Origin of the sequence: Zhongshania borealis (assembly GCF_039539625.1) — a bacterium.
GTDB lineage: Bacteria > Pseudomonadota > Gammaproteobacteria > Pseudomonadales > Spongiibacteraceae > Spongiibacter > Spongiibacter borealis.
In genome coordinates, this window is record NZ_BAABDM010000011.1 from 1 (window position 1) to 57,671 (window position 57,671).

Below are 57,671 nucleotides of genomic sequence, written 5' to 3' on the forward strand. Positions count from 1 at the left end.
ACTTAATAATGCCACGTCTATCACTCCTAAATCCCCCGCAGTCATCCTGCGGGTAAGTGTTACACATGGGTCAAAATTCAATGCAAATATAGGGGGTTAGTGGGTCAGTTTTAAATGCAAATCAACAGACAAACCTCTGCTTCGCAGAATGGTCAACGGTGTTTGGCGATGAAAAGATGACAACCGCCTTATTGGATCGATTGACTCATCATTGCCACATTATCGAAACTGGAAATGATAGCTTCAGATTAAAACACTCAACAACGCAACAGGAGGAATTGAAGGCAGCAAAGAAGTAAAATCTAGGCCATAATCTGGCCATCAGGGTGGGTCAGTTTTAAATGCAAATCAACACAATGGCCCTAGGAATACAATAACGAACCGTTGAATACTCTCTTCCGGAAAAATTTAGAGCACAAAGAAAACACTTCTGTATTGGTATTTTCACAGCCTATTAACACAATTTCAAAAAATGAAAGACCCCAAATGAAATCCTAAAGAAAGTTTGCATGACTTACTTAAGGTTGGCTCATCGATTAAAAAATAATTTATTCATCAGCGCTTTTAAATAAAAATAATATGACTTCTTAGAATCATGCTTTTGCGATGTTACTCTCACCACAACTTCAATCAACTCGTATAAATCACTCTCAGAAATCTCAACTTGATTAGAATCATCATTAATTTTAGGAGCGGAAAATGGATTCAAAGATGACCCAAGAAATTCTTCAGAAAATCTTATATTAGAGGAACTGAAATTTTCATAAATATCTACAGCCACCAGGAACGAAATTTCACCAGTCCTTGATATAGCCAACTCAGAAATCGCTTGCACCAGCCTCAACCGATATAAATCCAGCTTAAAATTTTTATCGTACCGAGGGAAAGAACGATTAATTATTCTAATCAAGTTGATCCCTACACCACCAAGACTGGTATTAATATCGTTACTGGAATACCCTAAATTTTGGACATCTAAGGACAAAACATCAACGAAATCTTTACGTATATCACCCCCAACAAGCTTGTTACGGTCATAAATTCGAGCAACAATATTTTCCGCACCAAACACTGCTCGCCATAATGAAAACATCTTATAGTAATTAAAATATAACGATTCTGTGTGGCAGCGCTCAGAAAAGGCCTCAAAATCTTCGACCGAGGATGTTTTTACTGCCGTTGAATAATAACTTAACAGCAATGCACTTTGCTCACGAAAATATGAGACCACCTTTACTCGATTAAATCTACTAGCGACAAATTCAGACAAAAATCGTATCGACTCTTCGCTTACCAGTCTAGAATGGAAATGCTCACTAGTTATAATTACCGTATGAACAGCTTCACCAATCTCAGCCAACTCAGAGTCAAACTTTCTTACAAAGTCAACATTAAACTTCAACCTATCTCTGACATTTAATATCAATTTATCTTTAAAAAAGTCATCACGAGAATCAAGTGGCAAACAATATGCGGCCAGCGATCGGTCATTATCAGCACCTGTTGACTCTAAAACTCCATACCCTGCACTCATCAAAACTAGCCTATTCTCAACCAAAAATTTTTGGAGAGTACTTGAACCAGTCTTTTCCGTGCCTATATGTATTATTAAATTTTCAATCATTGTCAAAAATGCTCAATTTCAGCCAATACAATCTGGTATATTCGCTCACAACAGCTACCACTCGCCCCCCCAGAAAAACCAAAAGAAAGTCCAGCAGCAGCCCCTTGAAAAGCACAAAAATCATTACATGCAACCCGATCTAATTCGAGAACAAGATCTTTGTAATTATCGAAAACGGCCCCTAAATCATTGCATCTAAAATCTATATAGGCGCCACGATCTTCATCATACAGCTCTGCATCAGACTGATAAAATAGAACAGGTTTATTTAAATACCTAAAATCCCACGAAACACTAGAGTAATCTGTAATCAAAACATCAGAATGTTTAAGTACGTCTGAAACACTAATATCTCCATAGCTAAAACACACAACCCTCTTTGACGAAGCCGAAAAATGAGAAAAGTATGGAGACATTTCCTTATGAGGGATAAAATATAACTCGCAATCCCATTTTTTCAAAAATCTCGTCAATTCCTTAGAATCCAAAAACTCCTCCACTGAAATAAAAAATTCAGACTTACGCCCCCCCCATTCCAAGTAATTTCTATGAGTTGGCATATAGGAAATTATTTTCTTTGGATTATACGAAGACGCTCCGTCAAATAAATTATCGTAACGAGCATAACCAGTAACGCGAACCCTTGTGGAATCTACACCCACCTCTTCAATGGCTAACCTTCTCTCAAACTCACTCCCAACAGTAAACAAGTCCATCTCATTTCTATTTTTTATATACTTTTCATTAAACCTTTTAAATCCAAGAACCCCGTGATGGAGAAAAACCTTATAACGACCACCTCCATAAAACGAAAATAACTCAATCGGAGCCAAATCCCTAAAGGTATGTGTATAAAAAAAAACCGAGGAACTATGAAAGGCCTTAGCATGCGCAATTGAACCGTAAAATACTACATTGTCATCAAATTCCAGCTTATTGGCACCCGCACTACCTTTCTTCATGACAAAATAAACGTTTTCCGCACCGACTATTTTTCTACAATAGCTATAAAACCACACACCGTTGTCACCAAGAGGATCCCCTCTATTTTCCCCAATTAACCATATACCATCGCGAGACCGCCCAAAACGTGTTATAAAAAAAAGCACATGACACCACAGGCGAAAAATTATCGCTCGCGGTGTAAAATCTAGAAGTTTCTTATGCATTTTTATTCGATCTTATTTCGGAATACGTCAAACATCTCTCGAGCAGTCGCCTGCCAACTAAACTTCCGAGATTGCACAAGCCCTCTAAGAACCAGTGACGACCTATAATCATCATCATTCACCAAAGACAAAATTGCTGAAGACACATCATCCACTGATAGAGGGTCCACTAATACCGCAGCATCACCAACCACTTCTGGCAGCGAAGACGTTTTCGAACAAATAACCGCAGTACCAGCAGCCATTGCCTCTAGAGGCGGCAACCCAAACCCTTCTTCAAACGGAACATAGCAAAAAACCATAGCACCACTATAAATAGCCACAATATCTTCATCTAAGACATACCCAGTAAAAATAGCATTCTCTTGTAAAATTTTAGAACTTCTCAATAATTCCAAAGTACTACTGTACTCCCACCCATAGGAACCACATACGACAAGCTTTATACCATTCCTAGCCAACTCAGATTCGAGACTTATATAAGATTTCAGCAAAGTGTCTATATTCTTCCGAGGCTCGATAGTTGCGATGCATAAAATATACTTCTGTCCAATTCCTATGCCGTACTTGCGCCGAATATCATTATAATGCATAGAATCACCCACATCATAGAATGAGCTAGATATAGCTAAAGGAGTAACAAACACACGAGACTCATGAATATTAAAATACTCACACAGCTGAAATTTGGTATAACTAGACACCGCAAAAAAATAATCTGTATTTCTTATGATATCGCGATAGACGTCACGCATTGATAAGACATGATCTTCGGTAAAATATTTAGGACTCGTCTCTGAAATGATGTCATGAATCACATTAAAAACAAGCTTACTTGTATCCCTTCGCTTTTTGCTAACAGGTAAAAATGGAGACAATGAAATATCAACTGGTGAAACAGAATCACTATAGCTCAGAATGCTACCTAGCTTTTTTCCTTTGTGAAAAGGCATTTTAAAGTTAACAAACAAATAATAAATAAATTCATTTAATGCAGAATCCCTATTTAACTCAACCCCCCCCCCCTTAAATAAATAATACTTTTCAATAGTTCTTCTAGCTTGGGGGTAAAAATCAGAGGAAAATACTAAATCAATACAACTATCCTGAAGAGACTCCCTCCACATCGCCAATGAAAGTTCGTCAATTACACGCGTGATACCATTGACCCCCCCACCTGTTATCAGCGTCCGCCCCATATTGCTAAAGTCATAATTAATCTTCATCAATGCACCCGCATACACATAACATCTATATAAATTAGCCTCTTATCTTTTCAATAACCTCTGTAGTAGATATAGATGGAGTTCGATCTACATAAACGATATTACAAGAATCAGAAAACATATCAAAAATACCAGCCCAGTCGCTACCCATGACCAAGACATCTGCACCATATGCAGCCAAATATTCCCTTTTTTTTTCCAAAGAGTCCTCTAAAAAAACCGCATCAACCCATTTAATAGAAGATACTATTTCCAACCTTTCATTTTGCGTGTACACAGGAAATCGCCCCTTCTTCTCATAATTGAGCTGATCTGTAGACACACCCACCACCAACCTATCCCCAAACGCTCTAGCCCTCTGAAGTATTCGAAGGTGCCCCACATGAAAAACATCGAAGGTTCCGAATGTAATGACCGTTTTCACACTCCCAACCCTTTAACTAGCGACTCGCAGCAACGTTTGCTTGAATTTCCATCTGCATATTCAGCATAAGCGTCATTTAGTATTTTCGAGCGGCTATCCATTTCTTCTTTTATTAAACTGCGCGGAACGTAAATCGCCTGTTTTAAGCAATCTTTTAATTGCACCATATCTTCAGCTTCCGTTCCAAATCTATAATTTTCATCGAGGCTAAACCCTTTTTTAAAAGGTGGCGGAACATCTAAATATATGGCAGGCCGATTTAGCAATAGGAAGTCGAAGGCAATAGACGACCAGTCATATATCAATACATCTGAAATTAATAACAACATCTCCGTATCAGTGTATTGATCAAATGGCACCTCTTTCACACACGAATATTTTTTCCGCACACCTGACTTTGAATTAATATGCCGCCGCATAAGAAAAATACATTTGTACTCTTCAGCAATTACATTTAAAAACTTATAAAATTCCTCTTCATTAGAGCCAAATGGATAAATACTTCTTCCGCTTACATCCTGCGCCCAAGTTGGCGCAAAAAGAACAACTGGAGTTTTATCTCGCGGAAGCAATAATTGTTCTCGAAGTTCGATGATGTCATCATCACAACTATTTACTAGCCTATCCGTTCTAGCGTATCCAACTATTTTTATTTTATCTCTCTGAAACCCAAATTTATTCTGATATAAATCCGCGATATATGGCGACGTCACCCAAACTTCATCGTATTGGCGCTGTACTTTAAAGTCGTTTTTATCAAACCCCTTAAATGGAATGCCATGCCAAACATCGATAAATTTAATAGTAGTAAATTTCAGCAATAAAATAAGGCAGTGTAAGCCGTGATCACTAACAATTATCTTTGTACGCGCCAAAAGTAGAATCGCATACCAACTTCCACCCCAGACAACATTTACGCCGTCTCTTTTTAAATCTTTGCAGTAATGATAATCCATACTTAAATAGTAGGGATTCAATTCTTCATGATAGTCACTTTCTTTATAAATTGCCTTTAAATTACCATTCAGCTTATGACCATAAAAAACAACGTCACTAGGTGGCTTAACAAAAAGACGCAAAATCAAACTAAGCAAAGTATTTAGCGAGAATATGCCTAACCATAACCAGTGCAACGGCTTGTGCTTTTCAAGCTTCACGCTTCGCCACTCGCAGTAGCCAAACCACGATCCCTAACGCTAATGTCTATACTTTGATAATCACTGGGAAGCTCCGCATCTCTATGACTAACTATAATTAGGCAGCGCTCGGGGAAATGTTCTTGAATACTGCTAATAATTTCTTGTGCAGTGGGTACATCCAAGGCTGAAAGTGTTTCATCTAAAAAGACAATTTTAGATCTCTTATATAAAGCCCTTGCCAATAGCACTCTACATTTTTGCCCGCCGGAAAGATTACTGCCACCTTCTGTAATTACGTCACTAGGTAATTGATCTAATCCGCAAATAGTCGATATAAGCTCATATCGTTGACTATCTTTGCTATTCGACCAAGCCGTCACGTTTTCTATGATGCTCCCCGCCATCAAGTGACCGCTCTGATTAACATAAGCGATGGAGCTCCACCATTTATCTTTCGATATATTTGCTAGATCTTCACCGTCAACAAAAACAAGCCCACGCTGCGGCGCTCTCAAGCCAGCCAATATTTCAACTAATGTCGTCTTACCTGAACCGGACGGGCCTGATATACGCACTATGCCCTCTAATGTAATCACGGCATTCAAGCTATTAATTACCCAATCTTTATTATTGTTTGAATAGCAAAGATCTCGCACCTCAATACGGTTGGGCGTTAAGTCGCTGAACTCCAATGCATTCCTTACCGTTTGCTTATCTAAACCCTGCCATTCTTCTTTAACCTTCTGAAAGACCACCAATGCACCGGTAATTTTGCTGACGGCGTGGTATATCTGCTGGGCAGAGGGCAAAATCTTGTAGGCTGCAACGGCAAACAGAGAAATCGTCGTTATGAGCTGATGACTATCACTCGCAGTATTGCCTAACTGGTAGGCCGCAATTAGCAATAGGCTCATACCTAAAATTTCTATAAAGCTTCTGGGTACAGTCCCAAGGATTTCAATATTTGCCGTCTTTTTAGACGCCTTACTTTTTATCTCATGAAAATGCGCTGAAAATTTCTTTATCTTTCCGTCAATATGGATATTTCGGTAGTCTGCAAAACTACCCGATATCATTTGATTAAGTTGGCGTTGCGACTCGAAGTTGTCGCCACTCATCCGCTGCAGTGCCCTCTTTATCAACGAATAAATTAGAAAGTAAGCAACAGCAATACTTAGGACGATGAAAATAGTGATTCGGATATCAAACGCCATCAACAAGGCCGCAATAACAATCAGCTGAATGCTACGTGAGATTATCACAAAGGAAGCGTCGATAATGCCCGTCGCAATCCGTTCACTCACCCCGTTGACGTTCCGCATAAACTCAGATGCCGGCCGGTCATAAAAAGCTTCGATAGACTGATTCATGTAAAAGCCAAAAGCACGTGTAGACATATCTGCACTTATACGCCGTATATAACGCTGCCTTGCAAATATACCCAAAGTACTAAAAATTGCCGCCCCCCAAATAAAAGCGATGGCTCCTCCCGTCACTATTATGAGGAATAAACTTTTTTCGGGCTGCCCTAGAAAATTAAACAAGGTATTAAGGTAGCCTTTTTTAACAGCTCCCTCATAGTCGATTAACGCAGTAATTGCCGGAATAATTGCCGCAATACCGACCATATCGGCTATAGACGTAAGCGTTAGCAGTATCGCAACCTGCCAGTATTCACGCTGCTGCTTGGACGACAACAAGGCAAACGCTGATTTAATTTCCGCCAACATCGAATACCTCAGTCAATACCTGTGAATTTCCACCTGATTTACACCAATCAGCTTCGGCGCCAAATCACTTTTCATTTTTATACATCAACGCTGTTATCTGCTCTGAAATCAACCCCATCATAAACAACATAAATCCGCTGGTTAACATTAGCGCGCTCATATTGGTAAAACGATTCATAACCGTGAATGTATAACCGTACCAACCAATTCCCATCAAAAAGAAAAGAGCAGCTGCGGGCGTAAATAGCTTAAGTGGAGAATACAATGTGCCAATTTTGAAGATAATAAGCAGGAAGCGCATACCATCTTTCAATGGTTTAATATGGCTTTTTCCTTCTCGCGGAGCTGCATGAATCGGGACATATTTTACGGAATAGCCTGCGCGAAAAAATGCCATGGTACTTGTAGTCGGATAAGAAAACCCATTCGGCAGCAAATACAGGAACTCTCTGAATTTTTCAGCGCGTACCGCTCGAAATCCCGAGGTCAGATCACCCACCTGATGCCCAGTCATATAAGTCGCGAGCTTATTGTAAAAGCCGTTGGCCATACCGCGACCAAGATTTGCTTGAGAGCCGGCTTGCCGTGCGCCAACAACCAAATCGTAACCCTGCTCTAATTCTGCCAGCAAATCCGCAATATCCTCAGGGTTATGCTGACCATCGGCGTCCATAAATACAATCACATCCCCAGTTGCAGCCCTCGCTCCTGATTTAATAGCTGCACCATTGCCCTTTGAATAAGGGTGAGTAATCACATCAGCCCCAGCCTGCGTTGCTATATCCGCTGTATTGTCATTCGAACCATCGTTGACGACTATAATCTGAGCAGTGCTATGTAAAGCCTTAATCGCAGCAACCACAATACCAACGGTGGCAGCTTCATTTTTTGCAGGTAATACAACGGATAATTTAATTGATAAACTCAAAAATGACACCCTTCTCAGAGAACTAATTTAATGACATGGAAAAATCTGCGAAAAGCCGAGACCTGACTTACCTAATTATTAAGACCTTGCTTCATACGTACTTCTGACAACATTGAATCTAGCCTCTCCGCCGTAATAAATTTACTGCTACCGACATATTTTCTTCTCCGCTCAATCGCGGCAGCGGCAGCCTTGTAGTCATTAACGTCTAAAGCGAGGAAAACCTGAAATTGCAAGACTGGCAGCCCATCTGGCTCTCTCTTTTCTGCGAAGGCAAGGTAACTCCGTGCCAACTCAATATCCCGAGACTCAAAAGCTGCATTTGCCGCTAAAAACTGCAAACGCACTTTAAACGTTTTCCTGCTAAAGGCAGGGTTCTCCAGTAATCGGTCAATTAATACTAAAACCTCATTTAATTCAATATCTCCGCACTGCCCCGACTTAACAAGATCAATTAATGGAAAAAGACCATCAATAACGGACATTGATGCACGACCATTTGCTGCGTTATTTAGGAAAGCCTCATATCGAGGACGTATTTGGTCAGCACTCTGGATAGTACACGCGTAAAGCAATGATTGCGTCCGAACAGCAATACACTTTTCACAGACATCGGCATTACGATCAAAATACGAAAGCATCAATTGCCGCTGCATTCTAATTTCCTCGGGCGCTCCCCTAGCTTCAGCCTCCTTGTTTAGCATAACCGCCAAATGCTGAGTGGCGCGCGATGATCCAGGGCTATCATTCGCCCAAATCACAGCAACATTAAGCTGCCGCCCCCACAGCGATGTAGTCATGTAACACATGACCGAAACAACCAAAAGATATAGCACAAGCAACACGCGAGCTCCGACCACAAACCGATTCGATACTGACCACAACCCATAGGTAAGTGCGAAACACAAACCATACGCAGGCAAATAATTTCGATGTTCAAAGTACAGCTCGAGTGTAATACTTGAAGACTCAAGTAAGTGACCAATCAAAAACCAAAGCACCGCAAATAGTGGCAATATGGTTTTTTTACGCAACAATATGGATATCGCAATTACTGAAAGCCACGCCAAGCCAGCAACGGCAATCTGGAAACGAGTACCAATTAACTCAACGTCGTCGTGAAATGGACTAAAGGACGAGGGCAGGGGCAACACAATCTTTGAAAGATAGATCCACAGAATAGCCCACTCTGTTTGTACCCGCGACCAAATACTAAACCCACGAAAATCAATATATACAAACCAATCCCGCATTAAAGGCGACAAATAAATTAACAGCAAACCAAGTAGAGCATACAGACTCCAGGCTCGAACTCGAGAATATATAGAGGCGTCTCGATACTTTCGAAAAAAGAATTGGTCGATTAAAAGTGCATACAAAGGAATTACAGCACCATTTTCTTTGGTATAAATTGCTAGAAGGCTAAATACCCCCAAAGTTAACAGCTGAAAAATAGCTGCCAAAGCTGGGCGCCTAATACCATATCCAGCCACAAAACAATTCAAACCCAGCAATCCAAATAGAGCAGAAAGCCCCGTCATGCGTTGAATTGCAATTAAACTAGTCGAAACATTAATAGGTAAAACTGCCCACAGCCCTGCCGACACCAATGCAATCACAAAAATATGATTTTGATCAACACCACGCTGGAAGCGCAAAATCTGCCAACCAAGGACGAACAACAATAAGAAATTTATCGCATGAATTGCTATATTTACAGTTAATACACTTACGCTATTTAACGGCCAGTCATTTGCATGCGGGAGGAAAGACAGCAGCGCCAAAGGGCGCCCTGTGGGGCCAGCGGTGCCGGAAAACACAAAATCAAACGCCCCGCTGCCTACCGCCTGCGGAAGTGATGCTAGGTTCGAGTAATCATCATAATAAAGCGCGCCGCTCGCCCCTGGAAGATAGATCGCAACAAGGCCCACAACAAACAATAAAACAACAATACTCCGCATCGCGGTAAACTTGATCATATAAAAAGACTAATATGTGTGGAATAAAAAAACCCGGCGCTTTTGCGGCGCCGGGCTTATCTAACTAATATAACTAAAATCAAATATCAACCGCGGCAAGAACCAGGCATCCACTTGTCATTGTCACTAGAGCAAACCCACTCTGGAATATTATTTGTAGATTCACCGCTTGGGCTCAGAGTAACAACAATATCGCTCGCACCAACGATACTGCCCGTCGCACTAATAATACCGGTAGTAGCACCAACTGATAATGCAGTTGCATATTTAGTCGGTTTAAAACTATCCGCACATGAATCTAAGTTCACAAAACCGTTTGACTGAACTAGCTCAGTTACGCAAGTGCGCATACCACTTGCAGCCAGCACAACTTCAGAAGCTTTCGCTTTGTTGGTGTAATCTTGGTACGCAGGCAATGCCACGGCAGCCAAAATACCGATGATCGCAACCACGATCATCAATTCTATTAAGGTAAAACCTTGCTGTGTTGTTTTCATAGATTTTTACTCCGAAAGATCAATTCTAATAACATTGGAGTGATATTTAGATCACTACCCAAAAACCAAGCACAAATTATGCCACCGATAGAGCATATACCAACACGTAGTAACCGCAATCGATCATGAAATATTTTCGATGTCACTCGACCAACGAGACCGGACACTCGCATGACAATTATTGTCACATCAAAGACTTTTTTGTCGCCCCCAGCAATAGGGATTACGATTTATGGGCCAAGTACATGCTGAATGTAATGCTTTACTATTGAGTAGGTACTATACTGTTTTACATACTATTTCCTAAGTGATTGGCGGCATGAATAGCGCAACTATCCCCCTTAACGGATTAGCCAGAAGACTCGTTTACGATGAGATACTCGACGAGGAGACGGTACGCAAGGCACAAGAAGCCGCAAAGAAGGATAAAAAGAGCCTCGTTGCCCATTTGGTGAGTAAAAACCTTGCCGACGGTGTGCGTATTGCTGAAGTCGCTGCCGACGAATTCGGCATCCCCTTTATTGACTTACGCTCTTACACCACCGAGCTTTCACCGCAAAAAATCATAGACAACAAGTTAATTAAGGCCCACCGCACGCTCCCACTGTGGAAACGGGGAAAGCGCCTTTTCATCGGCATGTCAGACCCCACTAATTTACATGCCCTAGACCAAATCAAATTCCATACTGGACTGACCACCGAGCCGATCGTTGTTGAGGAGTCAGCGTTAAACGCCGCGATCGAGAAATACCTCAACGCCCAAGAAGAGTCGCTCGCCGACAGCTTGGGTGACATGGACGACGTCAGCCTTGAAAACTTGGATATTGAGGCTGTTGACGAGGACGCTGGCGCAGAAGTTGACCTTCGCGGTGTAGACGAGGCTCCTGTTGTCAAATTTGTTAACAAAGTCTTGCTAGACGCTATACGCGGAGGCGCTTCCGATATCCATTTTGAGCCCTACGAGAAAATATACCGAGTTCGCTTTCGTACTGACGGTATCTTACAGGAAGTAGCCAGACCACCGTCTAGTCTCGGCTACCGACTGGCAGCTCGCTTAAAAGTTATGTCGCAAATGGATATATCCGAACGGCGCGTGCCGCAAGATGGCCGAATCAAGATGAAGCTGTCCAAAACACGAGCTATCGACTTTCGGGTAAACACCCTCCCCACCCTCTGGGGGGAGAAAGTGGTACTGCGTATTCTTGACCCGTCATCTGCCCAAATGGGCATAGACGCCCTCGGTTACGAGCAGGTACAGAAAGACCTTTACATGAAGGCCTTAAATCAACCCCAAGGCATGATTTTGGTTACAGGCCCAACAGGCTCTGGTAAAACCGTTTCGCTGTACACCGGCCTTAATATTCTTAACACGCCTGAACGTAACATTTCCACCGCAGAAGACCCTGTTGAAATAAACCTTGAAGGCATCAACCAAGTTCACGTTAACGCCAAGGTTGGCCTTGGCTTCCCAGAAGCCTTGCGCTCCTTTTTACGCCAAGACCCTGACATAATCATGGTTGGTGAGATCCGAGACTTAGAAACCGCGGAAATCGCAATTAAAGCCGCGCAAACAGGTCATTTGGTATTATCCACACTCCACACTAATAGCGCACCCGAGACACTAACTCGACTCCTAAATATGGGCGTGCCCGCATTTAACGTTGCTACGTCCGTCAGTTTAATTATCGCTCAGCGCTTAGCACGGCGATTATGCAAGGAATGCGCGATTCCTGCAGACGACATACCAAAACAAACCCTGCTAGATGAAGGTTTTTCTGAAGAGCTTTTATCAACCGCCAAAATCATGCACCCGGTAGGCTGCGATCATTGTAATAATGGCTACAAAGGCCGCGTTGGTATTTATGAAGTAATTCGCATCACTCCTGATATATCCCGTATTATCATGGAAAATGGCAATTCCCTGGCCATAGCCGCTCAGGCTCAAAAAGAAGGCTTTAATAACTTACGCCAGTCTGCACTTATGAAATGCGCTCAGGGCGTTACTAGCCTAGAAGAAGTCAACCGAGTTACCAAGGATTAACGATGGCAACTGCAGCAAAAAACGAGACGTTTGTCTGGCAAGGTGTAGACAAGCAGGGTCGCAAAACCCGTGGTGAACTAAATGCGCCGTCTTCAGCCATAGTTAAAGCCCATTTACGCAAACAGGGTATTGCTGCCAAAAACGTCAAGAAAAAACCAAAACCGCTGTTTAGTAGTAAAAAACCCATTAAACCATCCGATGTTGCCATTTTCACTCGGCAAATGGCAACCATGCTTAAAGCCGGCGTACCACTTGTACAAAGCTTTGATATTGTGGCTGAAGGTGTAGAAAATCCAACAATGCAAGACCTTGTTCTTGAAATAAAGAACGATGTATCCTCTGGCGGCGGATTTGCCCCAGCCTGCGCGAAGCACCCTAAATATTTTGATGAGCTCTTCTGTAGCTTAATTGCGTCTGGTGAAGCCTCAGGTACATTAGAGGTTATGCTAGATAGGGTTGCCACTTACAAAGAAAAAACCGAAGCCCTAAAAGCAAAAATTAAAAAAGCTCTGACTTACCCTATTGCAGTTATTGTCGTGGCTATTGTAGTCACGGGAATATTGCTCATTAAAGTTGTACCGCAATTTGCCACAACTTTTGAGAGCTTTGGCTCAGAGCTCCCAGCATTCACCAAGTTTGTAGTCTCAATATCAGAGTGGACTCAAGCAAACTGGTATATAGTTGCCGGACTGGCGATCATTGGAGGTTTTTCTTTCGGGAAAGCACGTGAGAAATCCAAGCCATTCTCAGACTGGGTTGACAAAATAATGCTCAAGATCCCTATTGTGGGCGACATCGTTTTTAACTCAGTGATAGCGCGATTCTCTCGTACTCTCGCAACAACATTTGGCGCAGGGGTACCCTTGGTGGACGCACTCAACTCCGTCTCAGGCGCAGCCGGTAATGCCGTTTATGCAAAGGCAATCATTCAAATTCGCGATGATGTTACAACCGGCCAAACACTCTACTCCGCGATCAAGTTCACTAATTTATTTCCAAATATGCTTCTCCAGATGGTTTCTATTGGTGAGGAGTCCGGCTCACTCGATGAGATGCTAGACAAAGTTGCCACACATTACGAAGAAGCTGTTGATAACGCCGTCGACACTTTAACCTCATTACTCGAACCATTGATCATGTCGGTACTGGGCGTTTTAGTAGGCGGCCTAATGATTGCTATGTACCTACCCATATTTATGCTTGGGTCGGCAATGTAGCATACCGCATTCTGGCAACAACGAAGCCCAATCCCGGCGGGAATGAGCAAAGCCCCTATAACGAGTATGTAATATGAGTTTCTTCGAAGCCGCCGCGAACTCCCCGCTGCTTCTCATCACTTTTGTAGGTCTATTGGGCCTACTCTTTGGCAGTTTTTTCAATGTAGTCATCTATCGTCTACCCAAGATGATGGAAGCGTCATGGAAATACGAATGCGAAGTTTTGCTAAGCGATGATAACGATGCCGAAGAACTAGCGCCGCCCCAGTTTAATTTAGCCGTCCCTAATTCACACTGCCCAAGCTGTAATGCGCCAGTTAAAGCGTGGCAGAATATCCCCGTGGTGAGCTATGTCTTGCTACGCGGTCGTTGCGCGTCGTGTAAAGCACCAATTGGAGCTCGCTACCCGCTGGTTGAATTCATTACCGCGCTGCTGACTATTTTCCCTCTACTCATGTTTGGCTTTACTGGCTACGCCTTTGCTGCAATTTTATTCAGTTGGATTTTGCTGATACTGACGGTGATTGATATTGATCACCAGCTATTGCCAGATCAGCTTACGCTGCCACTCATTTGGCTGGGGCTATTATTTAACAGCATAACGGGAAGTATTCCGCTGCAGGACGCTGTGTGGGGCGCAGTGGCCGGCTACTTGTCACTATGGTCAGTGTTTTGGGTATTTAAATTACTCACAGGCAAAGAGGGTATGGGCTATGGCGACTTTAAATTACTCGCTGCGCTAGGTGCCTGGCTCGGCTGGCAGTTTTTACCGTTAATTATTTTACTGTCGTCAGTGGTCGGCGCCGTATTTGGTGGCGCCGTATTGATGCTGAAACGCAGCGACAGCTCAACACCAATGCCTTTTGGTCCCTACCTTGCCGGCGCTGGCTGGATCGCGCTGTTCTGGGGTGAAGCCCTAATCGACGGCTATCTTCAGCTAGCTGGCATTCGCTAGCGGCAATACCGTATGTTGTAACGATTATGAGTCAATTTATTGTAGGACTTACCGGCGGGATTGGCAGCGGCAAAACGGCCGCGTCTAACCGCTTTGCAAAACTCGGTATCGGCATTGTCGATGCCGATGTTATTTCCCGTGAAGTGGTTGAGCCTGACAGCCCCGCGCTGCAACATATAGCGGCGTACTTTGGCGATACACTGCTGCTTGCCGATGGACAGCTCAATCGCCCGGCGCTGCGCCAGACTATTTTTGCCGACCCTGCCGCCAAGCAATGGCTTGAAGCATTACTTCATCCCTTGATTGCCAGCGAAACCCTGCGTCAGCTCCAGAGCGTACAGAGTGCCTATGCACTTTTCGTTTCACCCTTGCTTATTGAGAGCCAGCAAAAAAGCATATGCGACAGGTTAGTGGTGGTAGATGTGCCGGGCTCTCTCCAACTAAGCCGAACTATGGCCAGAGACAATAACGAGCAAGCGCAGGTAGAACGTATCATGGCCAGCCAAGTAGATAGGGAAACCCGCTTAGCGGCAGCCAGCGATGTTATTGATAATACCCAAGGTTTATCACTACTTGATTTGCGGGTGAGCGAATTACATCAACAGTTTCTGCAACTCGCCACTGCGAAATCTAAATCAACGTCTTAGCACGCACAGCAAATTTTAGGACATTTCATATTTATGAGCCAAGATCTGAACAAAACATCCGCTCTCACCGTGCCCTGCCCGAAATGCAAAACAGAATTGGTCTGGGACGCAAACAACCCCTTTAGACCATTTTGCTCGGACTCGTGTAAAAATCACGATTTAATCGCATGGGCAAATGAAGAGCACAACATCCCTGGAGACTCACTACACGACGACGTTTTGAGCAGAGATTTAGAGCAGGATTTTTAGGAGAACCACGGCGTAATATGCAAAGCGCCTTTAGACCGTTTCCGCACTCTGAATTGCGTCAACAATCGCAGTGTTTGCAGCCGGGAACGCGTAGTCAGAAAGTGATTGCGGGCTCACCCAGCGCAGGGGCTGACCTTCACGCCCCTCGGGTTCGCCACGAAATTGAGTAACTCGCCACACATCAAGCAGCACGACTTTATCGGAATAATCGTGGCTAATTTCGATCAGTGAACGGCAGCTATCCAGTTCAATAAGAATACCCAACTCTTCATTAAGTTCACGAGCCAAAGCCTCGCGCACGCCTTCGCCAACCTCTACCTTACCGCCAGGAAATTCCCATAAGCCGCCTTGGTGAGCATCACTCGCGCGGCGAGCTATAAGAATGTCGCCCAGAGAATTAACAATTACCCCGACGGCAACATGAACGCGCTTATTAGCTGCGGTATTCGGCATTGATCTTGACGTAGTCGTAGGAGAAGTCCGTGGTCCACACTGTTTCAGCGTCCTGGCCACGATTCAGGTTAATACGAATACGGATTTCAGCCTGCTTCATTATCGCCGCACCCGCCGCCTCGGTATAAGATTCTGCACGCCCGCCGTGTTCGGTAATCAAGACGTCGTCGAGGTGAACTGTCAGTGCCGCAACATCGAGTGAATCCACGCCAGCACGTCCTATGGCAGCAAGAATCCGCCCCCAGTTTGGGTCGCTGGCAAACAGTGCTGTTTTCACCAGTGGTGACTCTGCGACTGCATAAGCCACTTTGAGGGCCTCGCTCACATCATTGGCGCCACTTACCTCGACGGCAACAAATTTAGTTGCGCCTTCGCCGTCGCGAACAATAGCGTGAGCGAGTTCCAAAAACACTTCATTGAATACGCGCTGAAGTTCATCAAACACCGGACCGCTTGTTTCAGTAAGCTGCTCGCCACCAGCCATACCCGTAGCAATGAGCACACAGGCATCATTGGTCGAGGTGTCGCCGTCGATAGTAATACGGTTAAACGACGCGTCGGCGGACTGATCTAACATCGCTTGCAAGACTGCAGGCGCAATATTGGCATCGGTGGCTACATAGCCAAGCATGGTCGCCATATTCGGCTTAATCATGCCCGCACCTTTGGAAATACCGGTGACGGTAATCGTCCGACCAGCAATATCAATTTGCCGCGATGTCGCCTTGGGACGGGTGTCAGTGGTCATAATGCCGTTAGCTGCACTTTCCCAGGCATCGCTAGCAAGTGCCGAGATGGCCGCAGGCATGGCTGCAATCAATTTGTCGACTGGTAGTTTTTCACCGATAACACCGGTTGAAAAAGGCAGCACCGCAGTGGGCGCTACACAGGCGAGTTCCGCCAAAGCTGCACAGGAGTTGCGAGCGTTGAGCATACCGGCCTGGCCAGTGCCGGCGTTGGCATTACCCGTATTAATAAGTAAATAGCGCGGTGAAGTGGCGGCTAAATGTTCTTTGGCCACGGTAACCGGCGCGGCGCAAAACGCATTAAGGGTAAATACCCCCGCTACCGACGCACCTTCGCATAACTCAAAGACCACGGTGTCGATGCGGCCAACTTTTTTAATTCCCGCACTTGCCACCCCAATTCGCACACCGTCTACCGTGTGAAGAACTGGCAACTCACCAGAACCTACCGCCATGCTATTGCCTACCTCAGTCTAATTTGCCGTGACATTGTTTGTATTTTTTGCCTGAGCCGCAGGGGCAAACCTCGTTACGGCCAACTTTACGGGTGTCGCGTACAAAGGTTTCTGGAACACTTGGCGCGGGCGCCGCCGCTTGCTCGTCACCATCTTCTTCTAGCGCTAAGCCGCTGGATTCTGCATGCTGGAATTCCATTGCGCGCTTGGCCAATTCTTCACGACGCTGGCGAGCGAGCTCTTCTGCATTTTCATTTTGCTGGAGGCGCAAATGCGACAAGAAACGAATAACCTCTAATTTTAGGCTATCGAGCATTTCCTGGAATAGCTCAAATGCCTCACGCTTGTACTCTTGTTTGGGATTTTTCTGCGCAAAGGCGCGCAGATGAATACCATGGCGAAGATGATCCATCGTCGCCAGGTGTTCTTTCCAAAGCGTATCGAGTACTTGTAGCATGATATGGCGTTCGATTTTCCGCATATCGAAGCCTACCAACGCACACTTGGCCTCATAGGCTTCGGCAATTGCTTGGTTTATTTTCTCAGTGAGTACTTCTTCATTCACTGAGCGATCTTCATCCAACCAAGTTTTCAGCGGTAGCTCTACTTCAAAGTCGGTGTGCAGGCGGCGTTCAAGACCCGCCACGTCCCATTGTTCTTCCAAACTCTGAGGCGGAATATATTCCCGCACGACGTCACCAACAACATCTTGACGAATCACGGTGAGCATCTCGCTTATATCATCCGCTTCCATCAACTCATTGCGTTGCTGGTAGATGATTTGACGCTGATCATTGGCGACATCATCGTATTCCAACAACTGCTTACGCATGTCGAAGTTGCGGCCTTCTACTTTACGTTGTGCTTTTTCAATGGCGTTCGACACCATACGGTGTTCGATGGCTTCGCCTTTCTCAAGGCCCAAAGCCTGCATAATGCCGCGCACACGGTCAGAGGCAAAAATGCGCATTAGGCTGTCTTCTAATGACAGATAGAACCGCGATGCACCTGGATCACCCTGACGGCCAGCACGACCGCGAAGCTGATTATCGATACGGCGTGATTCATGACGCTCTGTACCAATGATATGTAAGCCACCGGCTTGCATTACGGTTTCGTGACGTAGTTTCCATGCCTCACGCAACTCATTAATCATCGCCTCGGAGGGATTCTCGTGTTTGGCTATTTCGACGTCAACGTTACCACCAAGCACGATATCCGTGCCGCGGCCTGCCATATTCGTGGCGATGGTCACCACGCCAGGGCTACCAGCCTGAGCAATAATTTCCGCTTCTTGCTCATGGTATTTGGCGTTCAAGACCTTATGCGGAATGCCCGCGGCCTTGAAGCGAGAAGACATTTCTTCCGAGGTTTCTATCGAGGCAGTACCCACTAGAATCGGGGCACCCGTTTCCATAATAGTTCGTACGTCTTCAACAATGGCGTCGTATTTCTCTTCCTTAGTCAGATAGACAAGGTCATTTGCGTCGCGGCGGGCAGGCGGCTTATTGGTGGGGATAACCACCACATCTAGGCCGTAAATTTGCCGAAATTCGAAGGCCTCGGTATCTGCTGTACCAGTCATACCTGCCAGCTTATTAAACTGGCGGAAATAGTTCTGGAAGGTAGTCGACGCAAGGGTTTGGCTTTCAGCCTGTACCGTAACGCCTTCTTTCGCTTCTATTGCCTGATGTAAGCCTTCAGACAGACGTCGACCAGCCATAGTCCGGCCAGTATGCTCGTCAATCAATACCACTTGGTCATTCTGCACAATGTATTCAACATTGTTGTGGAATAAAACGTGGGCACGCAGCGCCGAATTTACATGGTGCAGCAAATTCAAATTACCGGCCGAGTAGAGGCTGTCGCCTTCTGTCAGAAGACCCGCCGAAATCAACATGTCTTCTACTTGCTGATGACCTTGCTCCGTCAGCTCAACCTGACGCATCTTTTCATCAACAGTGTAGTGACCTTGCTCGGCAATCAGTTGCTCAGTGTCGTCAGCTTCGACAGGCTGCCCCGCCTCATCAACTTCAGCCTTTATGAGCGAGGGGATGAACAGATTGATTTGTTTGTACAGCTTTGAGCTGTCTTCCGCTGGGCCAGAAATAACCAGTGGCGTGCGCGCCTCATCAATGAGGATGGAATCCACTTCATCGATAATGGCAAAATTCAGACTGCGCTGGTAGCGATCTTCAATGGCAAACGCCATGTTATCGCGTAAGTAATCAAAGCCGAATTCGTTATTGGTACCGTAGGTAATATCAGACTGGTAAGCAGCTCGCTTTTCTTCGGAATCCTGGCCTGAGCGAATAACGCCAACAGTAAGCCCAAGGAACTCATAAAGCGGACGCATCCAGTTAGCATCGCGCGAAGCAAGATAGTCGTTCACGGTGACAACAAATACACCTTCGCCAGCGAGCGCATTCAGGTAAACAGCCAAGGTCGCCACGAGGGTTTTACCTTCACCTGTGCGCATTTCAGCAATTGTGCCTTCATGCAGACTGATACCACCAATGAGCTGCACATCAAAGTGACGCATACCCATTACGCGACGACTCGCCTCACGACACACCGCAAACGCTTCGGGGAGTAGCTGATCAAGGGTTTCACCGGCGGCGAAACGCTGACGAAACTCCTCGGTTTTTGCGCTTAGGGCAACATCGTCCAGCGCGGTCATGCCCTCTTCTAAGGCGTTGATCTTAGTCGCTACTTTGCGCATACGCTTTAGTTCGCGATCGTTTTTACTGCCGAAGACTTTTTTAACTACTGCTCTAATCATGATTAATTCGTTACTGTTCCCGGGAGCAAAAGTCCCTAATCAATGAAGGCTGTAAAGCCACACTAAGCTACATTGTACGAATGAAATTGTGATGACGGCGCGGTGATCACCGCTGAGAATGACCCCGAAAATGCCGTACTTGTAACCACGGGCAAGACATGTGCAATACCGTAACACCGAGGCGCAATATCGCATAGATAGGGGGATATTACCATGCTTAGAGGAATCTCCACCAAGCATGACAACAAGAGACAATCAGACTGCAGCTACCGCAGCAGCGTAATTAATAGGGGCATCGGCGGCGTCATCAAAAGTCACCCATTCCCACGCATCGGTATCTTTAATTAGGGTCCGCAATGACGCGTTGTTCAAACCGTGACCCGACTTAAAGGCTTTGAATTCACCGATCAAACTGGTGCCCAATAGATACAAGTCGCCAATGGCATCAAGTACCTTGTGCTTTACGAATTCGTCTTCATAACGCAAACCTTCTTCGTTAAGAATACGGTATTCGTCTACGACAATTGCATTATCGACACTGCCGCCCTGCGCCAAACCCTTTGAGCGCAGGTATTCGATTTCATGCATAAAACCAAAGGTTCGCGCGCGGCTCACCTCTTTTACAAACGAAGTACTGGAAAAATCTAACTCGGCATGGCCAACCCGGTCTTTAAAAACCGGGTGGTCAAAGTCGATGGTAAAAGACACTTTAAAGCCGTCAAAAGGGAGGAAACTCGCGACTTTATCGCCATCTTTTACCGTCACCGGACGCTTAATACGGATGAATTTTTTCGGTGCATTTTGCTCCTCAATCCCGGCAGACTGAATGAGAAATACAAATGGACCGGCACTACCATCCATAATCGGCACTTCTGATGAGCTGACTTCAACATAGGCATTATCAATACCCAAGCCCGCCATGGCCGACAGCAAATGCTCAACCGTAGACACCCTTACATCGCCATTCATGAGCGTGGTCGACAAAGTGGTATCACCCACATTTTCCGCGCGAGCGTGGATTTCAACAACCGGGTTTAAATCGGTGCGACGGAAAATCACACCCGTATCTGCCGGCGCTGGCTTCAGCGTCAGGTAGACCTTTTCACCCGTATGCAAACCAATGCCCGTAGCACGGATGGTATTGCGTAATGTACGTTGCTTAATCATGTTCACACTCACTCTATGGACCGGACGACTACATTTACAGGGACGTACTTATCTTGATGCCAGAATAAGACTGACACCCCGTCCGTGTACTGTACCGGCTACTACTAATTAATCAGCCTGACGCCTTAGAAACGCTGGAATATCCAAATATTCCATGTCCTTGTCTGCCATTGGCGCCGGAGCCACTTCTCTCGCAACTGCCGCTTGGCTAGCACTGTTGCGCATAACTGTTGGTCGATCGAGCTTGCGATAATCGTTGGAGCGCGGCTCTATTGGCCGTGATTCAACTACTTTCAGCGGTATATCTGCACCAATGCCGTCTAGGCCTGTGGCAACCACTGTGACACGCAATTCGTCGACCATATCAGGATCGATTACCGTTCCAACAACGACTGTCGCGTTCTCAGAAGCGAATTCCTCGATAGTATCCCCGACATCGTTAAACTCGCCTAGGGACAGATCTAGACCTGCGGTAATATTAACCAAAATCCCGCGCGCCCCTTGCAAATTGACATCTTCAAGGAGAGGACTGCGAATGGCGGCCTCTGCGGCTTCGCGAGCGCGGTTTTCACCGGTCGCCACACCACTGCCCATCATCGCCATGCCCATCTCTGACATCACCGTGCGTACGTCGGCGAAATCGACGTTAATCATGCCCGGACGAATAATAAGATCGGCAATGCCCTGTACTGCACCCAACAATACATCGTTAGCCGCTTTAAAGGCATCGAGTAAACTGGTGTTTTTACCCAAGACCGGTAGCAACTTTTCATTGGGAATGGTGATCAAGGAGTCGACGTGCTGGCGCAACTCTTTCATCCCTTCAATGGCCACTGCCATGCGCTTTTTGCCCTCAAAAGGGAAAGGCTTGGTGACTACTGCTACAGTCAATATTCCCAGTTCTTTCGCTACTTGAGCGACAACCGGCGCTGCACCAGTACCGGTACCACCGCCCATACCCGCAGTAATAAACACCATATCCGCGCCTTGCAGAGCCTCGGCAATGCGGTCACGATCTTCCATCGCCGACTGGCGACCGATTTCAGGGTTGGCACCTGCACCTAGCCCCTTGGTGATAGTCGTACCCAACTGCAATACCGTCTTAGAGGCGACATTTGTCAGCGCCTGCGCGTCAGTATTGGCGCAGATAAAATCAACACCATCAACATTACAGGCGATCATGTGCTTAACGGCGTTACCGCCACCACCACCGACACCCACCACTTTAATTACTGCGTTCTGAGGAACGTTATCTACTAGTTCGAACATTGGTTTTCTCCCTTTTGCATATTTGACCGTACTGCCGGTACGGCCGCCTTACACTTTTAAAAATTATTTTGAACCCATTGTTTTAAGCTGGCTAAGAAGCCGTTGCGTTTGACCCGCCCGCGACCACCGTGCTCAGCCTGATGTTTGATGCCGTAATGCAACAAACCCACGCCGGTTGAATAAATTGGATTGCGTACAATATCGGTTAATCCCCGTGCATCCTGGGGCACACCGATGCGCACTGGCATGTGGAAGATTTCTTCCGCCAGCTCAACAACGCCTTCCATCTTTGACGTACCGCCGGTCAGTACAATGCCGGCTGCACAAAGATCTTCGTATCCGCTGCGGCGCAGCTCTGCCTGAATCAAGGTGAACAGCTCGTCGTAACGCGGCTCAACCACTTCAGCTAGGGCCTGACGCGATAGCTCTCGTGGCGCCCGATCGCCAACACTCGGCACCTTGATCATCTCGCCTTCGCCAGCTAGCTGAGTCAGCGCGCAGGCGTATTTAATTTTGATCTCTTCCGCGTACTGAGTCGGGGTGCGCAGCGCCATAGCGATGTCATTGGTAACTTGATCACCGGCAATGGGGATAACCCCTGTGTGCCGAATTGCACCGTCGGTAAATATTGCGATGTCAGTCGTGCCGCCGCCGATATCCACCATGCACACACCGAGCTCTTTCTCGTCGTCGGTCAACACCGCATAGCTAGACGCGAGCTGTTCCAAAATAACGTCTTCAACTTCAAGGCCGCAGCGACGGATACATTTTTCGATGTTCTGTACCGCATTTACAGCGCAGGTGACTAAATGCACCTTGGCCTCTAAACGCACACCAGACATACCAAGCGGCTCTTTAATGCCCTCTTGCTCATCAATCACAAACTCTTGGGGCAAGATGTGCAGCACTTTTTGGTCGGCGGGTATTGCCACTGCTTGGGCGGCGTCAATAACCCGATCCAAATCCAGCTGAAACACTTCGCGATCGCGAATCGCCACAATACCGTGGGAGTTGAGGCTGCGAATGTGGTTACCCGCAATGCCCACATACACGCTGTGGATTTCGCAACCAGCCATCAGTTCGGCTTCTTCGATCGCACGCTGAATGGAGTGGACAGTCGATTCGATATTGACCACCACGCCCTTTTTAAGGCCCCGCGACGGGTGCGAGCCAATGCCTATAATTTCCAGCTTGCCGTCTTCGTTGCTCGAGCCAACGATAGCCACCACTTTAGAGGTGCCAATATCAAGGCCGACGATCATCCGGCTTGCGTGTGAACTAGCCATTGCTTTGCTTCTCCCAAGTTTGCGTTCCTTTGTGCACCAGCAAATCCATTGCCAGGGCAATTTCCTTAACCATTATCTGTTGCACCTTTTGTCTCATCCCACGCCACCGCTAGGCCATTGATATAACGTGTATCCACGCGTTTTACTCGTTCAAAATCTTCCGCCAACTGGTGGCGATACACCCACATAAACCGGCGTAATTTTTCCAGTGGTTCATGGCGACCTAAAATCAATACTGCGCCACCATCAAGCGTTGCTGTCCACGCGCCGCGATCGTTCATTTCCAGGCGCTGTAAAATCAATTCCTCGTCACCAAGTAACTGACTCATCAAACGATACTGGCGCATGATCTCAATCGCACTGCCATCTGGGCCGCTTAATAGCGGCAAACCGCTTTTGTCTGCAATCCCTTTGGCGGGTAAAAATATTTTGCCGCGGTGGTTTAGTAATCCGCCATTGCCCCAAACCGCGATCGGCGCTTCTTCGACAATAGTAATTTTCAATTCCCGAGGCCAAACCCGCTCAACAATCGCCCTATACACCCACGGTTCTTGCTCTAATTCGCTTTGGATATCTTCTAAATCCAAACCCACATAGCCCACAGCCAAGTGACCAGTTACTCTGTCGACCAGAACGTCGCGGCTGACATGCTGTAAGTCACCAGCAAACACCACCCGATCGACTGGGATTGCATCCAATTGGCGACCCAACTGCTCTACGCCATACACAAAAGCAACAACGACAGCGATCAGCACCAAGCGGTTGAAAATACGCCCCCATTCGCGCCGTACCTGAGGCCCCTTTGGACTCACAGATTTGCGCGATTTCAGGCGATTTTGCTTGCCGCTCGACACAGCCATCTCAGTTTGAATCCACCGGTACGCTGCCCGCCAAAATGGCAAACACCAATTCGTCAAAATTCAATCCGGCCTGTTTGGCCGCCATCGGCACTAAGCTGTGATCGGTCATACCCGGCACCGTATTCACCTCTAGCAAATAAAATGTGCCCGCCGCATCACGCATTACATCGACTCGCCCCCAACCAGCGCAGCCGAGGCTTGTAAACGCAGCCAATGCCAAATCACTCAATTCCTGTTCTTCCGCCGTACTCAAGCCACAGGGACATAAATAACGCGTTTCGTCGGAAATATACTTGGCATTAAAATCGTAAAACGCCGCGTCGGTTTCCAGCTTAATCGCCGGCAATGCCTTGTCATTTAATATCGCGACGGTGTACTCACTGCCACTAATCCACTGTTCGGCAAATACCCGGCCGTAGGCTTGGGCGTTTTGCCAGGCGTCGGAGAGCTCGCCAGCGCTAGCAGCACGAGCCATACCTATACTTGAACCTTCGCAAGCGGGCTTCACGATCACCGGCCCCAAATCATCAATAATGCCGTGCCAATCACTCGTCGCCGTTAACTCAACAAAACGCGGGGTCGACAAACCCAAACCCAGCCACAGCAGCTTGCAGCGAAATTTATCCATAGCCAGCGCTGAGGCCATTACACCGCTGCCGGTATACTTAATATCAAGGCATTCCAGCGCGCCTTGCACGGTGCCGTCTTCACCGCCCGGGCCATGCAGTGCAATAAATACCTGCCGAAATTCGCCGCTGAGCCGCTGCATCCAATTCGGCTCTGCGACATCAATCGCTTCGACCGCAATACCTAGGCGCTGGAATGCGCCAACAACCGCAGCACCACTTTTAAGGGAAATCTCACGCTCAGCCGAGCGCCCGCCCAGCAACACGGCCAACTTTCCGCCAATCGCTCGATTAATATTTGCTATCGTTAATTCGCTCATTGCGGTGACCTACACCCAATCCTGATTCGCTAATTGCAGCGCCATCGCGCCGATATTGCCCGCTCCCTGGGTGAGAAGAACATCACCAGCACGAATACGAGGTTTTAATATGTCAAAAGCGGCCTCGGCGCTTTCGACAAACACCGGTTCCAAATTGCCCTGCAAACGAATACTTCGACACAGGCTTCGGCTATCGGCCCCCGGCACGGGATCTTCGCCAGCGGAATACACATCGAGCAGCAAAAGACTGTCTACAGTAGAGAGCACTCGTACAAAATCTTCGTAAAGGTCCTTGGTTCGACTGTAGCGGTGGGGCTGATACAGCATGACCAAACGGCGATCTGGCCACGCCTGACGCGCCGCCGAGATTGTTGCCGCCACTTCGGTTGGGTGATGACCGTAGTCGTCTACCAACATAAATTCGCCGTCGGCCAATGGCAGTTCGCCGTAGCGCTGAAAGCGACGGCCAACACCTTGGAAATTGGCGATACCACTGCATATTGACTCAACGGCTAATCCTTCGTCCGTCGCCACTGCCACTGCCGCGGTGGCATTCAATACATTGTGAACACCGGGCTGCTGAATACTTAGCTCAATATCGCTGCCGTCGGGGCGAACAACATTAAAACGACTCTGCATGCCTAATTTTTGTAAATTGTGAATACGGAAATCTGCGTCTTCACTAAAGCCATACGTCAGCGTCGGGCGGGAGATATCCGGCATAATGTCCCGCACTACTGGGTCGTCAATACAGACGACCGCCATACCGTAAAATGGCAGGTTATGTAGGAACTCAATGAAGGTGCGCTTCAATTTATTGAAGTCGCCGTCATAGGTTGCCATGTGGTCAGCTTCAATATTGGTGATAACCGACACCATTGGCTGCAAATGTAGAAACGACGCATCACTCTCGTCAGCTTCTGCAACCAAATAACGACTTTCACCCAAAGCGGCATTGGTGCCAGCGCTATTCACTCGACCACCAATGACGAACGTAGGATCTAAACCCGCTTCGGCGAAAATGGCCGTAATTAAACTGGTCGTTGTGGTTTTACCGTGGGTACCGGCCACCGCAATGCCGTGGCGATAACGCATCAACTCCGCAAGCATTTCTGCGCGGCGCACGATGGGCACCCGCAGCTGACGCGCAGCCGCAATTTCTGGATTACTTTCATTTACGGCAGTAGAAACCACCACCACATCGGAGTCGCCGATATTCTCACCGCGATGGCCAACCGCTACTCGCGCGCCGAGCTGCTGCAGCCGCGCAGTGCTGGGCGACGCCTTAAGATCAGATCCGGAAATCACATAACCTAAATTAAGTAACACCTCAGCAATACCGCACATGCCAGCGCCGCCGATACCCACAAAGTGAATGCGCTTAACACGGCGCATTTCAGGGACTACAAAGGGATGCTTAGGACTCATTGGCAAACTCCATACAATAATTTGCGGCAACGTCAGCGGCATCGACTTTGGCGAGCTTTCTTGCTGCCTCGGCGCTGATCAACAATGACTCCCTTTTTGCACGATCACTTTTCAACCATTCACATAAACCGTCTGCAGTAAAAACAGACTGATCAATTATTTCGCCAGCACCGCCATCAACAAACCACTGGGCATTGGCGCGCTGGTGATCATCAATAGCGTGTGGCAGAGGTATCAACAACGCGGGTACACCCGCAGCAGCAAGTTCAGCAACGGTGAGCGCGCCAGCGCGGCAAATAACCACATCAGCCCAGCTATACGCCGCGGCCATATCGTCAATAAAGGCTTCAGCCCGCACGTCAAGGCCCGCAGCCTTATATGCCTGTTTCACTATGTCCTCGTGGGCGCGGCCAGTCTGATGCCACAAGCTCGGCCGCTGCGTTTCAACAATGTTCTGCCATGCAGCCAAAACCACGTCATTAATCGGTTTGGCACCTAAGCTGCCGCCTAATACCAGCACCCGGAGGCCGTCACTGCGCTCTGCCCAACGGCTTGCCGGCGCTGGGATATCTGCTATTTCTTTGCGCACGGGATTGCCGATATAACGGTTGCGCTCGCCACCTAAGGCGATGGGATAACCTGTTAAGCAAAGCCGGGCAATTTTCGCTAGCAAGCGATTGGTTGTGCCCGCAACAGCATTTTGCTCTTGAATCAGCACGGGCACGCCCAATAGCTTCGCGGCCAAGCCGCCGGGGCCGGAGGCGTAACCGCCCATGCCGACAACACAAAAAGGTTTCAACTTCAGAATCAAGCGCATGCTATGTAATACCGCCAACATGGCTTTGCCGATGGCAAGCAGTCGAAATACCGGATTCTTGCCGCGGACCCCTGCCATATTTAGGCAGTGCAAGGGCAGACCTGCCGCAGGTACTAAACGTGCCTCGATCCCGGCGGCTGTGCCCAACCAATGCACGCTGACATTCCGCTCGGCCAAGGCCGATGCCACCGCCAGCGCAGGAAATACGTGTCCGCCAGTGCCACCGGCCATCATCAATACTGTTTGCTCAGCGGCCATCTTGCCTCCGGCATTCCAGCTCGATGCGCGCCACCAGTGACACCATCGCCATACAGACAATTAAACTGCTGCCGCCGTAGCTGAAAAACGGCAGAGTTAGACCTTTGGTCGGCAGCAAGCCAGTGTTAACACCCATATTAATAAAGGCTTGACCACTGATCATGACGGCAATGCCATACGCAACGAAGGCATGAAACTGCTTGCCCATCATTTCGGCGTAACGACCAATAAACAAAATGCGACCAATTAACGCAACGAACAAAACCAGCACCAATAAGCTGCCAATGAAGCCAAACTCTTCGGCAAATATTGCGTACACAAAATCCGTGTGCGCCTCAGGCAAGTAGAATAATTTCTGCACGCTATTGCCAAGACCCACGCCACTGGTCTGCCCGCGTCCAAAGGCAATAAGCGATTGCGTAAGCTGATAACCGGTATTGAACTGATCGGCCCAGGGATCGGTAAACGCGGTTAAGCGCTTCATCCGGTAGGGTTCAAAGATCACCATTGCTACACCGCCAGCAACACAGCTCAAAATCACTAACAAAAACTGACCTAGCTTCACACCACCAAGAAAAATCATGACAAAGGCCGTGCCAGCGGTGACCACCGTTGCCCCAAAATCGGGTTCAAGCATCAGCAATAAAGTGACAGCGAATAACAGGGCCATCGGTTTAACAAAACCGGACCAACTCTGCCGTACTTCGTCGCGGCGTCGCACTAGATAGCCAGCCAGGTAGAAAATAACGCACAGTTTCACAAACTCTGAGGCCTGCAAAGTCAGTGGACCAACTCCCAGCCAACGTCGACTCCCATTTACTTCTTTACCAACACCGGGAATCAATACCAAGGCCAATAAAAGAAAACCGAACAACAACCACAGCCAACCCGTGCGCTCCCACAGATCTACTGGGGTGAGGTACATCACCACGCTCAAACCAAACGCCAAACTAAAATGGAAGAAATAACGCTTAGCAAAAAAGAAGGCATCGTCATAACGACTCGCCGCGTGCTCCACCGATGCGGAAGTCATTGCAACAAAGCCGATAACAATTAATGCCAGCGTCAATAGCTGTAAGTGGCGGTCAAAGCGGCCTAACTCAGCCCAACGCAGCTGCAAATACGTGCTCATCGCAGCTCCTCCGTCAGTGCTAATACCGACTCAGAAAAAACGTCGCCACGATGTTCATAATTGTTAAACATATCGAAACTGGCACACGCGGGCGATAACAACACCACGTCGCCAGCCTGCGCAAATGCCACCGCAGCGCGCACAGCCGATGGCATATCTGTGCAAAATTCACTCGGCAAGCGCTCATTTAATAATGTCGATATCGCAGCGCCAGCCTCGCCAATGAGTACCACCGCCCGACCGACTTCGATTAAGGTATCGATCAAGGGTTTAAAACCGGCACCCTTACCAATGCCACCGGCAATAAGCACAACTTTGTTCGCGCCACTCAGACCCCGCAGGGCAGAGACTGCCGCGCCAACATTGGTGCCTTTTGAATCGTTGTAAAACCGTAAGCCCTGCCACTCAGCGACGAATTGGCAGCGATGAGCCAAACCTTTAAATTCAGTTAGCGTACTAAGCATCGCGCTCATCGGCAGACCCGCCGCCGCACCCAAAGCCAGCGCCGCTAAAGCATTACTAATATTGTGCAAGCCGGCAATTTTCAAGGCGGACACAGGCAACAGCGCTTCTCTGGCCAGCGCGAGAAATTGTTCGCCATCTTCTTCGATCAAACCAAAGGCACGAAAATCTGAGCGACCTAAACCAAAACTCCACTTTTCAACCGCATCCGGAACCAGCGGTGTACTTAATGCGTCATCGCGATTAACAACGACTTTTTTGCAATCACGGAATATCCGATGTTTTGCTTGGTGGTAGGCGATCATATTGCCGTGATGGTCTAAATGATCTTCGCTAACATTTAGAACAGTCGCCACTTCCGCGCCCACAAACGCACAGCGCTCTAACTGGAATGATGACAATTCAATAACATAAAGCTCAGCGCGGTCGTCTAGCAGCTCCAACGCGGGCGTGCCTAAGTTTCCACCCACAGCGCAGCGCCAGCCTGCATTGACTGCCATTTCTGCCACAAGGGTAGTCACTGTGCTTTTACCGTTAGACCCCGTTATCGCAACGATCGGCGCCTTCGCCTCACGACAGAACCACTCAATGTCGCCACTGATCGCAACCCCGGCCGCCTTAGCCGCTGCAATTGCAGGCTCGGCCAAGGAGATTCCGGGGCTAATAACTAACTCCGTTGCCGACAGAAATTGATCTTCAGTAAATGCGCCCAGAATTGGCGTTACCGTTGGAAACTCTGCAACAAAAAGGTCTAACTCAGGCGGAGCATCGCGGCTGTCTGCAATCGCAAATGACAGGCCTCGGTGGGTAAAATAACGAGCGATAGAAAGCCCGGTTTTACCTACACCGATAATTACCCGCCTATTGTCGGATGCGATCAAGCTCACTTAGCAATAACTCCTATTTTTCATTAACGCAGTTTTAGTGTTGCCAGACCAAACAGCACTAGCATTACTGTAATAATCCAAAACCGGACAATGACCCGTGGTTCTGGCCAGCCCTTCAGCTCAAAATGATGGTGGATTGGCGCCATGCGGAAAATACGCCGCCCAGTTAATTTAAAAGAGGCAACTTGTAAAATTACCGACACCGTTTCCAAAACAAAAATGCCACCCATGATGAAAAACACAATTTCATGACGAGTAATGACGGCAATCGTGCCCAGGGTTGCACCCAGCGCCAAGGCGCCAACGTCTCCCATAAATACTTGCGCGGGGTAAGTGTTAAACCACAAAAACCCGAGGCCCGCCCCGGCCAGCGCACCACAAATAACAATCAGCTCACCCGCCCCTGCCACGTAGGGAATATGCAGGTACTCAGCAAATTTAACGTTACCCGTTAAATACGCAATGAGGCCTAGTGCAGCGCCAACCATAACGGTAGGCAGAATAGCCAAGCCGTCTAAACCATCGGTTAAATTCACCGCGTTACTGGCACCAACAATGACGAAGTAGGTCAGCAGAATAAACAGTGGGCCCATTTGCCAACTAATGTTTTTTAAGAACGGCAAAAACAGTTGGGTATTCACCGGACTGTCTGCAGCCATATATAAATAAATCGCCGCGCCAAGCCCGGCGACGCTTTGCCATAGGTATTTCCAACGCGCTGGCAAGCCCCGCGGATTGCGCTCGATTACTTTGCGATAATCATCAACCCAACCCACCGCACCAAAAATTGCCGTTACGATGAGAACAGTCCACACATAATGATTCGTTAGGTCGGACCAAAGCAGAGTGCTAACAAAAATCGCGACCAATATTAAGGCCCCGCCCATCGTCGGCGTGCCCGACTTACTCAGATGCGATTGCGGACCATCGTCACGCACCGACTGCCCAATTTGGTAAAAATTGAGCTTACGAATCATCACTGGGCCGATCAGCAAAGAAATCGCTAGCGCAGTTAACACGCCAAGTATGCCGCGAATACTCAGATACTGGAAAACAGCAAAACCACTAACGTATTGGCTTAAATATTCAGCGAGAAGCAATAACATCTCAGTTATTCCTCCGCGCTAAATCTGCCACTATGGCATCAACAACTAGCTCCATCTCGGCACTGCGCGAACCCTTAACCAAAACTGTATCCCCTGCCTGTAAATAGCCTTGTAATGCCGAGATCAAACTCGGCTTGTCGTTATACGCCCAGCCATTCAGGCCAAATTCCATCGCCATCATGTTCGCGTATTCTCCAGTAATGAATACCGCGTCCAAACGGTTTTCCCTAGCGTAGGCAGCAATCTCGCGGTGCTGCTGGGCCGCTTCGCCACCCAGCTCTGCCATATGCCCTAGCGCAAGTATTTTCCGGCCCTTGCTTGCCGCCAACACATCGATCGCGGCACGCACCGAACCGGGATTCGCGTTGTAGCTGTCATCGATCAGCGCCACACCGGCAAGGTCACGGCGCAATAGTCGACCGCTAACGCCGCGCACCGACTCCAAGCCATTAACAACATCACCGAGACTCGCGCCAGCAGACAAGGCTGCCGCAGCGGCCGCCAAGGCATTCGCAACCATATGCCGCCCCGACAGCGGCATACAGACCTTGGCGCTACCCGCAAAACTCACCAATTCAAACCGGACCTTGCCCGGCTCACTCAGATCAATATCACGCGCAAACACATCGACATCCTCCCGCACCAGGCTGAACAAACGCTGCTGCACATTCTCGGCATACTGCTGCCACAATGTGCAGTGAGCGTCGTCAGCGTTGATAATGGCGAGCCCGCCTTTCGCTAAACCACGAAATATCTCGCCCTTGGTTTCTGCCACGCCAGTAAGTGAACCAAAGCCTTCGATATGTGCAGGCTGCGCATTGGTCAGCACCGCTATAGTCGGTTCGGCAAATTCACAGAGGTAGTGGATATCACCTTGCTTTGCGGCACCCATTTCAATTACCGCAAACTGGTGTTGCGCAGAGATCGCGAGCAGACTTAACGGCACACCGATCTCGTTATTCAAATTCCCAACAGTGGCGTAAACATCACCACACTGGGCAAAAATAGCCGCCAACATTTCTTTAGTGCTGGTTTTCCCGCTGCTACCGGTAATAGCGACCAGCGGCCCATTGAAACGACGGCGATTCTCTCTAGCAATCAGGCCCAGGGCGCGACGGGTATCCGTGACCCGAATATTGGGCAGAAGATCCGTTGTATTACTAACTACCGCAGCGCTGGCACCAGCGGCCTGAGCGACACCAACAAATTGATTGCCATCAAAATTATCGCCACTTAAAGCGACGAACAAATCGCCGGGCGCGACCTTTCGACTATCAGTGCAAATGCGTTCGACCAACACATCGCCGCCGCTTATAACGCCTGAGGTGGCGACGGCAAGGGCTTTAAGATTCAACGCGCTGATCATGAGGGCGCCCTCGCAGCCAAAGCCAAGCGCGCGCACTGAACATCACTAAACGGAAGGCGACGCCCTGCAACCTCTTGGTATTCTTCATGCCCTTTGCCGGCAATTAGCACCACATCACCGGGATTAGCGGCAGCAATCGCCGTCGCAATAGCCTCATCACGCTCAGCAATCACCCGCGGCGACGTACTCATGCCCGCGCAAATTTCGGCGATAATCGCGGCAGCCGATTCCGATCGAGGGTTGTCATTGGTAACCACCGCGGTATCGGCCAATTTTTCTGTAATCGCGCCCATCAGTGGTCGCTTACTGCGGTCACGATCGCCGCCGCAGCCCATCACACACCATAGGTTTCCTTCGGTAATTGGCCGCAGGGTTTTAAGCACTTTCTCAAGTGCGTCAGGCGTGTGCGCGTAATCAATAACGGCTAGAACATTGTCGCTGGAGCGTAAGCACTCCATTCGACCGGGAACGGGTTTGAGCTTAGGAATGGCATTGGCTATCGCCTCCACCGCCACACCCAGCCCCAATAAAACGGCAGTTGCAGCGACCAAGTTTGCTAAATTAAACTCACCAAGTAGCGGCGACTGTAAATGGAAGTTGCCCCAAGGACTATGGAGCTGCGCCGAAACCCCGTGCATATCACAGCTTGCGTTTTCCGCATAAACTTTCGCACGCGAATCAGCGATACTAAAATCGATTAATTGCTTAGCGGTCGATTCCGCCATCAGTTTTCGACCAAATTCATCGTCACGGTTTATTACCGCTAACGGCAACTCAGGCCAGTTGAGTAAGCGCGCTTTTTCCGCGCCATAGGCCGCCATTGAACCGTGGTAATCCAAGTGATCTTGGCTGAGGTTGGTAAAGACCGCCGCGGCAAAATTTAAAGCGGCAACCCGGTGCTGCGCCAAACCGTGGGACGAAACTTCCATCGCCGCCCAGTTTGCGCCACCGTCTCGCCAGTCGCTCAACAGCCCCTGCACCGACACCGCGTCTGGCGTGGTGTTATTACCACTATTCAATCGACCAAAGCGACCGCTACCAAGCGTGCCAATCAATCCGCAGGGCTGATTAATCGCCTCTAATAATTGCGCCACCATCCATGCACAGGAGGTTTTACCATTAGTCCCAGTAATACCAATAAGCTGAAGCTGTCGCGAAGGCTGCCCGTAAAAACGTCCAGCGATTTCGCTAATGTGTGCGTCGAGCTGTTCAACTACGACTACTGGCAAAGACCACTGCGCTGCATCGAAAGGTGCATCAGCAATCACCGCGACAGCGCCCGCAGATATAGCCGCATGAATATAATCACGGCCGTCTGCTTCATGGCCCTTTATCGCCAAAAACACATCGCCAGCCTGTACTTTCCGACTATCAATCGCCAAGCCCGTTACCGGCACCGCGGCGACCTCATGGCTCAAACCGGGCAGGAGGTCTCCCAGTAAACGCGGTAATGTGTAGTTCTGCTGATCCGCCATCACGCCGCCGCATCTCCTTTCGGTTTAGCCTTGGATTCGGTCGCTTCGATGTTATCCGGCGCAATATTCAATAAGCGCAAAGCATCAGATACCACTTTTGAGAAGACTGGCGCTGCAACTAAACCGCCAAAATAATCACCCTTTGGCTCGTCGATCGTTACCACTGCCACAATTCGCGGATTACTGGCCGGCGCAACCCCAGCAAAAATCGCAAAATAGCGATCCTCGGCATAGCCTCCGGCAATTGCCTTGTGTGACGTTCCGGTTTTACCAGCAATCCGATAAGCATCAACTTGGGCACGAGTTGCCGTGCCACCCAGCTCGGTGACGTCCTCAAGCATGTCGACAACTTGGCGCGCAATTTTTGCAGAAATCACTTGCTGCTGAGCTGGCTTTTCAGTGCGCTTGAGCAGGGACACCTGCTGAAACACGCCGCGATTCGCAAACACCGAATAGGCCTGCGCCAGCTGTAAATTTGTCACGGTAATACCGTAGCCAAATGCAAATGTCGCCCGTTCAATCGCGCGCCAATTAGGCCGATTTGGCAACATACCGCTGCTTTCACCGGGAAAACCTGAATTCGTTGAATGACCCAAACCAAAACGATCAAACACACCCCAGACATCATGCTCATCCAACGACAGGGCGATTTTTGTGGTACCAACTTGGCTGGACTTTTTCAGCACTTCGGCGACCGTTAATACCCCGTAGTTGCGGTGATCTTCCAGCACTTTCGAGCCGACTTTAATGTAACCCGGGTGCGTATTAATGGTGGTATCAGGCTGATATTTACCGCTTTCTAGCGCCGCCACCATTGTCATCGGTTTAACGGTCGATCCTGGCTCAAACATGTCGATTACAGCGCGATTCCGCAATGCATCGAGGCTTAATTGATTACGATTATTCGGATTAAACGAAGGCTGGTTAACCAGCGCCAACACTTCGCCAGTTTCACTGTCGATAATAACGACGGAACCGGCTTTAGCGCCGGTTCGATTTATTGCTGCTTTAAGTTCTCGGTAAGCGAGATACTGCAAGCGCAAATCAATACTGAGCTGGACATCTTTGCCGGGGCTGGCCGCCTCACCAGCGTCGATCTCTCTAATAATATTGCCGTATAAATCCTTCAACACCCGTTTTCGGCCAGGGGTTCCGTTGAGCCATTCGTCGTAGGTTAATTCCAAGCCTTCCTGACCGCGATCATCGACATCTGTAAACCCAAGCAAATGAGCGGTAACTTCGCCTGCAGGATAAAAACGACGGTACTCGCGCTGCAAATACACACCGGGAATTTTCATTTGCATTAAAGCTTGCGCGGCGGCTGGGGCAACATGACGACGCAAATACATAAACTGACTGTTGCTATACCGACCTACTCGCCGCGACAGCTCGCTCGCCGGCATATCGAGAGCCGTCGCTAAACGCGCCCAATCACTCTTTGCTGACTGTAGCTCTTGTGGATTCGCCCAAATACTGGCAACAGGTGTACTAACCGCCAACGGCTCGCCGTTGCGGTCACTAATAATACCTCTGTGAGCGGGGATCACTTCGGTGCGATTGGTGCGGGCATTGCCCTGTCCCTGCAAAAACTGGTAGCCACGGTCCACATCGAGAACTTGCAAGGTTAGGGCACGCCATGCCAACAAAAACGCAAGCAGTAGCAGGCCGCCGACTACAATTCGGAAACGCCAAGGTGAAATTTGCACTTTAGCCTGCTTTGCCATAACCCCGAACCATTTTTACTTCCCGCATTTTAGGTGCCTGCATTTTTAATTTTTGTATCGCAACGTCTTGCACGCGATCAGGCGACGCCCAGGTACTCTGTTCAAGTAGTAGGCGGCCCCACTCCTCCTCTAACGACATCGATTCACGACGCAAATCCTGAAGCTCGCCGAACAACCTCCGGCTTTTATGGGAGCTCTGAATCACAGCAACACAAGACAGAACCACCAAAATAACGACTATCGGCACCACACCACCTAATGGGGCCGGCGTCGACGCGACGTTTCTCATACTATTGCGCTGCTTTCCTTCCAACATGTTTTAGACCTAAGCACACTCATCGTAAGCAAGCTTTTCCGCGACCCGCATTACAGCGCTACGGGACCGGGGGTTTAAGGCAACTTCATGATCTGTGGCCTTGACTGCCTTACCAATAATTTTTAATTTGCGATTGCGCTGGCTCTCCGTCACCGGAATATACGCAGGCACCTGCTCGCCTTCGGCTTGGCGACGCATAAAACGCTTCACTATGCGGTCTTCTAAAGAATGAAAACTGATGACCACTAAGCGCCCACCAACTTCAAGACTATCAACCACTTTGCTTAGGAGGACTTCTAAATCAGTCAGCTCATCATTAATAAAAATACGAATTGCCTGAAAACTGCGTGTTGCTGGATGTTTGTGCTTTTCCCACGCAGGATTCGCTTCGGTCACTATTTTTGCCAGCTGCAAGGTCCGGGTAATCGGCTGCTCTTCGCGGGCGGCTATAATGGCTCTGGCGATACGTTTAGCAAATCGCTCTTCACCGTAATCCCGCAGTACCTTGGTGATCTCAGCCTCTTCCGCAGTAGCAATCCACTGCGCAGCGCTCATACCGCGATCGACGTCCATACGCATATCGAGGTCGCCGTCGCGCATAAAACTAAAACCGCGCTCCGCCTGATCTAATTGTGGAGACGAAACACCTAAATCAAGCAAAACGCCGGTAAACGGCGCTTCTATTCCTTCTGACGCAGCCAGAGTTGAAAAATCAGCAAAGGAGCCTCGCGCGATATGAAAACGCTGATCAGCCTTCGCCAGCTCAAGCCCTTCAGCAAAGGCTTGTGCATCTTTATCTATGCCCAACAAACGCCCCTCGGGGCTCAAGCCTGCAAGGATGTGCCTACTATGACCGCCTCGACCAAACGTACCGTCGATATAGCGCCCACTCGTGTCAGTTAGCAGTGCGGCAACGGCCTCATCTAGCAATACAGTTAAATGCTGTTCCAAGTGATTCACTCTCTATAATGACAGCGACAACATCTCGTCCGGCATATCGTCCCCCTCTCCGGCTGCACCTAGCCAGTCGAACCAACTCGACTCACTCCACAGCTCTAATTTTTTACCCTGACCGACAAGCAACAATTTTTTCTCAAGATCAGCGTAGTCGCGTAATGGTGGCGGGAGCAGCACCCGGCCATTGGCATCCATTTCAAGAGGGGTGGCATAACCCAGTAACAGGCGCTGTGCGAGCCGCGCTTTGCGGTGAATATTGGGCAGCGCTTCTATTTTGGGCAGTAAATCTAACCATTGAGGTTCTGGGTACACTAACAAGCAGCGCTCTTCAGTGTGGGCGGTTATCACTAGGCGGCCGTCGCAAGCAGACACAAGGGCATCGCGTATCTTGGCTGGAATTGCCAAACGCCCCTTGCTGTCCATTGTAATTGCGTGACTACCTAAGAACACAAACCCCACCTTCTCGGCTCAAAAAACCCCAAAACACCACAAAAAACCACTTTCTCCCACTAAGCGACACTATAGGAACTTGCAAGCACTAGTGTCAAGCTGGGCGAAGCGCTAAATGGTGGGATTTTTCCTAAAAATGTCAGTAACTTGCGGGTAAGTGAAGCGAAGAAACTAGAGTTAAATTTCGCTTCACAAAGGGAATCAGCGCGATAAGCGAAGAACTTAATGTACTACATTAAGTTGGAAGGTTTTTTACATAACGAGGGGGATAAAAGTGAGTCGGCCGATAAGCCGGGTTCTGTCTTGGACGACCATTCATCTGGGATTTGCGTCACCGCAAACCTCTAGCAGCCTACCCGAATCCACTGTGGGCCACAGCATTGGATTCCTATTTGGCCTTGCTCCAGGCGGGGTTTACCATGCCACGAACTGTTGCCAGTCGCGCGGTGCGCTCTTACCGCACCATTTCAACCTTACCGGCAGCTTGCGCTACGTAGGCGGTGTATTTTCTGTTGCACTTTCCGTAGGCTCGCACCTCCCAGGAGTTACCTGGCGCCTTGCCCTGCGGAGCCCGGACTTTCCTCCCTGCAGCGAACTGCCGAGCGATCGTCTGGCCGACTCAACTGTAAGAATAACCAGTAGTTGAGATCGACGCAAGCGCTATTTACCTGCGCGCTTAAAGTGGGTGCTCAATCCCATACTGGTATAACTGATTTTTCTTAATGCCGCTGATTTTTGCGCACAAGGCTGCAGCCTGCTTTAGGGGTAGCTCTTCGCGCAATATATCTAACATTTCAATGACCTCAACGGGCATTCCCTCGTCACCAGAGAAACCGGCAATTAACAGCACGCACTCACCGCGCTGCTGATTGCTATCGGCACTAATGAAATCCAGCATTTCAGCCGCTGGCAAGCGCTTAACGGTTTCAAATAACTTGGTGATTTCACGCGCCAAAACCACCGTGCGATCCGGCCCCATAACCGCAAGCACGTCCGCCACACTGTCTTTCAAACGGTGTGGCGCCTCATAAAAGATCATCGTGCGCCGCTCTCTGAGCAAAGCTTTAAAAACCCCTTGCCTCGCGTGCTGCTTGGCGGGCAAAAAACCTTCAAACATAAAGCGGTCCGAGGGCAGGCCCGCGACACTCAAGGCCGCGATCACCGCGCAAGCACCGGGGATCGGTACAACTTTAAAACCCTCTTTCAACGCAAGATCAACTAGCCGGTATCCGGGATCAGACACTAGCGGTGTGCCCGCGTCGGAAATTAGCGCTAAATCTTTGCCTGCGCGCAAATGGGCCAGCAAACGCTCCAAAGCGGCATTATTACTGTGATCATGATACGCCACCACGGGGGTATCAATGTCAAAATGGCCTAATAAGGTTCTGCTATGACGGGTATCTTCCGCCGCAATGAGCGCAACTGTTTGTAGGACCTCTATGGCTCGGGGTACCATATCTGCCAAATTCCCTATTGGCGTCGCAACAACGTAAAGGGTGGGGCTAATTTCCACAACAGCTGCCTCGTTCATAATGTATGACCGCGCAGACTAACAATGGCTGATCAATGAAGACAAGAACTTTTGCTTTTGCACTTACTTGCAGCTTACTGCTTGGCTGTGCTTCCGCGCCGCCACCGACATCCGCTTACAATCGCCCTCCAGCGAAGCGGCCTCCGGTGCAAAATATCCCAAGCTACCAACAAAGCGGCGCATTTAACCCCGCAACTGCAAATGCCGGCGAAATAGACCAGTGGCTAATAGATGCCGAAGGGCTCAACAGCGACGACGCGGCCAACCTATTACTTCGAGCCGCTGAAGTCCTACTCCGCGACGGCGAACTCTCGCGAGCCGACGACGTGGTGGGTGAGCTAATAGCCCCAGAACTAACTGCCGAGCAAGCCCTGCGCCTTGCCATCATACGAGCTAGGGTACATCGAGGGCACGCCGAGTTCAGTAGCGCGCTGACAGAGCTGTCTGACCCGCTAATTGAGGCCGCAGTTATTGACGCGCCAATACGCTACCAACTGCAATACAGCCAACTACGCGCATCGCTGTATCAAATTGAAGGCAACCACCTCGCCGCCGCAAGAGAATGGATTTTTATTGACCCACTTCTAAACCCCAGCCAACAAGGCGCAAACCGGGAATCGATTTGGCAATCGCTAATGCAAATCCCAACAAGCACGCTAATTGAGCACATTGGTAGTACCGGAAATCGTGACTACCTCGGCTGGCTAGAACTTGCTTCTGTCGCCAAAGACAATCAGGGTGACATTGAAGCGCAAGTTCGCCAACGTGATAGCTGGGTAAGGCGCTGGCCAAACCACCCTGCACGCTTCGCACTCCCCGGCGGACTCGATAAATTGGACGATCTCATAATCGAGCGACCAGACCAAGTTGCCCTCTTGCTGCCAGTCACTGGCCGCTTAGCCAGCTATGGCAAAGCCATTCGCGATGGTTTTTTTGCAGCTTACTACGAGACCTTAAATCAAGGGGGCCAGGTTCCAAAAGTAAAGCTGTACGACAGCAACAACAGCGACATCAACAGCCTTTACCAGCAAACGATCAACGACGGTAACAAGCTGGTTATTGGCCCCTTAGAAAAAGAACAGGTTAGCGCACTTAGTGCCAGTCACCCCCAAGCCATGTCGCTGCCAACGCTAGCACTCAACCGTATTGAAGGGAGCCAATTTCCCAGTGGCCTATATCAATTTGGCCTAAGCCCAGAAGACGAAGCGGCGCAAATAGCTGACATCGCCCTTGCCAAAGGCTATAAACGTGCGCTCGTGATTACCCCAGAAGGTGCTTGGGGGCAAAAGGTTGCATCGGCCTTCGTCGACCGGTGGCAGCAATTGAACGGCCAAATCGTTGCAAGCCAAACCTTCGATTCAAGCAAAAACAATTATTCAAAACAAATCAAAAATATTTTGAACATCGATAAAAGCCAGCAGCGCCTTCAGCGCTTACAGCAGATTATTGGTTTTCGACCAAATTACGAACCCTATCGTCGCACCGACCTTGATTTTATATTTTTGCTAGCAAGACCAAACGAGGGACGCGCTATCAAACCCCTGCTCGCATATCACTACGCGGGTGATATTCCGGTCTACGCCACATCACATATTTATCGAGGCTCAAAAGCACCAACCAAGGACCAGGATATCAACGGCGTGCGCTTTATTGATATTCCCTGGATCTTTAATGAAGACCTCGAAATTCGCCAAGCGATCAACAAGGGCATTCCCTCTAGCCCCGGCTACCAGCGCATGTACGCTCTCGGCGTCGACAGCTTTCGCCTACACTTGCGCTTAAAGCAGTTGCGCAATGGCGACAACAACCAAGTATTTGGCGAAACAGGGGCACTCAGCTTAAATATGCTGGGGCAAATAGAACGGGAGCTTTCCTTAGCGGAAATCCAAAACGGTATTGCTGTGGTTAACCCGATAACACCATCGGAAATAGAACAACCCTAATGTGGCCAAAGCGTCGACCAGCTGATATCGGCGATAACGCAGAACAGGCGGCGTGCCGGTATTTACAGAAGCAGCGATTAAATATCATAACAAGGAATTATCGCTGCCGCTTTGGAGAAATCGACATTATCGCGCGCAGCGCCGATCACTTGGTTTTTGTCGAAGTTCGCTACCGTAACAACAAACGCTACGGCAGTGGCGCAGAAACAGTGACCACCGCCAAGCAACGACGCATTATACTCACCGCCCGCCATTACCTCAGCTATGAGGCAGGCAGCCATCATTGCGCTGAACTTCCATGCCGATTTGATGTCATTGAAGCAAGCCCTGCCGACAACGGGGAGCTACTTTTAAACTGGCTTCCGAACGCATTCCAGGAGTGAGAGATCAAAATACCGTGGATACTACCGAACAAGTACTAGACTTATTTCACCGGCACATCGAAAGTTGTATGTACACAATGGAGTCCGTGAGTGAGCTCATCGCCCAAGCAAGTGAATGCATCGTTGAAAGCATGCTTCATGAACATAAAATTATTTGCTGTGGCGAAGGCACCAGTGGCTTGATTGCCCATCATTTGGCGACCAACCTGCTTACTAGCTTCCAGCATGAGCGTCCGGCACTCCCCGCCATGGTACTCAGCGCTGATGCCGCCACAGCGATCGCCGCTGACTCAAGCTACAATGATATTTACGCTAATCAAATCCGCGCACTTGGCCAAGCCGGTGACTGCCTTGTACTCTGTTACCACGGCAACGGCTCAACCGCGACCTTGCGTGCTATTCAGGCTGCACATGAACGCAATATGCGCGTTATCTCGCTATGCAACCTGAGCGGCGGCGACGCCAGCTCCCTGCTCGCACCTGAAGATGTTGAACTCGCGTTTCCCGTTGAAGATCGCGCACGCGTCACCGAAATGCAATTAATCGCCGTACACAGCATCTGTGAACTCATTGACAGCCAACTATTTGGAAATCCACACGCATGACCAATCTTAAACACCTTGCCCTCCCCTTAATAATGGTCGGCTTGCTCAGCGGCTGTACGCAAATTCTTACCGCGACCACCGACAAACCCATTCAAGAAGATCCCGGTAGCCGCAGCTTAGGAAGTTATTTAGACGATGAAATTATAGAGACTAAAGCCCTCGTCAATATTCGGAAAACTGACCCGGCACTACAGAGTGCTCGAGTGTCGGTCACCAGCCACAACGGCATTGTCTTATTGACCGGCAATGTTCCCAATAGTGGCCTGAGCCAACTGGCAGCTGAAGTAGCAAATGAAGTTAAGAAAGTCCGCAAAGTTCACAATGAGCTGGCAATCGGGCAGGACGTTAGCATGCTAGCGCGCAGCAATGATGCATGGATAAGCACAAAGGTAAAAAGCCGACTGTCCCTAGATGACAAACTAGATGCTTCGAAAATCAAAGTCGTGACTGAAAACGGCATCGTTTATTTAATGGGGCTGGTTTCTAAAGCAGAATCTGACACCGCAACTAATATCGTTAGCACGACGACCGGAGTTCAAAAAGTTGTACGAGTATTTGAATACTATTGAAGCTGAATGCAAACAAAAAGGGGCGTGATTTACATCACGCCCCTTTTTTATTTCACTACTTTCAAGCTAGGTTTACCCTTTCCTGATGGCAGCTTGCTGAGACTTGCACTCGGTCTAGGTCCCGGCGGTTTTGGCGGCACATCTGGCTCTTCAGTGTCGAACAGCATTCCCTGACCATTTTCTTTGGCGTACACACCAAGTACCGCGGATACCGGGGCACTTACCTCTTGCGGTACACCACCAAACCGCCCACTAAACGTTAGAAAATCGTTACCAACATGCAGACCAACCACCGCTGATGGCGAAATATTAAGTACAATCTGACCATCCTGCACGTACTGCTGGGGCACAAACACCCCCTCATGCATCGCATTCACGAGGATATAAGGGGTGCATCCATTGTCGACCACCCATTCGTAAATTGCCCTAATCATATAGGGCCGACTCGATGTCATTGCCATAATATCCAGCCAGCGGCTTAGGCTACTGACGCCTCGCTACGGTTTTCACGTTCTTTTTCAGTCAAACTTTCTTGGAAAGAAGGTCTCTCAAACAAACGCGTCATGTAATCAAACAAAGGCTTAGATTGACGTGTTTGCGGAATAACTACACCCAGCTGAGGTAAGCGCCACAGAATTGGTGCAAGACAGCAATCAACCAATGTGAATTCGTCACTCATGAAAAACGGCTTTTCTGCAAAGATAGGCGCTACAGTTAGCAGGCTATCACGCAATTCTTTACGCGCTTTCTCTGCGTTCTTTTGATTGCCACCCACAAGAAGCTCATCAACCAAACGACACCAATCGCGCTCGATACGATATATATACTGACGGCTTTCACCGCGAGCAACTGGATATACCGGCAATAGCGGCGGATGCGGGAAGCGCTCGTCGAGGTATTCCATCATCACTTTCGATTCGTACAATGCTAAGTCGCGATCAACCAAAGTAGGCAGCGAGTTATACGGGTTCAGCTCTGCGACCTCTTCCGGCAGAGTGCCCGGTTTCACATCAACGATATCAACAGTTACGCCTTTTTCGGCCAATACAATTCTCACCCGATGGCAGTAATGACTTGCTGCGTCGGAGAAGAATGTCATGGTAGAACGCTTGGCAACAACGCCCATTGATCTCACCTCAAATTATCAAACTAAAAACAACAAACGGGCAATTCTAAATAGAACCGCCCGCTGACTCTTTCCTGCTCACCCGGATACCCGCGCAAGCCAAAGGGGTTTTAATGCACGTCTTTCCAATATTCACGATTCAGTAAGAAGGCGAACACAAAAAACACAGCAATGAATAGCAGTACATATACGCCGATTCGCTTACTTTTTTCAGCAGATGGCTCACCAACGTACTCCAAAAAGTTAACCAAGTCATATACGACTTTATCATACTCGGCAGGGCTTAGTGCGCCCTTGCTGGCATAGCTGAATGAGCCACAGGGATTCAACGCCTTGCCATCATCACCAAATAATATATTTTCGCCCGTTAGCGGATCACGTAATACGCCACCATTGTGAGCGTGAACTGGACCGGGAGCGCACTCAGGCATACCCTGCAACTCAGCCATGACATGAGGCATACCCACGTCTTTGAAGACCTTATTGTTCACGCCATACGGACGCGAGGGATCCGCATAAAATGTACGCAAATAAGTGTATAACCACTCCGGGCTGCGCGCACGCGCAACCAGGGTTAAATTAGGCGGCGCGGCGCCAAACCACTTTTTTGCATCATCAGCTGCCATCGAGTTATGCATTAGCGAACCAATTTTTGACTCACTATCAAACTTCAAATTCTCTTCAAACAACTCAAGGGGAATACCAAGGTCTTCGGCGGTACGCTGGTAACGCGCATAGCTAAGCGAATGGCAGCCCATGCAGTAGTTCATATAAGTAGCGGCGCCACTCTGCAGCGACGGGAGATCGCTAACATCAGTCTCTATTTCATCGCAGGCCATCGTGCCGCAATCAAAAGCTGATTCCGAGCCAGCAGCCTTGAGCGGCAACACGGTTAACAGAATCACAACTAAGAGCACCAACATGCTTTTCCAGAAACCCATACCACCATCTGTGGTACGTGTCGGCTCCGGCTTGGTCGCTTCCCACTTAGTCCAGAATGGCATCAGTAGGAAGAAAGCAAAATAGAGCACCGAACAGATTCGAGCTAACAAAGTCCGGGCTTCAGTAGGCGCTTTCACGCCCAACACACCAAGGATCAAGAAAGAGGCCACAAAAATAAGAATAGCGGCTTTACTGAAGTTACCTTTATAGCGAATCGACTTCACCTTGCTGCGGTCCAACCACGGCAAGAGGAATAAGATCGCGACGGAGGCACCAAATGCCATGAAACCCATCAGTTTATCCGGCACTGCACGCAGTACTGAATAAAACGGCGTGAAATACCACACAGGCGCGATGTGCTCAGGGGTTTTTAGGCCATTGGCAATTTCAAAGTTAGCATGCTCAAGGAAGTAGCCGCCCATCTCCGGCATAAAGAATACAATGCCGCAGAATACAAACAGGAAGACTGCTATCGCCGTTAAATCATGAACGGTGTAGTAAGGGTGGAACGCCACGCCGTCTAAAGGTATGCCGTTGGCATCCTTATTTTTCTTGATTTCAACGCCATCTGGATTGTTTGAACCAACTTCGTGCAAAGCCAGGAGGTGCAATACCACCAAAGCAATTAAAATAATTGGTAGAGCGACCACGTGCAGCGCAAAAAAGCGGTTCAAGGTCACACCTGAAATCAGGAAGTCGCCACGCACCCACTGCACAATGTCTTCACCTACAACAGGAATCGCACCAAACAGTGAGATGATTACCTGAGCGCCCCAGTAAGACATCTGCCCCCATGGCAACACATAGCCAACAAAGGCTTCAGCCATAAGTGCAAGGAAGATGAACATACCAAAAACCCAGATCAGTTCACGGGGTTTTTGGTATGAGCCATATAACAGGCCGCGGAACATATGCAGATAAACCACAACAAAGAACGCGGAAGCACCGGTTGAGTGCATATAGCGGATGATCCAACCGAAGTCGACATCTCGCATGATGTATTCAACAGAGTTAAACGCTTCTTCTGAGCTTGGGGTAAAGCTCATCGTCAACCACACACCGGTCAGCAGCTGATTAACCAGTACGACTAGCGATAGTACGCCGAAGAAATACCAGAAGTTAAAGTTTTTCGGTGCATAGTATTTACCCATATGGGTATCCCATGCACGCATGATTGGCAGGCGGGCATCAACCCAGTCGCGCAAACCCACTAACATTTTGACCATTACGCAGCCCCCTGATCAATACCGATAACTAGCACATTGTCACCCTCGTAGGAATACGGAGGAACAATAAGGTTTGTAGACGCAGGCGATCCCTGATAAACGCGCCCCGCAAGGTCGAAACGCGAACCATGACATGGACAAAAGAAGCCGCCCAACCAAGCATCGCCGCCAAGATCCGGAACACCCACTTCGGGATGATGCTTTGGCGCACAACCTAAATGCGTACACAGGCCGACCAAAACCAAAAATTCCGGACGAATCGAGCGAGTAATGGTTCCAACGTAGGCAGGCTGATCAGAACTAGTAGATTCTGGATCTTTTAGATATTGGTCAAGCTCTTTGAGGCCAGCAAGCTGCTCTTCGGTGCGACGCACCACATAAACAGGCTTACCACGCCACTCAACTACAACCATCTGACCAGGCTCAAGCTTGCCGATATCAGCCTTTACTGGCGCGCCAGCGGCTTTCGCTTTTGCACTTGGATTCCACGAACCCACAAATGGCGTTGCTATACCAACGGCCCCGGCGGCACCAACAACTGATGTTGCGGCCGTCAGGAAACGTCGACGCCCTGTATTTACGCCGTCATTACTCATGACGATTCCCCCATAACATACGAAAAGTCAGGCTGACCCCGCCCAAAGGCAGAGCCCACTCCAAAATTCCAAATGGGCCAAATACTAATGAACTTGACCCACTCTGACAACAACAATGCCCAGCAATGATGCGTAATCGTATCTTTGCTCAGGCAAAAAAAACGCCCACATTGTAGCTCGTGGGCGTTTTCCGAAAGCCGCAATGGGCAGTCTCCACAGGCCAAAGGCCGTCGCGGTTAACGCTTGGAGAATTGTGGCTTCTTACGTGCTTTACGTAGACCGACTTTCTTACGCTCAACTTCGCGAGAATCTCGGGTAACGAAACCAGCTTTACGCAAACTACTGCGCAAGCCTTCGTCATATTCCATTAGGGCACGAGTAATGCCGTGGCGAATTGCACCGGCTTGGCCGAAACTGCCACCACCTGCAACGGTCACCAAAATATCAAACTTTTCAGACATTTCGACCAGCTCTAAAGGCTGACGAACGATCATGCGTGCTACTTCACGACCAAAATATTGGTCAAGAGTGCGATCGTTAACTGAAATAGCACCAGTTCCTGCTTTCAGGAATACACGTGCTGACGAGGTTTTACGGCGACCTGTACCGTAATACTGGGTGGCTGACATATTACGCTTCCGTTAGATATTCAGTTCAACTGGCTGCTGAGCGGCATGTGGATGCTCAGTACCAGCGTAGACTTTCAATTTTTTAAACATAGCACGACCCAGCGGGTTTTTGGGCAACATACCCTTTACCGCTCCCTGGATCACACGCTCTGGGGCTTTATCAATCAACTTCTCGAAGCTCATAGACTTCAGGCCACCTGGATAACCAGTGTGGTGGTGATAGATCTTACCACTTGCTTTATTGCCGGTAACGCGGATTTTTTCCGCATTAACAACAACGATATAATCGCCAGTATCAACATGAGGCGTGTATTCAGGCTTATGCTTACCGCGCAAACGATGCGCAATTTCACTGGCCAAACGACCCAATGTTTTTTCGGCGGCGTCTACTACGTACCAGTCATGTATTACGTCACTGGGTTTTGCGCTTAAGGTTTTCATGTGTCTCGCCTATAGGGCCCGTACCGAACAAAGAGCGCGAATACTACATAAGCGCCAAAGGTTTTTCAAGCGGAATGTTTGCTTTTCTGGATCAATAGCGGCAAACACCGCTATGGACGGTGCTCTTGCCCGAGGTAGTCCTCAGACTGCATTTCCAGAAGCCGACTCTGAGTCCGCTCAAACTCAAAATCCAACCGGCCGCCAGTATACAGATTCTCTAGCGATACTGCAGCCGAGATTACCAATTTAACATTACGATCGTAAAACTCATCAATTAGATTAATGAATCTGCGCGTTTGGTCATCACGTGCCACGCCCATTTCCGGCACATTACTGATCACCACCGCATGAAACACCCTGGCCAATTCAATATAGTCGTACTGACTACGGGGACCATCGCATAACTCAACAAAATCAAACCAGGCCACATCATCAGCTACATAGCGAGCATTTATCTGACGCCCCTCAACATCTAAAGCCTGATCGGCCAGTGCGGCCTCCGGCGCCAAACGCTGAAAGCTTCGCATCAAACTTTGGTCCGCAGCGTCACCAAGGGGATAATAATACAATTCCGCCTGTTCTAAGGCTCGCAACCGATAATCGACCCCACCATCAACATTCACAATTTCTGTGCGCTGGTTAATTAGGGCAATAGCAGGCAAAAAGCGAGCGCGCTGCAATCCATCTTTATACAAGCCATCCGGCACAATATTCGACGTTGCCACCAGCACGACGCCACGCTCGAACAAGCGCTCAAACAAACCAGCCAAAATCATCGCATCGGTAATGTCGGTAACAAAAAACTCATCAAAACAAATAACCCTGGCCTCGTCCGCAATACGATCAGCAACAATGACAAGAGGGTTTTTTTCACCAGAAAGGGATTTCAATTCTTTGTGAACTCGCTGCATAAAGCGATGAAAATGCGCTCGCAGCTTTTTATCAAAAGGCAGCGTGTCGTAGAAAGTGTCCATCAAATAGGTTTTGCCGCGCCCGACGCCACCCCAGAAGTACAGACCTTTTATGTTACTTACCGGTGCTGGCCGGCGCGTCAACTTTGCACTAATCCCTGCCCACAAGCCCAACGCACTCGGCGACGGCTGCGCGACCAGTTCATCGTACAAACGCTGTAAGCACGTTACGGCATGTTCCTGAGCCGGATCGTAGGAAAAATCAGTTTGCTCAAGATCTCGGCGATATCGCTGTAATGGGGTAGCCATAATGAGGCCCTCGTTCAAGACGGCGCAACTTTACCCACCTGACCGCGAATAGGCAATTTTTTATCGTGGGGGTACTGAACCCCGAGGCGCGAGCAGTTATACTGCATCATTCTAGAGTGACAAACACGTCGACTCATCGGAGGAGTTTCTGTGGAAGACCTAAGCACCCTGTTCGCCGTTGCTATGATTAGCCTATTAATAGGCGCCGCCATCGGCTACTTTATTCTTGGCCGGCTAAAGCCAGAACAACAGAATCGCGCCGTATTAGAAAAACAATTCAGTGAAATGCAGCAACAACAGCAGGAGTACCAGCAGGAGGTCAGCACCCACTTTGACCGCACTGGCGAGCTACTAAATGAACTTGCCGAAAGCTATCGTAGCGTTCACAACCATATTGTGGAAGGCGCACAAAACTTGCACGCCTCTGGCATCAGCCCCTTGCAAGCACTTCCAGAAGGCCGCCCTGTACTCGAAAGCAAATCCAACAAAGTTGTGCCATCAGCACCACCGCTAGATTACGCTCCCCGCCAGCCTGGAAAAAAAGGCGCACTACACGAAGAATTCGGAATGGATTCTGAGAAAAAAACTAAAGAACAAATTGATCCACCGATAGCACCACACCTCTAAACCAGCCAACGCCCCATGCGCAAGCTCAGGCTATGCCTGGGGCTTGCAACAAACCGCTTATGCCGGATTATCGATATCGATAAATTGGTGACTCAAATCGAATTGCGTCGCGAGGGCAGCAGCCAATGCCTGCACTCCGTAGCGCTCGGTTGCGTGGTGACCAGCCGCAATATAATGAAGACCAAGTTCACGCGCAGCCAAAATCGTCGGCTCGGACACCTCGCCACTCAAAAACGCATCAACTCCCAACGCCGCCGCTTTTTCAATATACGATTGCGCCGCGCCAGTACACCACGCAATTCGCTGAATTGGGCGGTCATGCCCCAATTCCAACAGAGGGCAGCGCCCTAATACCTTGGCAATATGGTCGGCAAAAACCCGTGCCGGCTGCGGTGCCGCCAAGATGCCGACATTACCCACCGAGCGAGGATTATTAGGCTCTAAGCCACCTTGCACCGTTATACCCAACTGCTTAGCCAGCTGAACATTATTCCCAAGCTCTGGATGTGCGTCTAAAGGCAGGTGATAGGCAATTAAACTAATATCATGCTTCAGCAACAACCCAAGGCGCTGACGCTTCATTCCAACCACGCAAGGGTCTTCACCACGCCAAAAATAACCGTGGTGCACAACAATGGCATCGGCCCCAACATCAACAGCCGCCTCAATTAATGCCTGCGATGCTGTCACGCCGGACACAATCGTACGCACCTCGCTACGACCCGCGACCTGCAAACCATTTGGGCAATAATCATTAAAATTGTGCGGCTCCAACAGGCTATCTGCCGCAGTGACCAAAGCGGACAATGAAACACTCATACTAGCTCCCAGAAATTCGAAAACGGCGCAAATCGTGCTAGGCTAGCACGCCTGCACACCAGCCACGCCAAAAACGGCCAATTAGCGCATTTGCGAGGATCAGCTTTTGAAAATGCCCAACCCCAAAACCCTGATCTGGCCAACGCTCTGCGGGGTATTATTGGGGCTTTGCATACTCGCCTACCTACCCGGGCAACGGGACCACGACTATGTATACGCGGTAGAAAATGCGGCACCCGCAGTCGCTAACATTTACACCACCAAGGTTGTGCAGCAACGCCACCCCTTAGCAAATGACCCGCTATTCAAACATTTTTTCAGCCGCAACGGCAAAGCCAAACAGCAACTTGAGCGCAGCTTAGGGTCTGGCGTTATTGTCAGCGATGCTGGTTATTTACTAACGAATTACCATGTCATTAATGGCGCCGACGAAATATTAGTCTTACTCCACGATGGCCGGCAAGCGTTGGCCAGCGTGATCGGCAGCGACGCTGACACTGACCTTGCCGTGCTTAAAATCGACCTAGACAATCTGACCAGCATAACCATAGGCGATCCCAGCAAAATTCGAGTCGGCAATATCGTACTTGCCATCGGCAATCCTTATGGTTTTGGCCAGACCGTAACCCAAGGCATCGTCAGTGCAACCGGCCGCTACGGCTTAGGCCTGAGTCAATTTGAAAATTACATTCAAACTGACGCGGCCATCAATCCCGGCAACTCCGGCGGCGCCCTCATTGATACCAAAGGCCGCCTACTTGGTATCAATACCGCGATTTACACCCAAAGCGGCGGCTCCACAGGAATTGGTCTAGCCATCCCCACCGATCTCGCCCTGCGCACCATGAGCGACCTAATAAGCTACGGCCGCCCTCTGCGAGGCTGGCTTGGAATTGAAGTGCAACCCGTGGGCGTTGGTACCAATGGCGTCATTATCACCGCACTCGCGAATAGCGGCCCAGCGGAAAAAGCGGGCTTAAAAGTGGGCGACATTCTTACAGAAATCAACGGCGAACAAGTGGGTGATGGCCACGCCGGCATGAAATTAATCACCTATACCCGGCCGGGGCAGCGAGTACGAATTGGCTTTTTACGGGGAGAAGAAATGTTCACTATTGAAACCCAAGTTGCCGAGCGCCCCAACAGCTAGCCAGAAATACTAAGCAGTAAGAAGGCGTTTTAGCGACTCAAATAACACCGCGCTTTCCGCTGGCCGACCAATAGATATACGTAAATATTGCTCAATACGCGCCTGCTTAAAATGCCGAACTATAATCCCGTCTTCACGCAGCCCCGCAGCTAGTTCAGCCGCATCCCGACTGCGATGGCGACAAAACACAAAATTAGCAAGCGAGGGCAACACTTCGAAGTCCAACTCGGCCAAGCCCCGCACCAACGCCTCGCGTTCGGCAATCACCGCAGCCTGACACTGCTCAAAATAGGGCTGGTCGGCAAAAGATGCCACCGCACCGCGCTGCGCTAGACGATCTAAAGGGTAGGAATTAAAGCTATTCTTAATCCGTTCTAAAGCTTCAATTAAATCTGGATGACCAACAGCAAAACCAACCCGCAAACCCGCTAGCGAGCGCGATTTAGATAGCGTTTGAGTCACCAACAAATTGGGGTAGCGACTCACCAAGCTAATGGCCGATTCACCACCAAAGTCCACATAAGCCTCGTCAATGACCACCACGGTTTCGGTGTTCACCGCCAATAGGCGCTCGATCTCCGCCAATGGCAGAAAACAGCCCGTGGGCGCATTCGGGTTTGGAAAAATGATGCCGCCCTTCATACCGGTGTAGTCATTCACCCTAATCTGAAACGCCGCGTCCAGTGGAATTGCCTCGTAGGGAATATCGTACAATCCGCAATACACTGGGTAAAAGCTGTAGGTAATATCTGGGAACAGCAAGGGTTTGCCATGCTGAAATAGACCGTGAAAAATATGCGCCAACACTTCATCCGAGCCATTACCAACAAATACCTGCGCAATATCAACACCATGATACTCGGCAATTGCGGTTTTTAACTGCTCACTATTAGGATCCGGATAACGACGTAAATCATCATTAAGCCCATCTTGGATTGCCGCCAAAACCGCTGACGAAGGACCATAGGGATTCTCATTGGTATTGAGCTTGGTCAGCTTTTGCAGTTTGGGCTGTTCACCCGGCACATAGGGCACTAAATCCTTAACAAAGGGGCTCCAAAACCGACTCATACCGACTCCTTACCAGGGCGATCTTCCGACAAAAACCGGTACTCTGCGCTTCGCGCGTGGGCAGTTAACGACTCCCCTCTAGCCAGCACTGAAGCCACTTTGGCTAGTTCTGACGCGCCAGCCGCCGAGCAACCAATTATGGAAGACCGCTTTTGGAAGTCATAAACGCCCAACGGCGACGAGAAACGCGCGGTACCGGAGGTCGGCAGTACGTGATTGGGCCCTGCGCAATAATCACCCAAGGCTTCAGGCGTATAGCGCCCCATAAAAATCGCACCTGCGTGACGAATTTTCGGCAAATAATCTTGAGCATTATCGAAAGACAACTCCAAGTGCTCCGGCGCAATACGATTACTTAGCGTGATTGCTTCATCGAGATCTTTCACTAAAACCAGCGCGCCGCGTGCCGATAGAGATTGGCGAATAATCTCAGCCCGCTCCGACTCCGGCAATAGTTTGGCAATACTGGTCGCGACCGCGTCCAAAAACGCAGCATCAGGACTTAATAAAATAGATTGAGCGTCTTCGTCGTGCTCCGCCTGGGAGAACAAATCCATCGCGATCCAATCGGCATCCGTTTTGCCGTCGCAGATCACCAAAATTTCTGAGGGCCCAGCAATCATATCGAGCCCAACACTACCGAACACTTGGCGCTTGGCAGTAGCCACATAGATATTTCCGGGGCCGACAATCTTGTCGACTTTTGGAATTGTCTCAGTACCGTAGGCCAAGGCGCCAACGGCTTGAGCGCCGCCGATAGTGAATACCCGGTCAACCCCAGCAATCGCTGCCGCAGCCAACACCATGTCATTGACAAAACCCTTAGGAGTTGGCGACACCATGATCAATTCATCCACCCCCGCCACCTTGGCAGGAATAGCATTCATTAATACCGATGAAGGGTAAGTTGCCTTGCCGCCCGGCACATATAATCCTACCCGCTCGAGCGGCGTAATTTGCTGACCGAGCACCGTGCCATCCGCCTCAGTATATGACCAAGACTCCTGGCGCTGATGCTGGTGATAACTGCGAATGCGATCGGCGGCTTTCTCAAGCGCATCGCGAACTTCAGCTGGAATAGATTGCAAAGCGGCTTGCATACGCGCTTGCGGAATTTCGAGCTCGCTGGCGGCTGCCGCGTCCACACCATCAAACTGTTTGGTATAGGTAAGCAGCGCCGTATCGCCGTTATTGCGAATCGCCGCTAAGACTTCTGCAACCGTGTTGGAAACAGTCGGATTCGTCGTTGCCTCCCAGTTGAGTAAAGCCGTCAACGCCGCATCAAAACCAGGTTCTGCGGCATCCATGCGCCGAATGATTTCAGCCATCACACAGTCTCCGATGCAGCTTGGCGAGCCTCCACGGCGGCCGTCAATTTGCCAATAATATCTTGAATACTCTGGTGCTTGCGCTTCATTGCAGCCTTGTTAACTACCAGGCGCGAGCTAACATCGGAGATCATATCTCGCGGCTCCATGCCATTGGCGCGCAGGGTATTACCGGTATCGACAATATCGACAATCAAATCTGCCAAATTCATCAATGGCGCCAGCTCCATTGCACCATAGAGCTTGATAAGCTCTACCTGAACACCCCGCTCAGCAAAGTGCCGGCGGGCAACATTCACGAATTTAGTCGCAACGCGAACTCGGCCGTGAGGCAAGGCCTCACCAACACGACCCGCCGTCATTAAGCGGCAGCGAGCAATATTTAAGTCGAGGGGCTCATACATGTCCGCCGCGCCCAACTCCAGCAGCATATCTTTACCCGCCACCCCAATATCTGCCGAACCCAACTTAACGTAGGTCGGCACGTCGGTACCCCGAATCACAATTAGTTGAATATGGGCGTGATTGGTTTCAAAAATCAGCTTGCGACTACTGCTTATATCCTCAAGCGGCACAATACCGGCTTCGGCTAGCAGGGGCAGGGTTTCTTTAAGAATACGCCCTTTGGTGAGGGCGATCGTAACCGGCTGATCCACAAGTAAACTCCAAGAACGGATAAATTCTAGTTAGCAACTCGGCGAATATCGGCGCCAAGCGCGAGGAACTTTTCCTCAATGCATTCATAACCGCGATCGATGTGATAAATTCTATCGACCAAAGTCTCACCGTCGGCAACCAAACCAGCAATAACGAGGCTCGCTGACGCACGTAAATCACTGGCCATTACCGGGGCACCCTTAAGGCGATCAATACCCTTAATCATAGCGGTATTACCTTCAATTGTGATTTTGGCACCCATGCGATTCATTTCATGGGTTTGAATCAAACGATTTTCAAAAATCGTCTCTGTGACGTGGGATACGCCATCAGCCACGGTATTCATCGCCGTAAACTGGGCCTGCATATCAGTTGGAAAGCCAGGATAGGGCATGGTTTTAATATTAACTGCTTTAGGCTGACGCCCCTCCATGTCGAGGGTAATCCAGTCAACGCCACTTTCGATCTTAGCGCCCGCCTCTTCCAATTTAACCAGCACGGCCTCTAAAGTCTCAGGACCAATATCCCGAAGGCGGATAGAACCGCGACTAGCCGCGGCCGCCACTAAATAGGTACCCGCCTCAATGCGGTCAGGCATAACTGAGTATGTACAGCCATGCAAGCGCTCAACACCGTCGATGGTAATTGTCGCAGTACCATGACCTGTAATTTTGGCACCCATAGCGATCAGGCAATTCGCCAAATCGACAATTTCAGGTTCGCGCGCGGCGTTTTCTAGTACGGTGCGACCTTTGGCCAGCGCCGCCGCCATCATCACGTTCTCAGTGCCGCCAACGGTAACCATATCAAATAAGACGTGGGCGCCTTTTAAACCACCCTCCGGTGCCCGCGCAGTGATATAACCTTCGTCGATATCAATAATTGCACCCATCGCCTCAAAGCCGCGCAGATGTTGATCTACTGGCCGACTACCGATGGCGCAGCCGCCAGGAAAAGACACTTTCGCGTGCCCAAAATGCGTTAACAAGGGACCCAACACCAAAATCGATGCACGCATGGTTTTCACCAATTCATAGGGCGCCGTTGTTTCGGTGGTGGTTGAACCATTAATTTCAACGCCGAGTCGCTCATCGACAATCAACTCAGTACCCATACTGCGCAACAGCGCGATCATGGTAGTGACATCGTGCAAATGTGGCAGATTGCGGATTAGTACCGGCTCGCTAGACAACAAGGTAGCGGCAAGAATCGGCAATGCCGCATTTTTGGAACCAGACACGCGAATCTCTCCGGCCAAAGGGCCGCAGCCGCGTATAAGCAACTTATCCATGCAATCTCCTGGAAAGTCCCGTCAGCCTCAGGCTTGAGCTTCCTCGGGGGTAATAGCTTTAATATTAATAGCGTGCAACGAGCCGTCGCGTATCCAATCGTTGACCGCAGCATAGACCAATTGCTGGCGTTTAACTGCGCGTAAACCGGAAAATGCAGCACTCACAACGCGAACGTCAAAATGACTGCCATCGCCACTGACCGCGACCTCACTCCCTGGAAAATGCTCGGAAAGGCGTTGCTCAATAAGATCTGTTTGCATGACAATCCTGCCTGTATTCATCACTAGCGATATCAAGCGCGGAATTGTACGCAATTGCAGTCCACATGGCGAGGCGAATACCGGTAAAGCGTACTCACCCTGCCACCGAGGCAAAGAATAATTATTTTGCTGCCTGTTCTTCCATCACGGATTGGGGAGCAACTGTCCAGTTGGCAATGACTTTATCAATATCACCATTGTATTGCTTAACCGCAGCATCAAACTGATTTTGATAAATCCGCCCTAAATTTAAGCCTTCGATAACCACGTTACGCAGCTTCCATTTGCCATCTGAACCCTGGCGAACGGTGTACATAACTTGATAGGGCTTAGCGCGCTCACCATAAATATCTTGGCGTACACCCACACTGCCCGACAGGTCTACATCGTCTGCAAGCGGCGAAACTTCGATGCGGTTACCATTAAATCCCAACAAGCCCTGCGCATAGGTATTGATCAGCCCATCTTTAAAGCTATTGGTGAAGCGCATTACCCGATCGCGAAACTGAGCACGCTCTGCATCGGTTTTTAAACTCTCGTAATAGCGGCGACTGCCATACTTGCCCATTATGCCCCGAGCAAAGCTCTGGAAATCGACCACGTCATCCATAATCCTGCGTACTTCAGAGGTAAAGCGCTTAGGGTCCTTATCGATATAACTACGCGCCTCTTCAATAACCTTCACCAGCTCTTGTGTCGTGTCGGCCACAACCTCATAAGGCCCCTTTTCTGCTGCATATGCCGGAGCCAGCATGCCAATCGCCATAAATGCGGCAAGAAAAAATCGCTTGTACATATCGTTTCCTCAATAATTTTTAACCGTTTAAACACGGCACATCACTACCAACTGCAAGCTTCGACCTCGAATTATGGGAATGTCTCCCACATCTAAGGACAGCTAATCCTGTTATTTTGTCACATTGGAAATTATCATAGCTAACATTAGCCCAAGCTTAACAGGCAATTTCAATAATCTAGGTAATCCCGAGTGACCAATAGCACATCATATACTAGCTCTGCTCTGCGCGTTATCGGTATGGAAAGAGATGCCGTAGCCGTTCTCGCCGACCGCATTGACGAAAGTTTTAG

Annotated in this window: 55 protein-coding genes, 1 other RNA gene and 1 pseudogene (1 of these 57 running past the window's edge); 13 read left to right on the forward strand and 44 right to left on the reverse strand. The window is 49.1% G+C overall.

Translation table 11 applies throughout. The features are described from left to right. Positions 1–128: 128 nt before the first annotated feature. Positions 129–299: pseudogene (locus ABD836_RS17425) on the forward strand (ATP-binding protein); the annotation flags it as partial. Positions 300–529: 230 nt separating this feature from the next. On the opposite strand, the gene ABD836_RS17430 reads toward ABD836_RS17425, so the two are convergent. The 9 genes from ABD836_RS17430 to ABD836_RS17470 form a co-directional block, all read right to left on the reverse strand. Then, entirely contained in the window at positions 530–1,624 is a 1,095-nt protein-coding gene (locus tag ABD836_RS17430; protein WP_344938459.1) for a hypothetical protein, read from the reverse strand. Positions 1,625–1,626: 2 nt separating this feature from the next. After that, positions 1,627–2,793 carry a CDP-glycerol glycerophosphotransferase family protein gene (locus ABD836_RS17435; protein ID WP_344938461.1) on the reverse strand — a complete coding sequence of 389 codons (1,167 nt, stop codon included), beginning with the start codon at positions 2,791–2,793 and terminating at the stop codon, positions 1,627–1,629. Positions 2,794–2,795: 2 nt separating this feature from the next. Continuing rightward, positions 2,796–4,019 carry a glycosyltransferase family 4 protein gene (locus ABD836_RS17440; protein ID WP_344938462.1) on the reverse strand — a complete coding sequence of 408 codons (1,224 nt, stop codon included), beginning with the start codon at positions 4,017–4,019 and terminating at the stop codon, positions 2,796–2,798. A 34-nt stretch (positions 4,020–4,053) separates the two neighbouring features. Continuing rightward, entirely contained in the window at positions 4,054–4,443 is a 390-nt protein-coding gene (locus ABD836_RS17445) for an FAD synthase family protein (RefSeq protein WP_344938464.1), read from the reverse strand. Beyond that, on the reverse strand, positions 4,440–5,600 hold the full coding sequence (locus ABD836_RS17450) for a CDP-glycerol glycerophosphotransferase family protein (RefSeq protein WP_344938466.1): 1,161 nt from the start codon (positions 5,598–5,600) through the stop codon (positions 4,440–4,442). The genes ABD836_RS17445 and ABD836_RS17450 overlap by 4 nt, the downstream gene beginning before the upstream one ends. Continuing rightward, positions 5,597–7,210, reverse strand: coding sequence for an ATP-binding cassette domain-containing protein (locus ABD836_RS17455; RefSeq protein WP_344938468.1), 1,614 nt, complete (start codon positions 7,208–7,210; stop codon positions 5,597–5,599). Before ABD836_RS17455 ends, ABD836_RS17450 begins: the two co-directional genes overlap by 4 nt. Positions 7,211–7,376: 166 nt before the next feature. Then, positions 7,377–8,240, reverse strand: coding sequence for a glycosyltransferase family 2 protein (locus ABD836_RS17460; protein WP_344938470.1), 864 nt, complete (start codon positions 8,238–8,240; stop codon positions 7,377–7,379). 71 nt (positions 8,241–8,311) lie between these two features. Beyond that, positions 8,312–10,219 (reverse strand): hypothetical protein, encoded by a 1,908-nt coding sequence (locus ABD836_RS17465; protein WP_344938472.1) that lies wholly within the window; start codon positions 10,217–10,219, stop codon positions 8,312–8,314. 86 nt (positions 10,220–10,305) lie between these two features. Further along, positions 10,306–10,716 (reverse strand): pilin, encoded by a 411-nt coding sequence (locus tag ABD836_RS17470; protein WP_344938474.1) that lies wholly within the window; start codon positions 10,714–10,716, stop codon positions 10,306–10,308. A gap of 319 nt (positions 10,717–11,035) precedes the next feature. On the opposite strand from ABD836_RS17470, the gene pilB reads away from it, so the two are divergent. The 5 genes from pilB to ABD836_RS17495 all read left to right on the forward strand — a co-directional run bounded on the left by pilB (position 11,036) and on the right by ABD836_RS17495 (position 15,825). Beyond that, a complete protein-coding gene (pilB, locus tag ABD836_RS17475; RefSeq protein ID WP_344938476.1) occupies positions 11,036–12,757 on the forward strand; it encodes a type IV-A pilus assembly ATPase PilB in 1,722 nt (573 codons plus the stop codon). A gap of 2 nt (positions 12,758–12,759) precedes the next feature. Further along, positions 12,760–13,974 (forward strand): type II secretion system F family protein, encoded by a 1,215-nt coding sequence (locus ABD836_RS17480; RefSeq protein ID WP_344938478.1) that lies wholly within the window; start codon positions 12,760–12,762, stop codon positions 13,972–13,974. 73 nt (positions 13,975–14,047) lie between these two features. Further along, positions 14,048–14,929 carry a prepilin peptidase gene (locus ABD836_RS17485; protein ID WP_344938480.1) on the forward strand — a complete coding sequence of 294 codons (882 nt, stop codon included), beginning with the start codon at positions 14,048–14,050 and terminating at the stop codon, positions 14,927–14,929. Between the two features lie 26 nt (positions 14,930–14,955). After that, complete coding sequence (gene coaE / locus ABD836_RS17490; protein WP_344938482.1) at positions 14,956–15,576, forward strand: dephospho-CoA kinase; 621 nt, start codon at positions 14,956–14,958, stop codon at positions 15,574–15,576. A 33-nt stretch (positions 15,577–15,609) separates the two neighbouring features. After that, on the forward strand, positions 15,610–15,825 hold the full coding sequence (locus tag ABD836_RS17495; RefSeq protein WP_344938484.1) for a DNA gyrase inhibitor YacG: 216 nt from the start codon (positions 15,610–15,612) through the stop codon (positions 15,823–15,825). A 30-nt stretch (positions 15,826–15,855) separates the two neighbouring features. Here ABD836_RS17495 and mutT read toward each other — a convergent pair whose 3' ends face one another. The 21 genes from mutT to rsmI all read right to left on the reverse strand — a co-directional run bounded on the left by mutT (position 15,856) and on the right by rsmI (position 39,698). Further along, entirely contained in the window at positions 15,856–16,278 is a 423-nt protein-coding gene (gene mutT, locus ABD836_RS17500) for an 8-oxo-dGTP diphosphatase MutT (protein WP_344938486.1), read from the reverse strand. Beyond that, a complete protein-coding gene (argJ, locus tag ABD836_RS17505; protein ID WP_344938488.1) occupies positions 16,259–17,479 on the reverse strand; it encodes a bifunctional glutamate N-acetyltransferase/amino-acid acetyltransferase ArgJ in 1,221 nt (406 codons plus the stop codon). Before argJ ends, mutT begins: the two co-directional genes overlap by 20 nt. A gap of 13 nt (positions 17,480–17,492) precedes the next feature. Beyond that, the gene (gene secA, locus ABD836_RS17510) at positions 17,493–20,261 is read right to left on the reverse strand and encodes a preprotein translocase subunit SecA (RefSeq protein WP_344938490.1); all 2,769 of its coding nucleotides are present in this window, start codon (positions 20,259–20,261) and stop codon (positions 17,493–17,495) included. A 255-nt stretch (positions 20,262–20,516) separates the two neighbouring features. Beyond that, positions 20,517–21,428, reverse strand: a complete 912-nt coding sequence (lpxC, locus tag ABD836_RS17515; protein ID WP_008251576.1) for a UDP-3-O-acyl-N-acetylglucosamine deacetylase — start codon at positions 21,426–21,428, stop codon at positions 20,517–20,519. Positions 21,429–21,536: 108 nt separating this feature from the next. Next, a complete protein-coding gene (gene ftsZ, locus ABD836_RS17520) occupies positions 21,537–22,697 on the reverse strand; it encodes a cell division protein FtsZ (RefSeq protein WP_344938494.1) in 1,161 nt (386 codons plus the stop codon). A gap of 56 nt (positions 22,698–22,753) precedes the next feature. After that, positions 22,754–23,983 carry a cell division protein FtsA gene (ftsA, locus tag ABD836_RS17525; protein ID WP_344938495.1) on the reverse strand — a complete coding sequence of 410 codons (1,230 nt, stop codon included), beginning with the start codon at positions 23,981–23,983 and terminating at the stop codon, positions 22,754–22,756. 65 nt (positions 23,984–24,048) lie between these two features. Then, positions 24,049–24,843 carry a cell division protein FtsQ/DivIB gene (locus tag ABD836_RS17530; protein ID WP_344938497.1) on the reverse strand — a complete coding sequence of 265 codons (795 nt, stop codon included), beginning with the start codon at positions 24,841–24,843 and terminating at the stop codon, positions 24,049–24,051. A 1-nt stretch (position 24,844) separates the two neighbouring features. Further along, complete coding sequence (locus tag ABD836_RS17535) at positions 24,845–25,789, reverse strand: D-alanine--D-alanine ligase (protein ID WP_344938499.1); 945 nt, start codon at positions 25,787–25,789, stop codon at positions 24,845–24,847. Positions 25,790–25,798: 9 nt separating this feature from the next. After that, a complete protein-coding gene (gene murC, locus ABD836_RS17540; protein ID WP_344938501.1) occupies positions 25,799–27,217 on the reverse strand; it encodes a UDP-N-acetylmuramate--L-alanine ligase in 1,419 nt (472 codons plus the stop codon). Then, positions 27,207–28,292: an undecaprenyldiphospho-muramoylpentapeptide beta-N-acetylglucosaminyltransferase gene (murG, locus tag ABD836_RS17545; protein WP_344938503.1), complete on the reverse strand. Its 1,086-nt coding sequence runs from the start codon at positions 28,290–28,292 to the stop codon at positions 27,207–27,209. Before murG ends, murC begins: the two co-directional genes overlap by 11 nt. Continuing rightward, complete coding sequence (gene ftsW / locus ABD836_RS17550; protein WP_344938504.1) at positions 28,282–29,424, reverse strand: putative lipid II flippase FtsW; 1,143 nt, start codon at positions 29,422–29,424, stop codon at positions 28,282–28,284. Before ftsW ends, murG begins: the two co-directional genes overlap by 11 nt. Further along, entirely contained in the window at positions 29,421–30,773 is a 1,353-nt protein-coding gene (gene murD / locus ABD836_RS17555; protein WP_344938505.1) for a UDP-N-acetylmuramoyl-L-alanine--D-glutamate ligase, read from the reverse strand. Before murD ends, ftsW begins: the two co-directional genes overlap by 4 nt. Before the next feature lie 23 nt (positions 30,774–30,796). After that, positions 30,797–31,879, reverse strand: coding sequence for a phospho-N-acetylmuramoyl-pentapeptide-transferase (gene mraY, locus ABD836_RS17560; protein ID WP_344938507.1), 1,083 nt, complete (start codon positions 31,877–31,879; stop codon positions 30,797–30,799). A 1-nt stretch (position 31,880) separates the two neighbouring features. Continuing rightward, a complete protein-coding gene (locus ABD836_RS17565) occupies positions 31,881–33,245 on the reverse strand; it encodes a UDP-N-acetylmuramoyl-tripeptide--D-alanyl-D-alanine ligase (RefSeq protein WP_344938509.1) in 1,365 nt (454 codons plus the stop codon). Then, complete coding sequence (locus tag ABD836_RS17570; RefSeq protein WP_344938511.1) at positions 33,242–34,720, reverse strand: UDP-N-acetylmuramoyl-L-alanyl-D-glutamate--2,6-diaminopimelate ligase; 1,479 nt, start codon at positions 34,718–34,720, stop codon at positions 33,242–33,244. The genes ABD836_RS17565 and ABD836_RS17570 overlap by 4 nt, the downstream gene beginning before the upstream one ends. Beyond that, positions 34,720–36,444, reverse strand: a complete 1,725-nt coding sequence (locus ABD836_RS17575; protein WP_344938513.1) for a peptidoglycan D,D-transpeptidase FtsI family protein — start codon at positions 36,442–36,444, stop codon at positions 34,720–34,722. The genes ABD836_RS17570 and ABD836_RS17575 overlap by 1 nt, the downstream gene beginning before the upstream one ends. Further along, positions 36,428–36,760, reverse strand: coding sequence for a cell division protein FtsL (ftsL, locus tag ABD836_RS17580; protein ID WP_344938515.1), 333 nt, complete (start codon positions 36,758–36,760; stop codon positions 36,428–36,430). The genes ABD836_RS17575 and ftsL overlap by 17 nt, the downstream gene beginning before the upstream one ends. A 9-nt stretch (positions 36,761–36,769) precedes the next feature. Then, the gene (gene rsmH, locus ABD836_RS17585) at positions 36,770–37,711 is read right to left on the reverse strand and encodes a 16S rRNA (cytosine(1402)-N(4))-methyltransferase RsmH (protein WP_344938517.1); all 942 of its coding nucleotides are present in this window, start codon (positions 37,709–37,711) and stop codon (positions 36,770–36,772) included. 12 nt (positions 37,712–37,723) lie between these two features. Next, positions 37,724–38,167, reverse strand: coding sequence for a division/cell wall cluster transcriptional repressor MraZ (gene mraZ, locus ABD836_RS17590; protein ID WP_344938519.1), 444 nt, complete (start codon positions 38,165–38,167; stop codon positions 37,724–37,726). 271 nt (positions 38,168–38,438) lie between these two features. Then, positions 38,439–38,789, reverse strand: an RNA gene (gene rnpB / locus ABD836_RS17595) — RNase P RNA component class A. Positions 38,790–38,843: 54 nt separating this feature from the next. Beyond that, positions 38,844–39,698, reverse strand: a complete 855-nt coding sequence (gene rsmI, locus ABD836_RS17600; protein ID WP_344938521.1) for a 16S rRNA (cytidine(1402)-2'-O)-methyltransferase — start codon at positions 39,696–39,698, stop codon at positions 38,844–38,846. Between the two features lie 35 nt (positions 39,699–39,733). Here rsmI and ABD836_RS17605 point away from each other — a divergent pair, with 35 nt between their 5' ends. The 4 genes from ABD836_RS17605 to ABD836_RS17620 all read left to right on the forward strand — a co-directional run bounded on the left by ABD836_RS17605 (position 39,734) and on the right by ABD836_RS17620 (position 43,198). Further along, complete coding sequence (locus ABD836_RS17605) at positions 39,734–41,641, forward strand: penicillin-binding protein activator (RefSeq protein ID WP_344938523.1); 1,908 nt, start codon at positions 39,734–39,736, stop codon at positions 41,639–41,641. Continuing rightward, complete coding sequence (locus ABD836_RS17610) at positions 41,641–42,024, forward strand: YraN family protein (RefSeq protein WP_344938525.1); 384 nt, start codon at positions 41,641–41,643, stop codon at positions 42,022–42,024. The genes ABD836_RS17605 and ABD836_RS17610 overlap by 1 nt, the downstream gene beginning before the upstream one ends. A gap of 86 nt (positions 42,025–42,110) precedes the next feature. After that, positions 42,111–42,629, forward strand: coding sequence for a D-sedoheptulose-7-phosphate isomerase (locus ABD836_RS17615; protein ID WP_344938527.1), 519 nt, complete (start codon positions 42,111–42,113; stop codon positions 42,627–42,629). Beyond that, on the forward strand, positions 42,626–43,198 hold the full coding sequence (locus tag ABD836_RS17620) for a BON domain-containing protein (protein ID WP_344938529.1): 573 nt from the start codon (positions 42,626–42,628) through the stop codon (positions 43,196–43,198). The genes ABD836_RS17615 and ABD836_RS17620 overlap by 4 nt, the downstream gene beginning before the upstream one ends. A 47-nt stretch (positions 43,199–43,245) precedes the next feature. Here the strand turns inward: ABD836_RS17620 and ABD836_RS17625 are convergent, their stop codons facing one another. From ABD836_RS17625 to zapE, 7 genes are all read right to left on the reverse strand, one after another. Next, on the reverse strand, positions 43,246–43,653 hold the full coding sequence (locus ABD836_RS17625; RefSeq protein ID WP_344938531.1) for a ClpXP protease specificity-enhancing factor: 408 nt from the start codon (positions 43,651–43,653) through the stop codon (positions 43,246–43,248). A gap of 23 nt (positions 43,654–43,676) precedes the next feature. Then, a complete protein-coding gene (locus ABD836_RS17630; protein WP_344938533.1) occupies positions 43,677–44,324 on the reverse strand; it encodes a glutathione S-transferase N-terminal domain-containing protein in 648 nt (215 codons plus the stop codon). Positions 44,325–44,434: 110 nt separating this feature from the next. After that, positions 44,435–46,492 (reverse strand): ubiquinol-cytochrome c reductase, encoded by a 2,058-nt coding sequence (locus ABD836_RS17635; RefSeq protein ID WP_344938535.1) that lies wholly within the window; start codon positions 46,490–46,492, stop codon positions 44,435–44,437. Next, the gene (gene petA / locus ABD836_RS17640; RefSeq protein WP_344938537.1) at positions 46,492–47,088 is read right to left on the reverse strand and encodes a ubiquinol-cytochrome c reductase iron-sulfur subunit; all 597 of its coding nucleotides are present in this window, start codon (positions 47,086–47,088) and stop codon (positions 46,492–46,494) included. The genes ABD836_RS17635 and petA overlap by 1 nt, the downstream gene beginning before the upstream one ends. 236 nt (positions 47,089–47,324) lie before the next feature. Further along, complete coding sequence (gene rpsI, locus ABD836_RS17645) at positions 47,325–47,717, reverse strand: 30S ribosomal protein S9 (RefSeq protein ID WP_344938539.1); 393 nt, start codon at positions 47,715–47,717, stop codon at positions 47,325–47,327. Positions 47,718–47,729: 12 nt separating this feature from the next. Beyond that, positions 47,730–48,158 (reverse strand): 50S ribosomal protein L13, encoded by a 429-nt coding sequence (rplM, locus tag ABD836_RS17650; protein WP_344938540.1) that lies wholly within the window; start codon positions 48,156–48,158, stop codon positions 47,730–47,732. A gap of 110 nt (positions 48,159–48,268) precedes the next feature. Next, the gene (zapE, locus tag ABD836_RS17655) at positions 48,269–49,378 is read right to left on the reverse strand and encodes a cell division protein ZapE (protein WP_344938542.1); all 1,110 of its coding nucleotides are present in this window, start codon (positions 49,376–49,378) and stop codon (positions 48,269–48,271) included. A gap of 150 nt (positions 49,379–49,528) precedes the next feature. Here zapE and ABD836_RS17660 point away from each other — a divergent pair, with 150 nt between their 5' ends. Beyond that, on the forward strand, positions 49,529–50,005 hold the full coding sequence (locus ABD836_RS17660) for a Z-ring associated ZapG family protein (RefSeq protein ID WP_344938544.1): 477 nt from the start codon (positions 49,529–49,531) through the stop codon (positions 50,003–50,005). 57 nt (positions 50,006–50,062) lie between these two features. Here the strand turns inward: ABD836_RS17660 and ABD836_RS17665 are convergent, their stop codons facing one another. After that, on the reverse strand, positions 50,063–50,824 hold the full coding sequence (locus tag ABD836_RS17665) for a Nif3-like dinuclear metal center hexameric protein (RefSeq protein ID WP_344938546.1): 762 nt from the start codon (positions 50,822–50,824) through the stop codon (positions 50,063–50,065). A gap of 112 nt (positions 50,825–50,936) precedes the next feature. On the opposite strand from ABD836_RS17665, the gene ABD836_RS17670 reads away from it, so the two are divergent. Then, complete coding sequence (locus tag ABD836_RS17670; protein ID WP_344938659.1) at positions 50,937–51,974, forward strand: S1C family serine protease; 1,038 nt, start codon at positions 50,937–50,939, stop codon at positions 51,972–51,974. A gap of 9 nt (positions 51,975–51,983) precedes the next feature. Here the strand turns inward: ABD836_RS17670 and hisC are convergent, their stop codons facing one another. The 6 genes from hisC to ABD836_RS17700 form a co-directional block, all read right to left on the reverse strand. Continuing rightward, positions 51,984–53,045: a histidinol-phosphate transaminase gene (hisC, locus tag ABD836_RS17675; RefSeq protein WP_344938548.1), complete on the reverse strand. Its 1,062-nt coding sequence runs from the start codon at positions 53,043–53,045 to the stop codon at positions 51,984–51,986. Then, entirely contained in the window at positions 53,042–54,373 is a 1,332-nt protein-coding gene (hisD, locus tag ABD836_RS17680; RefSeq protein WP_344938550.1) for a histidinol dehydrogenase, read from the reverse strand. The genes hisC and hisD overlap by 4 nt, the downstream gene beginning before the upstream one ends. Then, positions 54,373–55,029 carry an ATP phosphoribosyltransferase gene (gene hisG, locus ABD836_RS17685; protein WP_344938553.1) on the reverse strand — a complete coding sequence of 219 codons (657 nt, stop codon included), beginning with the start codon at positions 55,027–55,029 and terminating at the stop codon, positions 54,373–54,375. Before hisG ends, hisD begins: the two co-directional genes overlap by 1 nt. Before the next feature lie 26 nt (positions 55,030–55,055). Then, positions 55,056–56,321, reverse strand: coding sequence for a UDP-N-acetylglucosamine 1-carboxyvinyltransferase (gene murA, locus ABD836_RS17690; RefSeq protein WP_344938555.1), 1,266 nt, complete (start codon positions 56,319–56,321; stop codon positions 55,056–55,058). A 27-nt stretch (positions 56,322–56,348) separates the two neighbouring features. Then, positions 56,349–56,582 (reverse strand): BolA family protein, encoded by a 234-nt coding sequence (locus ABD836_RS17695; RefSeq protein ID WP_344938558.1) that lies wholly within the window; start codon positions 56,580–56,582, stop codon positions 56,349–56,351. Positions 56,583–56,703: 121 nt separating this feature from the next. Then, positions 56,704–57,378 carry an MlaC/ttg2D family ABC transporter substrate-binding protein gene (locus ABD836_RS17700; protein WP_344938561.1) on the reverse strand — a complete coding sequence of 225 codons (675 nt, stop codon included), beginning with the start codon at positions 57,376–57,378 and terminating at the stop codon, positions 56,704–56,706. Positions 57,379–57,570: 192 nt separating this feature from the next. Between ABD836_RS17700 and ABD836_RS17705 the strand changes: the two genes are divergently transcribed. After that, on the forward strand, positions 57,571–57,671 hold the 5' portion of the coding sequence (locus ABD836_RS17705) for a KpsF/GutQ family sugar-phosphate isomerase (protein ID WP_344938563.1). It continues 874 nt past the right edge of the window; 101 of the gene's 975 nt are visible here — the first part of the coding sequence; it begins with the start codon at positions 57,571–57,573; the stop codon falls past the right edge of the window.

Coding starts and splice junctions, on each gene's coding strand:
- ABD836_RS17535 (WP_344938499.1), bottom strand. CDS start 25,789: ATGAGCGAATTAACGATAGCAAATATTAATCGAGCGATTGGCGGAAAG.
- ABD836_RS17495 (WP_344938484.1), top strand. CDS start 15,610: ATGAGCCAAGATCTGAACAAAACATCCGCTCTCACCGTGCCCTGCCCG.
- hisD (WP_344938550.1), bottom strand. CDS start 54,373: ATGGCTGAAATCATTCGGCGCATGGATGCCGCAGAACCTGGTTTTGAT.
- ABD836_RS17430 (WP_344938459.1), bottom strand. CDS start 1,624: ATGATTGAAAATTTAATAATACATATAGGCACGGAAAAGACTGGTTCA.
- murA (WP_344938555.1), bottom strand. CDS start 56,321: ATGGATAAGTTGCTTATACGCGGCTGCGGCCCTTTGGCCGGAGAGATT.
- ABD836_RS17485 (WP_344938480.1), top strand. CDS start 14,048: ATGAGTTTCTTCGAAGCCGCCGCGAACTCCCCGCTGCTTCTCATCACT.
- mutT (WP_344938486.1), bottom strand. CDS start 16,278: ATGCCGAATACCGCAGCTAATAAGCGCGTTCATGTTGCCGTCGGGGTA.
- ABD836_RS17695 (WP_344938558.1), bottom strand. CDS start 56,582: ATGCAAACAGATCTTATTGAGCAACGCCTTTCCGAGCATTTTCCAGGG.
- petA (WP_344938537.1), bottom strand. CDS start 47,088: ATGAGTAATGACGGCGTAAATACAGGGCGTCGACGTTTCCTGACGGCC.
- ABD836_RS17565 (WP_344938509.1), bottom strand. CDS start 33,245: ATGATCAGCGCGTTGAATCTTAAAGCCCTTGCCGTCGCCACCTCAGGC.
- argJ (WP_344938488.1), bottom strand. CDS start 17,479: ATGGCGGTAGGTTCTGGTGAGTTGCCAGTTCTTCACACGGTAGACGGT.
- ftsZ (WP_344938494.1), bottom strand. CDS start 22,697: ATGTTCGAACTAGTAGATAACGTTCCTCAGAACGCAGTAATTAAAGTG.
- ABD836_RS17435 (WP_344938461.1), bottom strand. CDS start 2,793: ATGCATAAGAAACTTCTAGATTTTACACCGCGAGCGATAATTTTTCGC.
- murC (WP_344938501.1), bottom strand. CDS start 27,217: ATGAGTCCTAAGCATCCCTTTGTAGTCCCTGAAATGCGCCGTGTTAAG.
- ABD836_RS17630 (WP_344938533.1), bottom strand. CDS start 44,324: ATGGGCGTTGTTGCCAAGCGTTCTACCATGACATTCTTCTCCGACGCA.
- secA (WP_344938490.1), bottom strand. CDS start 20,261: ATGATTAGAGCAGTAGTTAAAAAAGTCTTCGGCAGTAAAAACGATCGC.
- coaE (WP_344938482.1), top strand. CDS start 14,956: ATGAGTCAATTTATTGTAGGACTTACCGGCGGGATTGGCAGCGGCAAA.
- ABD836_RS17530 (WP_344938497.1), bottom strand. CDS start 24,843: ATGGCTGTGTCGAGCGGCAAGCAAAATCGCCTGAAATCGCGCAAATCT.
- rsmI (WP_344938521.1), bottom strand. CDS start 39,698: ATGAACGAGGCAGCTGTTGTGGAAATTAGCCCCACCCTTTACGTTGTT.
- rpsI (WP_344938539.1), bottom strand. CDS start 47,717: ATGTCAGCCACCCAGTATTACGGTACAGGTCGCCGTAAAACCTCGTCA.
- pilB (WP_344938476.1), top strand. CDS start 11,036: ATGAATAGCGCAACTATCCCCCTTAACGGATTAGCCAGAAGACTCGTT.
- ABD836_RS17465 (WP_344938472.1), bottom strand. CDS start 10,219: ATGATCAAGTTTACCGCGATGCGGAGTATTGTTGTTTTATTGTTTGTT.
- ABD836_RS17625 (WP_344938531.1), bottom strand. CDS start 43,653: ATGACATCGAGTCGGCCCTATATGATTAGGGCAATTTACGAATGGGTG.
- ftsW (WP_344938504.1), bottom strand. CDS start 29,424: ATGAGCACGTATTTGCAGCTGCGTTGGGCTGAGTTAGGCCGCTTTGAC.
- zapE (WP_344938542.1), bottom strand. CDS start 49,378: ATGGCTACCCCATTACAGCGATATCGCCGAGATCTTGAGCAAACTGAT.
- ABD836_RS17470 (WP_344938474.1), bottom strand. CDS start 10,716: ATGAAAACAACACAGCAAGGTTTTACCTTAATAGAATTGATGATCGTG.
- ABD836_RS17665 (WP_344938546.1), bottom strand. CDS start 50,824: ATGAGTGTTTCATTGTCCGCTTTGGTCACTGCGGCAGATAGCCTGTTG.
- ABD836_RS17605 (WP_344938523.1), top strand. CDS start 39,734: ATGAAGACAAGAACTTTTGCTTTTGCACTTACTTGCAGCTTACTGCTT.
- ABD836_RS17455 (WP_344938468.1), bottom strand. CDS start 7,210: ATGGTCGGTATTGCGGCAATTATTCCGGCAATTACTGCGTTAATCGAC.
- ftsA (WP_344938495.1), bottom strand. CDS start 23,983: ATGGCTAGTTCACACGCAAGCCGGATGATCGTCGGCCTTGATATTGGC.
- murG (WP_344938503.1), bottom strand. CDS start 28,292: ATGGCCGCTGAGCAAACAGTATTGATGATGGCCGGTGGCACTGGCGGA.
- ftsL (WP_344938515.1), bottom strand. CDS start 36,760: ATGTTGGAAGGAAAGCAGCGCAATAGTATGAGAAACGTCGCGTCGACG.
- ABD836_RS17570 (WP_344938511.1), bottom strand. CDS start 34,720: ATGGCGGATCAGCAGAACTACACATTACCGCGTTTACTGGGAGACCTC.
- ABD836_RS17610 (WP_344938525.1), top strand. CDS start 41,641: ATGTGGCCAAAGCGTCGACCAGCTGATATCGGCGATAACGCAGAACAG.
- ABD836_RS17480 (WP_344938478.1), top strand. CDS start 12,760: ATGGCAACTGCAGCAAAAAACGAGACGTTTGTCTGGCAAGGTGTAGAC.
- ABD836_RS17670 (WP_344938659.1), top strand. CDS start 50,937: ATGCCCAACCCCAAAACCCTGATCTGGCCAACGCTCTGCGGGGTATTA.
- ABD836_RS17620 (WP_344938529.1), top strand. CDS start 42,626: ATGACCAATCTTAAACACCTTGCCCTCCCCTTAATAATGGTCGGCTTG.
- ABD836_RS17700 (WP_344938561.1), bottom strand. CDS start 57,378: ATGTACAAGCGATTTTTTCTTGCCGCATTTATGGCGATTGGCATGCTG.
- rplM (WP_344938540.1), bottom strand. CDS start 48,158: ATGAAAACCTTAAGCGCAAAACCCAGTGACGTAATACATGACTGGTAC.
- hisC (WP_344938548.1), bottom strand. CDS start 53,045: ATGAGTCGGTTTTGGAGCCCCTTTGTTAAGGATTTAGTGCCCTATGTG.
- mraY (WP_344938507.1), bottom strand. CDS start 31,879: ATGTTATTGCTTCTCGCTGAATATTTAAGCCAATACGTTAGTGGTTTT.
- ABD836_RS17440 (WP_344938462.1), bottom strand. CDS start 4,019: ATGAAGATTAATTATGACTTTAGCAATATGGGGCGGACGCTGATAACA.
- ABD836_RS17575 (WP_344938513.1), bottom strand. CDS start 36,444: ATGGCAAAGCAGGCTAAAGTGCAAATTTCACCTTGGCGTTTCCGAATT.
- ABD836_RS17635 (WP_344938535.1), bottom strand. CDS start 46,492: ATGGTCAAAATGTTAGTGGGTTTGCGCGACTGGGTTGATGCCCGCCTG.
- lpxC (WP_008251576.1), bottom strand. CDS start 21,428: ATGATTAAGCAACGTACATTACGCAATACCATCCGTGCTACGGGCATT.